General features: G+C 36.1%; 45 protein-coding genes and 2 riboswitches (1 of these 47 only partly in view). Of the genes, 19 read left to right on the top strand and 26 right to left on the bottom strand.

What is annotated here, in order from left to right:
- Nucleotides 1–22 precede the first annotated feature (22 nt).
- From Q4496_RS02080 to Q4496_RS02060, 5 genes are all read right to left on the bottom strand, one after another.
- The gene (locus tag Q4496_RS02080; RefSeq protein WP_215971820.1) at nt 23–625 is read right to left on the bottom strand and encodes a DNA-binding response regulator; all 603 of its coding nucleotides are present in this window, start codon (nt 623–625) and stop codon (nt 23–25) included.
- The gene (locus tag Q4496_RS02075; RefSeq protein ID WP_303609853.1) at nt 622–1,785 is read right to left on the bottom strand and encodes a sensor histidine kinase; all 1,164 of its coding nucleotides are present in this window, start codon (nt 1,783–1,785) and stop codon (nt 622–624) included. The genes Q4496_RS02080 and Q4496_RS02075 overlap by 4 nt, the downstream gene beginning before the upstream one ends.
- Before the next feature lie 130 nt (nt 1,786–1,915).
- Entirely contained in the window at nt 1,916–2,614 is a 699-nt protein-coding gene (locus tag Q4496_RS02070) for a M48 family metallopeptidase (RefSeq protein ID WP_215971822.1), read from the bottom strand.
- 248 nt (nt 2,615–2,862) lie between these two features.
- Nucleotides 2,863–3,849: an MDR family oxidoreductase gene (locus Q4496_RS02065; RefSeq protein ID WP_303609852.1), complete on the bottom strand. Its 987-nt coding sequence runs from the start codon at nt 3,847–3,849 to the stop codon at nt 2,863–2,865.
- 44 nt (nt 3,850–3,893) lie between these two features.
- Entirely contained in the window at nt 3,894–4,526 is a 633-nt protein-coding gene (locus tag Q4496_RS02060; protein ID WP_215971824.1) for a TetR/AcrR family transcriptional regulator, read from the bottom strand.
- A gap of 190 nt (nt 4,527–4,716) precedes the next feature.
- On the opposite strand from Q4496_RS02060, the gene Q4496_RS02055 reads away from it, so the two are divergent.
- Nucleotides 4,717–5,742: a zinc-binding alcohol dehydrogenase family protein gene (locus tag Q4496_RS02055; protein ID WP_215971825.1), complete on the top strand. Its 1,026-nt coding sequence runs from the start codon at nt 4,717–4,719 to the stop codon at nt 5,740–5,742.
- A 40-nt stretch (nt 5,743–5,782) separates the two neighbouring features.
- On the opposite strand, the gene Q4496_RS02050 is transcribed toward Q4496_RS02055, so the two are convergent.
- Nucleotides 5,783–7,867 (bottom strand): EAL domain-containing protein, encoded by a 2,085-nt coding sequence (locus Q4496_RS02050; RefSeq protein WP_303609851.1) that lies wholly within the window; start codon nt 7,865–7,867, stop codon nt 5,783–5,785.
- A gap of 443 nt (nt 7,868–8,310) precedes the next feature.
- On the opposite strand from Q4496_RS02050, the gene Q4496_RS02045 reads away from it, so the two are divergent.
- A complete protein-coding gene (locus Q4496_RS02045; protein ID WP_303609850.1) occupies nt 8,311–9,270 on the top strand; it encodes an AraC family transcriptional regulator in 960 nt (319 codons plus the stop codon).
- 245 nt (nt 9,271–9,515) lie between these two features.
- Here Q4496_RS02045 and Q4496_RS02040 read toward each other — a convergent pair whose 3' ends face one another.
- On the bottom strand, nt 9,516–10,304 hold the full coding sequence (locus Q4496_RS02040; RefSeq protein WP_215971828.1) for a hypothetical protein: 789 nt from the start codon (nt 10,302–10,304) through the stop codon (nt 9,516–9,518).
- A 272-nt stretch (nt 10,305–10,576) separates the two neighbouring features.
- Between Q4496_RS02040 and Q4496_RS02035 the strand changes: the two genes are divergently transcribed.
- A complete protein-coding gene (locus Q4496_RS02035) occupies nt 10,577–11,161 on the top strand; it encodes a TetR/AcrR family transcriptional regulator (protein WP_215971829.1) in 585 nt (194 codons plus the stop codon).
- A gap of 193 nt (nt 11,162–11,354) precedes the next feature.
- Entirely contained in the window at nt 11,355–11,966 is a 612-nt protein-coding gene (locus tag Q4496_RS02030; protein ID WP_215971830.1) for a phospholipid-binding protein MlaC, read from the top strand.
- A 149-nt stretch (nt 11,967–12,115) separates the two neighbouring features.
- Here the strand turns inward: Q4496_RS02030 and plsB are convergent, their stop codons facing one another.
- Nucleotides 12,116–14,551: a glycerol-3-phosphate 1-O-acyltransferase PlsB gene (gene plsB, locus Q4496_RS02025; RefSeq protein WP_303609849.1), complete on the bottom strand. Its 2,436-nt coding sequence runs from the start codon at nt 14,549–14,551 to the stop codon at nt 12,116–12,118.
- 93 nt (nt 14,552–14,644) lie between these two features.
- Nucleotides 14,645–15,646, bottom strand: coding sequence for a GGDEF domain-containing protein (locus Q4496_RS02020; RefSeq protein ID WP_303609848.1), 1,002 nt, complete (start codon nt 15,644–15,646; stop codon nt 14,645–14,647).
- 138 nt (nt 15,647–15,784) lie between these two features.
- Between Q4496_RS02020 and Q4496_RS02015 the strand changes: the two genes are divergently transcribed.
- Both Q4496_RS02015 and Q4496_RS02010 read left to right on the top strand, forming a co-directional pair.
- The gene (locus tag Q4496_RS02015) at nt 15,785–16,264 is read left to right on the top strand and encodes an NYN domain-containing protein (protein WP_303601190.1); all 480 of its coding nucleotides are present in this window, start codon (nt 15,785–15,787) and stop codon (nt 16,262–16,264) included.
- A gap of 82 nt (nt 16,265–16,346) precedes the next feature.
- Nucleotides 16,347–17,714, top strand: a complete 1,368-nt coding sequence (locus Q4496_RS02010) for a sodium:alanine symporter family protein (RefSeq protein WP_303601191.1) — start codon at nt 16,347–16,349, stop codon at nt 17,712–17,714.
- Between the two features lie 14 nt (nt 17,715–17,728).
- Here Q4496_RS02010 and Q4496_RS02005 read toward each other — a convergent pair whose 3' ends face one another.
- Complete coding sequence (locus Q4496_RS02005; RefSeq protein WP_215971835.1) at nt 17,729–18,808, bottom strand: AraC family transcriptional regulator; 1,080 nt, start codon at nt 18,806–18,808, stop codon at nt 17,729–17,731.
- On the bottom strand, nt 18,808–19,881 hold the full coding sequence (locus Q4496_RS02000) for a diguanylate cyclase (RefSeq protein WP_303609847.1): 1,074 nt from the start codon (nt 19,879–19,881) through the stop codon (nt 18,808–18,810). The genes Q4496_RS02005 and Q4496_RS02000 overlap by 1 nt, the downstream gene beginning before the upstream one ends.
- Nucleotides 19,882–20,345: 464 nt before the next feature.
- On the opposite strand from Q4496_RS02000, the gene Q4496_RS01995 reads away from it, so the two are divergent.
- Together Q4496_RS01995 and Q4496_RS01990 are read left to right on the top strand one after the other, a co-directional pair.
- On the top strand, nt 20,346–23,072 hold the full coding sequence (locus Q4496_RS01995; RefSeq protein WP_215971903.1) for a TonB-dependent receptor: 2,727 nt from the start codon (nt 20,346–20,348) through the stop codon (nt 23,070–23,072).
- Between the two features lie 87 nt (nt 23,073–23,159).
- Nucleotides 23,160–24,533 carry a metallophosphoesterase gene (locus Q4496_RS01990; RefSeq protein ID WP_303601193.1) on the top strand — a complete coding sequence of 458 codons (1,374 nt, stop codon included), beginning with the start codon at nt 23,160–23,162 and terminating at the stop codon, nt 24,531–24,533.
- A gap of 289 nt (nt 24,534–24,822) precedes the next feature.
- On the opposite strand, the gene Q4496_RS01985 is transcribed toward Q4496_RS01990, so the two are convergent.
- Nucleotides 24,823–25,638, bottom strand: coding sequence for a mechanosensitive ion channel family protein (locus tag Q4496_RS01985; RefSeq protein WP_252727350.1), 816 nt, complete (start codon nt 25,636–25,638; stop codon nt 24,823–24,825).
- Nucleotides 25,639–25,984: 346 nt separating this feature from the next.
- Between Q4496_RS01985 and Q4496_RS01980 the strand changes: the two genes are divergently transcribed.
- The 3 genes from Q4496_RS01980 to envZ all read left to right on the top strand — a co-directional run bounded on the left by Q4496_RS01980 (nt 25,985) and on the right by envZ (nt 28,720).
- Nucleotides 25,985–26,476, top strand: coding sequence for a hypothetical protein (locus tag Q4496_RS01980; protein WP_303609846.1), 492 nt, complete (start codon nt 25,985–25,987; stop codon nt 26,474–26,476).
- 161 nt (nt 26,477–26,637) lie between these two features.
- Nucleotides 26,638–27,360, top strand: a complete 723-nt coding sequence (gene ompR / locus Q4496_RS01975; protein WP_215971840.1) for a two-component system response regulator OmpR — start codon at nt 26,638–26,640, stop codon at nt 27,358–27,360.
- Between the two features lie 70 nt (nt 27,361–27,430).
- Nucleotides 27,431–28,720: a two-component system sensor histidine kinase EnvZ gene (envZ, locus tag Q4496_RS01970; protein WP_215971841.1), complete on the top strand. Its 1,290-nt coding sequence runs from the start codon at nt 27,431–27,433 to the stop codon at nt 28,718–28,720.
- A 220-nt stretch (nt 28,721–28,940) separates the two neighbouring features.
- Here envZ and ribB read toward each other — a convergent pair whose 3' ends face one another.
- On the bottom strand, nt 28,941–29,594 hold the full coding sequence (gene ribB / locus Q4496_RS01965; protein WP_303609845.1) for a 3,4-dihydroxy-2-butanone-4-phosphate synthase: 654 nt from the start codon (nt 29,592–29,594) through the stop codon (nt 28,941–28,943).
- 136 nt (nt 29,595–29,730) lie between these two features.
- Nucleotides 29,731–29,907, bottom strand: a riboswitch (FMN riboswitch).
- Between the two features lie 471 nt (nt 29,908–30,378).
- Between ribB and Q4496_RS01960 the strand changes: the two genes are divergently transcribed.
- Complete coding sequence (locus Q4496_RS01960) at nt 30,379–31,056, top strand: flagellar brake protein (RefSeq protein WP_215971843.1); 678 nt, start codon at nt 30,379–30,381, stop codon at nt 31,054–31,056.
- 14 nt (nt 31,057–31,070) lie between these two features.
- Here Q4496_RS01960 and yihA read toward each other — a convergent pair whose 3' ends face one another.
- Nucleotides 31,071–31,688, bottom strand: a complete 618-nt coding sequence (yihA, locus tag Q4496_RS01955; RefSeq protein ID WP_215971844.1) for a ribosome biogenesis GTP-binding protein YihA/YsxC — start codon at nt 31,686–31,688, stop codon at nt 31,071–31,073.
- Between the two features lie 267 nt (nt 31,689–31,955).
- On the opposite strand from yihA, the gene Q4496_RS17980 reads away from it, so the two are divergent.
- From Q4496_RS17980 to Q4496_RS01930, 4 genes are all read left to right on the top strand, one after another.
- Entirely contained in the window at nt 31,956–32,864 is a 909-nt protein-coding gene (locus tag Q4496_RS17980; RefSeq protein ID WP_252727352.1) for a cytochrome c, read from the top strand.
- 119 nt (nt 32,865–32,983) lie between these two features.
- Entirely contained in the window at nt 32,984–33,610 is a 627-nt protein-coding gene (locus tag Q4496_RS01940) for a paraquat-inducible protein A (RefSeq protein ID WP_215971846.1), read from the top strand.
- On the top strand, nt 33,600–34,238 hold the full coding sequence (locus tag Q4496_RS01935; protein ID WP_215971847.1) for a paraquat-inducible protein A: 639 nt from the start codon (nt 33,600–33,602) through the stop codon (nt 34,236–34,238). Before Q4496_RS01940 ends, Q4496_RS01935 begins: the two co-directional genes overlap by 11 nt.
- 13 nt (nt 34,239–34,251) lie before the next feature.
- The gene (locus tag Q4496_RS01930) at nt 34,252–37,317 is read left to right on the top strand and encodes a PqiB family protein (protein ID WP_215971848.1); all 3,066 of its coding nucleotides are present in this window, start codon (nt 34,252–34,254) and stop codon (nt 37,315–37,317) included.
- An 18-nt stretch (nt 37,318–37,335) separates the two neighbouring features.
- On the opposite strand, the gene thiE is transcribed toward Q4496_RS01930, so the two are convergent.
- The 6 genes from thiE to Q4496_RS01900 form a co-directional block, all read right to left on the bottom strand.
- Nucleotides 37,336–38,997, bottom strand: coding sequence for a thiamine phosphate synthase (gene thiE / locus Q4496_RS01925; protein ID WP_215971849.1), 1,662 nt, complete (start codon nt 38,995–38,997; stop codon nt 37,336–37,338).
- Nucleotides 38,994–39,788, bottom strand: coding sequence for a thiazole synthase (locus Q4496_RS01920; protein WP_215971850.1), 795 nt, complete (start codon nt 39,786–39,788; stop codon nt 38,994–38,996). Before Q4496_RS01920 ends, thiE begins: the two co-directional genes overlap by 4 nt.
- 5 nt (nt 39,789–39,793) lie before the next feature.
- Complete coding sequence (thiS, locus tag Q4496_RS01915; RefSeq protein ID WP_215971851.1) at nt 39,794–40,006, bottom strand: sulfur carrier protein ThiS; 213 nt, start codon at nt 40,004–40,006, stop codon at nt 39,794–39,796.
- Between the two features lie 11 nt (nt 40,007–40,017).
- On the bottom strand, nt 40,018–41,187 hold the full coding sequence (gene thiO / locus Q4496_RS01910) for a glycine oxidase ThiO (protein ID WP_215971852.1): 1,170 nt from the start codon (nt 41,185–41,187) through the stop codon (nt 40,018–40,020).
- Nucleotides 41,187–43,211 (bottom strand): phosphomethylpyrimidine synthase ThiC, encoded by a 2,025-nt coding sequence (gene thiC, locus Q4496_RS01905; protein ID WP_303609844.1) that lies wholly within the window; start codon nt 43,209–43,211, stop codon nt 41,187–41,189. The genes thiO and thiC overlap by 1 nt, the downstream gene beginning before the upstream one ends.
- 84 nt (nt 43,212–43,295) lie before the next feature.
- A riboswitch (TPP riboswitch) is annotated at nt 43,296–43,393 on the bottom strand.
- Between the two features lie 262 nt (nt 43,394–43,655).
- Nucleotides 43,656–46,067 (bottom strand): fatty acid cis/trans isomerase, encoded by a 2,412-nt coding sequence (locus Q4496_RS01900; protein WP_215971853.1) that lies wholly within the window; start codon nt 46,065–46,067, stop codon nt 43,656–43,658.
- A gap of 217 nt (nt 46,068–46,284) precedes the next feature.
- Here Q4496_RS01900 and Q4496_RS01895 point away from each other — a divergent pair, with 217 nt between their 5' ends.
- A complete protein-coding gene (locus Q4496_RS01895; RefSeq protein WP_303609843.1) occupies nt 46,285–47,844 on the top strand; it encodes a VCBS repeat-containing protein in 1,560 nt (519 codons plus the stop codon).
- A gap of 93 nt (nt 47,845–47,937) precedes the next feature.
- On the opposite strand, the gene Q4496_RS01890 is transcribed toward Q4496_RS01895, so the two are convergent.
- Nucleotides 47,938–49,230 carry a HAMP domain-containing sensor histidine kinase gene (locus Q4496_RS01890; protein ID WP_215971855.1) on the bottom strand — a complete coding sequence of 431 codons (1,293 nt, stop codon included), beginning with the start codon at nt 49,228–49,230 and terminating at the stop codon, nt 47,938–47,940.
- Nucleotides 49,231–49,587: 357 nt separating this feature from the next.
- On the opposite strand from Q4496_RS01890, the gene Q4496_RS01885 reads away from it, so the two are divergent.
- Nucleotides 49,588–50,214 (top strand): hypothetical protein, encoded by a 627-nt coding sequence (locus Q4496_RS01885; RefSeq protein ID WP_215971856.1) that lies wholly within the window; start codon nt 49,588–49,590, stop codon nt 50,212–50,214.
- 71 nt (nt 50,215–50,285) lie between these two features.
- Here Q4496_RS01885 and ilvA read toward each other — a convergent pair whose 3' ends face one another.
- The 5 genes from ilvA to ilvG form a co-directional block, all read right to left on the bottom strand.
- Nucleotides 50,286–51,839, bottom strand: coding sequence for a threonine ammonia-lyase, biosynthetic (gene ilvA / locus Q4496_RS01880; RefSeq protein ID WP_215971857.1), 1,554 nt, complete (start codon nt 51,837–51,839; stop codon nt 50,286–50,288).
- A gap of 88 nt (nt 51,840–51,927) precedes the next feature.
- A complete protein-coding gene (gene ilvD, locus Q4496_RS01875) occupies nt 51,928–53,790 on the bottom strand; it encodes a dihydroxy-acid dehydratase (protein ID WP_215971858.1) in 1,863 nt (620 codons plus the stop codon).
- A gap of 252 nt (nt 53,791–54,042) precedes the next feature.
- Nucleotides 54,043–54,969, bottom strand: coding sequence for a branched-chain amino acid transaminase (locus tag Q4496_RS01870; protein ID WP_215971859.1), 927 nt, complete (start codon nt 54,967–54,969; stop codon nt 54,043–54,045).
- 113 nt (nt 54,970–55,082) lie between these two features.
- Complete coding sequence (gene ilvM, locus Q4496_RS01865) at nt 55,083–55,340, bottom strand: acetolactate synthase 2 small subunit (protein ID WP_215971860.1); 258 nt, start codon at nt 55,338–55,340, stop codon at nt 55,083–55,085.
- Nucleotide 55,341: 1 nt separating this feature from the next.
- Complete coding sequence (gene ilvG / locus Q4496_RS01860) at nt 55,342–57,006, bottom strand: acetolactate synthase 2 catalytic subunit (RefSeq protein WP_303601203.1); 1,665 nt, start codon at nt 57,004–57,006, stop codon at nt 55,342–55,344.
- Between the two features lie 490 nt (nt 57,007–57,496).
- Here ilvG and Q4496_RS01855 point away from each other — a divergent pair, with 490 nt between their 5' ends.
- Nucleotides 57,497–57,671 carry the 5' end (the start) of a YifB family Mg chelatase-like AAA ATPase gene (locus Q4496_RS01855; RefSeq protein WP_303609842.1) on the top strand. The gene runs 1,349 nt beyond the window's last position, so the window shows 175 of its 1,524 coding nt (coding positions 1–175); it begins with the start codon at nt 57,497–57,499; the stop codon falls past the right edge of the window.

The following is a 57,671-nucleotide window of genomic DNA, read 5'->3' as shown; positions in this document are numbered from 1 at the left end:
ATTAAGCGTTATAAAATCGAACTTAAATCCAACCCTTTTGTTTGGCTATTCTTGCAGCATCAATACGATTCACTGCATTAAGTTTAGATATGGCTTCGGATAAATAGTTTCGAACTGTACCTTCAGATAAAAATAAAGCCTGGGCAATTTCTGCGGTTTTAAGGCCATCTCCGGCTAATTTAATGGCTTTACGCTCTTTATTTGATAGTGGATCGTTGTCGTCTAACGCCATTAATGCTAATTCTGGATCGATGACTCGTTGTCCATTTTGTACTTGTTTGATTGCGTTTACTAAATACTCAGTGGGCGATTCTTTTAGAATGAAGGCTTTTACACCGAGTGCCATAGCACGTTTGATATATCCTGACTTAGAAAACGTTGTCATGATCAAGATATCAATATGTGTATAGTCAGCTTGAACTCTTTCTGCTAATTCCAAACCTGACATTATTGGCATTTCAATATCGCTTAAAATAAAATCGACCTTAATATTTTTTAGCATATCCAGTGCTATTTGGCCGTTTTCAGCTTGGCCAACAATTTCAATATTGTCTTCTAATGCCAATAAGCTGCAAATAGCGCCACGTACTAAGGCTTGATCTTCAACGACGAGTATTTTAATCATATAGAAATTGTGTCCTTGGTTTCTGTGTTTATTTTCATTGTTGCAAGTAATGGAATCACTACAGCAAGTTTAACTCCATCATCATAATTAATGTCCAGAGAGCCTCCTAATTCTGCGACCCGTGAACGCATTCCATCTATTCCATTACCCGGTTTTATTTTTGTTGTTTTACCATTATCGCCAATATTCAATTTTACGTTATTAGCGTCAGCGCTAATAGCAATAGAAACACTATTACCATTACTGTGTCTAAGAATGTTTGTTATCCATTCTTTACTTAGTATTATCAAGGTCGATTCTACCATTGGTGGTAAATTCGAGGCATCAATATAACATTGAGTGTCGAATTTCATGTTTTTTAATTCATTTGTTAATTTTTGAAGCGAAGCACTTAAGCCTTGCAGTTTTAAGCCCGTTACCGCCAAACGAACCTCAGACAATGTTTGTCTAGCAAGGTTTGCAACTTCAGAAATTTCTTTTGTCGCGGCTTCAAAGTGTTGCTTATTTGCTAGTTTTTCAGCAAGTTCAGATTTTAAAGCTAATGATGATAACGAATGGCCTAGTAAGTCGTGCATATCTCGCGCAATCCTTTCTCGTTCAGCAATCGCGGCTAGTTGTTCAATTTGTTGATTTTTCTTTTGCTGTAAACAACTATGTATATATTCTTTTTGGCTAAAAATACCATAGACAAACAGACTAAATGAGCAAGCAAGCGAAGGTCCAAGATAATAAGGGCTCAGTAAATCAAGTATTAACGCGGAAGAAATTTGTGCTGCTAAGTTCAATATTAATAATAGAACCGCATACTTTCTTAAAAAATAGTAACCACTAAAAAAGGCAGCGTATCCAAATAATGCATTAGTTCCTGGGTTTATGGCTGCACCGACAGCTGATAATATAACAATTGCAATAATCGGTTTTAGTACAGCTTTCCCTGTTGACCGTATTGCTTGAAAAAATAAGGCAATAAAGCAAATATAGATAACAAATACGCTTATTAATTGGGTATTTGTATATTGTTCATACTTAGCAATGATATGAAAGAAATAGAATAATGAGAATGTGAGTGAAAAGTAACTCCATTTAGCTGCACCAGTATCGGCAATAGGGTCGATAACAAACGGTTGCTCATCTTTTGCTTTTAAAGGGTTTCCGGTCATTTTTTATTCCTTTTTTCTCTTGGAAAATAACATTATGTGCTATGGCAAAGTCGCGCTTTTTGAGTGATAGCTCAAAAAGCGTTCAGTGAGTTAGCATAATGCCATTATTACTTATTGATTCTTAGTTATGTTATTGGTTTTGTGCTAATAACATTTTAGCCCAGCCATAATCAGGGGTAATGTTTAATGCTAACTGCCAGTCTTGTTTTGCTAGTTCAACTTCACCTTTTTTCATATGAATAAGTCCACGCCAAGTATAGGTTTCAGCATGACCCCAATTATAGTTAGCATTTTTATCAGCGTTATTATACGCAGTGATAGCTTTGTCAAACGCCTGATAGGCTGCTTCGCGACTACCGCCAAACATTTCTGGCGTATTTAATTTACTAATACCGATAACGAGCTGTACTCTAGGGTTATTAGGCGCCAACGCTTCTGCTTCAGAGATTATGGCATTTGATTTTGGTCCATAATTTACGCCTTTCATCGGCTCTAGTGCAATTTTATAGCCGTAAACCTGTGCTAATAATGCTTTTACTTCTACATTATTAATGAATGATTCATTAAGTTGTTCAAGCAATTTAATTGCTTGATCTATTGCTGTTATCGCTAGTGCATTCTGCCCTTTTAGGTGTGCACTTAAACCAAGACGGTAATAGGCGAGTGCTTGGTCGTAGCCTGACACATTGGTTGCAATAGATTGTAATGTTGGGATATCTAATACGCTAGCAGCCTTTTCAATTTGATCAATGTCAGCCTGTGCTGCAACTGCGCTAAAAGACATTTGTAATGTTACTGCTAAAGTGATTAATGTTTTGTTGATGTTCATGTCATTCTCCTGTTTAGTTGACGTAGATAGTATTGGCTAAACGGTAGAATGATTGTAGAGAGTTTTGTCATCACATTGATGTGACAAATGTCATCAATTTTCAGTTGTGATGTTTCATCGTGATTAAGGTGATTGATTTTAGCTGTTTGTGTAATCTGTTTTATAAAGTATTGTGTAGCTGATAATGTTGTTATTGATCAGCTACACGTTTCTGATAAACCGCTATTAGTATTTTATAAGAATAGATTCTAATATTTGTTAAGATCTACTACGACACGACCACGTACTTTACCTGCTATTAAATCTTCAGCGACAGTAAGCGCTTCTGTTAAGGTGATATCAGTAGAAATATCATCAAAAACTGTCGGGTCTAAAATGTCAGCAAGGCGTTGCCATGCTTCTAGTCTATCTTCAATTGGGCGCATGACGCTATCAATACCGGCTAAAGTGACACCGCGTAAAATGAAAGGAGCCACTGTGGCAGGTAAATCCATACCCTGTGCTAAACCACATGCAGCAACAACACCGCCATATTTTGTGCTAGCGCAAACATTGGCTAAGGTATGACTGCCTGCAGAATCAATAGCTCCAGCCCATCGTTCTTTGGCTAATGGACGACCAGGCTCAGATAAAGTATTTCGATCAATAACTTCGGATGCTCCTAGTTTCTCTAAATACTGTGCTTGGTCAACTCGTCCTGTAGAAGCAACCACTTTATAGCCAAGTTTAGCTAATATCGCCACTGAGAAACTACCAACTCCGCCGTTAGCGCCAGTGACCAAAATTTCACCTTTATCAGGTGTTATACCGTGTTTTTCAAGTGCTATAACGCAAAGCATCGCAGTGTAGCCAGCAGTACCAATCGCCATTGCTTGATGCGGTGAAAACGCTTTAGGTAAAGGTATTAACCATTCACTTTTTAAGCGTGCTTTTTGTGCTAAACCGCCACAGTGAGTCTCTCCCACACCAAAACCATTGAGTATAACGGCATCGCCTATCTTGAATTTTTCACTGTTACTGTGCGTGACTGTACCAACTAGATCAACCCCTGGGATCATAGGGAACTTTCTTACTACCGGTGATTTTCCTGTAATGGCTAAAGCATCTTTATAATTAAGGGTGCTGTGTGAAACATTAACAGTAACATCACCTTCAGGTAATATACTCTCATTAATGCTTTTCACTGCTGCTTGATAATTGCCGTCATTCTTTTCAATTAAAATACCGCTGAACATGGTTTTCTCCTTATTTAGACTGATCGTCTATAAAATGGTAAATTTTATCTCGGTAAACTCGAGATAAAACAATTAAAATAGTTATCTAAAGGTTGGGTGCTTTGTACTAGTTTTGATCGGCTGACCGCTCCTTCCCAACCAACCCAAAAAAATTCGGCGAGTAATTCACAATCAGCTGCTGCTGATAGTTGATCTTCTGTTTTCGCTATTGTTAAACATTGTGCTACGCGGTGTTGCCAAGAATGAAGTATGTCAACTAACTGTTCTCTATAGCTTTCGGGTAATAAATCGACTTCTTGACCTAAATTACCAACCAAGCAACCGCGTTTAAAATTATGGCGGATCATGCCTATTTTCGCATCTTCTACAAAATTACTTATGCGCTTTAAAGCCGGGTATGATTCATCTAATAAACAAGTATCGAGCTTGTTGGCAAAATACTTTGCATAGTTATCTATAACAGCCTGACCAAACGCTTCTTTACTGGCAAAATAATGATAAAAAGAGCCTTTAGGTACTTTCACCTTTTTTAAAATTTTATCAATACCAGATGAAGCAAAGCCATTTTCAGTTAATTGCTCAAGTCCACTACGGATTAACTCCGCTTTAGTATCTCTATTTTTATGAGACGCTTTTGGCGGTCTACCACGACGTGGTTTGGTTGTTGGTATATTCATTTATATTGTATTTATCTCGATGTTACTTATTTTTATATAATAGACCGGTCGTCTATTTAATTGCAAGTGATTTACTGTTACTATTTTATTTCAGCTATTTTTTAGTAGTTTTTAATATTTTATAGGATCTTTAATCTGTTTAGTATAAGTTCAGTATCAATGCTAATTACAAACGTATCGGAGAATAACCATGAAAGCCATTGGCTATGAAAAATCTTTACCTATCAGCGAACTTGCTTCTTTAGTCGATATTGAGATGCAACAACCAACGGCTTCAGGGCATGATTTATTGGTACGTGTTAAATCAATTGCAGTTAATCCTGTTGATTGTAAAATTCGTCAAAATGTGTCTCCTGAGGGTAGTGAATATAAAGTTATTGGTTGGGATGCTGTGGGTGAAGTCGTTGGTGTAGGCGAGTTAGTAACTCACTTTAAGCTCGGTGATAGTGTGTTTTATGCAGGCGATTTAAATCGTCAAGGTTGTAATGCAGAATATCAACTAGTTGATGAGCGTATTGTGGGTAATAAACCTAAAAGTTTATCTGATAGTGAAGCTGCCGCCTTACCATTAACATCTATTACTGCTTGGGAGTTATTATTTGAGCGTTTAGCAATTAAACAGCAACAACCTGATAATAAAGATAAATCTAAGGATGTTCTTTTGATTGTTGGTGCTGCAGGTGGTGTTGGCTCGATTTTAGTACAATTAGCGAGTGTTTTAACTGGCGCTACTGTAATTGCTACGGCTTCTCGTGATAGCTCTGCAGAATGGGTGAAAAAACTGGGAGCTGATCATGTTGTTGACCACTCAAAACCGTTAGTTGCACAAATTGAACAATTGAATATTGGGCAAGTAACCCATGTTGCTAGCTTAACTCATACGGATTCATACATGGATAGTTATGTAGAAATGTTAGCGCCAATGGGAAGAATAGCTTTAATTGATGATCCACAATCTGTCGATATTAAAAAACTTAAACCGAAAAGCTTGTCATTACACTGGGAATTTATGTTTACTCGTTCTATGTTTCAAACAGAGGATATCAATGAGCAACATAATTTACTGAATAGTATTGCTGAGTTAATTGATCAAGGCTATCTCCAAACTACAGTAGGTAAGCACCTAGGCGGGATTAATGCGACAAATTTACGTGCTGCGCATGCAGATATTGAATCAGGAAAATCAATAGGGAAGATAGTGCTAGAAGGTTTTTAGTTCTTGACGATGGCATTCTAGTTTGGCTAGCTTTCCATCTTTAACAATATTCATTAATGATGTTAAAGTCTTGAATAAACTCATTAAATGCTAGGTGATCTAAAGGTTTTGATAGTAAATACCCTTGAATGAAATCGCAATGTAGCTCTTTTAATATATTTAATTGGGCCATTGTTTCAACACCTTCGGCTACGACTTTATAGCCCAATTTGTGCGACATAGAGATAATAGATTCAACAATTATTCTGTTGGATTTGTCTTTTGTATCTATAAGATTAATAAAAGTTCTATCAATTTTAATCGTGTCTATTTCAAGTTGCGTTAAATAATTTAATGAAGCAAAGCCTGTTCCAAAGTCATCAATAGCTATCTGTATTCCCATACGTCTTAAACTAGATAAAACATTTTTAACTTTTTCAAAATCTTCAATCAAGCAAGTTTCCGTAATTTCTATTTCAATCTGGTTTAGCGATAGGCTAGATGAAGTAATGTAATTGATGAAATCACTTTGAAAGTTATCGTCTAGCAAAACCATTGGTGAGACATTAACTGAAATTATGAAGTTGCTAGGGAGTTGCATGCTGGCTATTGACTTGAATGTAGTCAAAAATAAATGAGATGAGAGTTGATTAATTCGATATTTTTTTTCTGCTATTTCAATGAAAATTTCAGGTGATACATATTCTCCACTAGATCGTTGCCAGCGAGCGAGAGACTCACAGCCAACAATATGACCTGAAGATAAATCTAACTTGGCTTGAAAATAAGGAATAATTTTTCTTTCGTTGATGGCACTAATAAATTCTTCTTCTAATTCATTGTTTTCTTGGAAGGTTTTTCCTAGGCGATCATTATATAGTGCGTAATCTGTACCGCCGTTTTGTTTCACATGATACATGGCGATATCTGCATTTGCGATTAATGTACTAACATCCATACCATCGCTTGGAAAAGAACTAATTCCGGCACTCAACGTAACAAAAAAATCATTTGAATCAATTTCAATAGCGAAATCAGAAAGCGTGATAATTCGTTGAATTTTATTTTTAATCATCGTAAGTGTTTGGTTAGTATCAAAAACAATTAAAAATTCATCGCCACTCATCCTACCTAAAATATCTTTATCATCAATACAGTTTCTAACACATTGAATTATTTTAATAATTATTTGATCGCCAAAAGCGTGTCCTTTGGTGTCATTTATTATTTTGAAATTATCAATATCAATAAAGGCAAGTGAAAAAGTACTATTTTCACTTGTAGCAGTCAGAATTTTATCTTCCAGTAAATTTAGTAAAAAACTACGATTAGGAAAGCCTGTTAATGAGTCAAAATTGGCTTGTTTTTGAATGGTATCTTCATACTCTAATAGTGCAGTTGAGTCCGAAAATAATCCTATAAAGTTTACTATTTCATTATTTTCATTCTTAATAACACTTATACTTAGTGTTTTTGAATAATAGTCACCAGACTTTTTCTTATCCCAAATATTGCCACGCCAAAAGCCTTTATCGTTTATAGATCGCCACATTTGTTGATAAAAGCTTTTACCTTGAATGCCTGATTTCATAAAACCTGAATTTTGCCCAATAGCTTCTTTTTTTGTATACCCGGTAATTTTGCAAAAAGCAGGATTCACATCAATAATAATATTCTTATGGTCTGTAATCATAATTGCGTCAGTTGTATTATGCTGAACCGACTCTGCTACTTTTAGCTTTTTATATTGATTATAGTGTGTTGGAATACTTCTCCAGAGTACATGTAAAAACCGCTCGTTATTGTGGTAAATAGCGGTTAATTTAACTTCTACAGGAAATACTTCTTTATTTGCGTTTATATGCCACCAATCGAATTTATGCTCTTCATTATCATAAGCTTTTTCTATAATGCTTTTAGACTTTTCGGTTGATCTCATTCCACAAGGCTGTGTTTTAGGTGAAATGTCGGCAGGAGATATTGGAAAAATATTATCAGTATTTACCCAGCCAAGCATTTGTTGAGAGGCTTTATTACAGGCGATAAAATGATTATCTTTGATTAACAGCATCGCATCTGATGATTGTTCAAATAATTGTTTATATAGACTGGTATCGTTCAATAATTTTTTACCATTGAATAACATTTCATTGCCCCATTTTAAATGTACTTCATATGCGACCGACTATTCATATTTATTCCATTAACTATTTGTCATTTGAAATATTTTTTGATGTGCAAGGAGCTAAACATGAGTTGAACAGAAAATCACAACATCTAAATCTTCTTGATTTCTATCATCAAGTTATCAAGCATAAATCTATAAATCATTGTTTTTTTTGTGGTTTAATTTTTGTTTTCGTATTGTGGATATACAAAATTGGTTATGTTTTCAATGAAGGTGATGTGGGTTGTATAATTTTATTGGGATAACAGTAGTTTTGTGCTGAGGAGCACCTTATTTATTCTTATTAAACCTTATAATTTGTCAAGGTATTGTGCGTAAAATGTATACTGGCTGCTGTTGACTTAGTTAGGCTATATGGATAGTTTCTTAGTACAAAATTTAAGTAACTATAATTAACCAATGTGACAGATTTAGAGTTTTATTCCATCGATGAGTACCGTAAAGTACTTATAAATATGGACGTATATGCCACCCAACTATCCCCAGGAATTTTTTCGTGTCAGCAGCGACAATTTGAATTACCTAAAGTAATAATAAGTGATAAGTTTATTAACACTTCTGTACAATTTCATGCTCGAATAACAGAAGATTGTTTTTATATTGTTATCCCCTATAAAGGAGCTACTGGCCTACTTGTAAATGGTAAAGGTTTTTTAGCTAATCAACCTTTAGTTTTTAAACAGGGTCAAGAAATCTTGACTAGGATTCCTAAGCATTATCCTAAATATTATGTGGTTATTATCTCTTCAGAAGAATTGGCTAGTTATTACGGTAGTGAAAATTTAAGTATTTTAAAAGAGGTACTTGACTATCAGTATTTTGATAGGCAAGGTTTTTCTAGTAATATCAATACATTAAATAATTTAAGTCATACAATTGATAGTTTACTTAATAATAGACATATACTCAATTATCAATCGGTTATAGATGCACAAGAAACTATTATTCACTTATTATGTGATTTATTATCACTAAGCTCAACCAATCTGACTATCTCTAGTATCAGGAAACCCCGACAATTTGAAATTGTTAGTCGAGCATTAAATTATATGCACAAAACTAATGATTTTAAGATGACAATTCCTGAGTTGGCAAAAGCCAGTTTTTGTTGCGTTCGCACCTTGGAGTATAGTTTTAAGCAAATTATTGGTATGACACCGAAACAATATATAATTACACGTAGGCTACAGCAAATTCATATAACGTTAAAAGAAGATAAAACAAAAACGATTGCTGAGTTGACCAAAAGTTATGGGATTGTCAATCAAGGTCGATTTGCACAAGACTATTTTAAATTTTTTAATGAATATCCCAGTGATACTAAAAAGCAATCACAGGTCGTTGATTATTCTGGACAGTAAAACTGAAAAATATGGCTTTTACATAATGAGTACAAAAGGTATCTTCAAAGAATAAAGTAGGCACAGTTAAGTGCTATTAGCATTGTTAATATTAAATTTGGCGTATTTACAACTAGTTTTTAATTGCTGTATTTACGATAAAAGTAATTTTATTTAGTAAAATAAGAATTAGTATTACTCATTTTTCTTCTGTAAGAGCAAGCACAACCCGTTAAAATAAAGTTTAACGGATTGTTAAAAACTCTTTATAAGTTTAATAAATAAGATTGAATAAATTGACGTTGATTAGGGGCTTTAGGTGCTGTTTTGAATGTTAGAGTCTTACCGTTTTGACGCAGTTTTAACTGATCAGTAAATTGACATTCAATAGCATCAATATGAGCGATATCATTTTTAAAGCCTTGATTGTTTTCACACATATCTGCCATTTCAGTAGCTACCTGTGCGCAAAATGAACCTACAGCGTAATCTTTTAATGTATCATCATTAATGGCTTTCCAATCAACAGCTGTTTCTATTTTTAAGCCGCACTGTTTAACAATTTCGTTATTAGCCGCAGCGATTTTTTTCTGTTGATAACCTAAGTGTTTTTCGCGATTAAAATTAGCTAACGTAGCTTGAATATTTTGGCTTAATTGTTGTTCATATTGGGCTTTTAAACCTGCAACTATGCCAGGATCTGACTTTTCTTTTTGTGATAAGTAGGTGCCATCTCGTGTTTCTGGTATATAAAGAGTATAAGAGCAACAACGATAGCCTTCACTCACAGTGACTAAGCTACGCTCAGAACCGTCATAAGTATATTTGTATGCCTTGTTGCTACCATGAGGTTTAAAATCGGTTAAAAATGTAATGTCATCAATTTCATGATTAATACCAGTTACTTTTATTAGCGCTTGTTTGTTGTCTTTTGTCGGTGCAATAATAACATTAACACCATCACCCGAGCTAAGTTCTATTGGATATTTAGCAAGCTCTAATGCAAAGCTGTTAGATGACAAAAGTAGGCAGGTTATCAATAGTATTTTTTTCACAATTAATCCTTTAAGTATATATTTTGTCAGTTTATAACATTGATAATAAGAGATTAAAAGCGCTATATGCTCTGCAACTTGATATATTTTTAATACTTGTGTTTTATTGGTAAAACTCTGATTTTGTCGTAGTACTGTGAACTTCTCCAACTAATATCATAGTTTTCTATCATTCTAAAAAATAACTACCGTATTACATCTTTCTTGCAACAGACCAATCGGTTTGTTAATATCCAGTGGTTAACAAATTATCAATATTAAGAGCCGTAATCATGAGCGATGCTGAACAAACACGTGAAAAAATACTTACTGTAGCTGCTGATGAAATTCACCTACATGGCTTTCAAGCAACTGGCTTGTCTACCATCATTAATCGTTGTGGGATATCGAAAGGTGCTTTGTATTATCATTTCACTAATAAGCTTGAATTGGGTTATGCCGTTTTTGAAGAGAAATATATACCTATTTTTTTAGATACTTGGCAACCGGCATTGAGTCATGAAGACCCAATTGAAGGTTTGTGTGATTTTTTTATGTCAATGTGTGATGCTATGGTGTGTAGTGAAGCTGTTTGCGGTTGCCCATTGAATAACCTTTGTGAAGAAATGGCAAATGTTGATGAAGGTTTTCGTTTACGCATATTAACAATGCAAGAAAAGCTCAATCAACTAATGGTTGAGTCTTTAGGGCGAGTAAAAAGTGATTTGCGCGATAATATAACATTAACCCAAGTTGCTTATTTTATTGTCGCCACTTTTTATGGTGCGACAACCTTATGTAAAGGTTCACGCAATAAATCTTTATTTCAACAAGTGATGTTAGAACTTTGTGTTTATATTCGTGCGTTGAGAAAGTAGTTCAACGCTCAACATGTTTAGACATTAATAATATTTTTCATCTTTTCTCGCATAAATTTCAAAAATAGTACAAATAAATAGTTACAAACCGATCGGTCGGTGATATTCTTCGCTCATTGAATATACCGAACGGTCGGTTTGTGGTTGAGTGTAGCTACAAAATTAAATTAATAGAGTTTTTCAGGAGCAGAAAATGCAACGTATAGTAAATTCCATAGTGATATTTTTAGTAATATTTTCTATGTCAACCTTATCTTATGGAATGGATCAATCTTCACCTTATGTTATTTTGGAGAAGGTGGGCGATAAACTATTTAATCGCATTGCGGCTAGCCAGCAGGAAATTATAAAGTCGCCTGAAGTAATGCAAAATATTGTTGAAGAAGAGTTGATGCCATCAATAGATTATAGATATGCGTCATATCGTATTTTGGGCAAGCATTTGAAGAACACCACTAAAGAGCAGAGAGAGCAATTCGTTGATTCTATGCGTAGCTATTTATCAAGAACTTATGCAACAGCTTTGATGCAATATAAAAATCAAGAAATTGTATTTGAACCTGAAAAGTCAGTTGTAGGGAAAAAAATTGTAGGGATTAAAGTGCAAATAGTTGAGTTAAATAGTCCGACAATTGATGTTATTTTTAAAATGCGAAAAAATAAAAAAACAGGTGAATGGAAAGCATTTGATATGGTAGTTGAGGGTATTTCTCTGTTAAGCAGTAAACAAGCAGAATTAAGTAATAAGATTGCTAAAGAAGGTATAGAACAAGTATCAACAGAGCTAGGGACAATTGCCGAGTAAAGTTAAAGGGTGCTAACCGAACTCTATTTTGCATAGGCTGTTAACTAAACTTTATATAGTTAGATTAACTTTCACTCCTAACCAGCACTAGGTCTGTACTGCTAAGCTAAATAACTCAATTAAGTTATTTAGCTTAAGATCATTTATGATTATCTCGCAATACTCTGTAAAACTTCAATCGAGACTAAATTAGTAATTGACGTTTTAAGTTCTGTCATATTAGGACATACAACGAGTAATCCATCATCATTTAATGCTAAATAACCTTGCTCACGCAAAGTATTTATTAAGGTTGATTGAGACTTTTTATCAATAAATTCAGGTGCTGTAATATTATTTAAAACGGCTAAACGTTTGGCAATAGCGACAACTTTTTCTTCTAATTCTCGTCTTGTTAATGGCGCTAATCGTGTTGCTAAAGAAGTAATGATCGCGAGGCGTTGTATGCTTTCATCAATACATTCAGCCATTAAGTGAATTTGATTTAGTAACTCTGTATCTTCTGTTAATGCCCAAAAATTTGATTCTGTGTGCTTAATTACACCATTACTTTCTAGAGTGGTTAGCAGCTCTTTAACTTGTACGGTAATTTGTTCAGGTGTTTGCCATAAGAACAAATCTTCTTTCAATGTTGTTAATAAGTTGATGCTTTGGCTAACTATTTGCTCGTTAGATATTCTACTATTATGCGTTAGTAATCGGCATATTAACGAACTTAGTGCGTAGGTGTGTAAAATATTATTGCGGTAATAGCGCATTTCTAGGCTGGCAGAGCTGTCTAAAGAAATAATCGTACCAAAGCTATCTTCAGAAATAGTTACTTTATTGAGCGATATTACATGGGCAAGTAAGTCGGCTCCATTTTCTTCTGGTATGGTCAGTTCTTTACTAAAAGGCGCTTCTCGTTGAATCTTGAGAAAGAAATCTAAGTGTTTTTCTAAATCATGTTTTGCAAGCGCTTTGTTCTCACTGGCATGCAAAATTAATGCGACTAGGGCAACACCATTAAGTGCAGCACACTGGTTAATGTTAGTCATTAACTGGTTTGAAATATCGTTTACCGTTGGCGTTAACCAATTGGGTTTCTGTGGATCGATAGGATCTATCGCATCTTTCCAGTGCGGTACTTGTTCCGTTAAATAATTATTAATATTAATGGGTTCGCCAAAATTAACATAGCCATTACCGTAATTTCGTAAATTTTTAATGGCTTTAAGTACACCTAAGATCGATTCATTTTTCTTTTCACTACCACTTAATTCCTTATGGTAAGTACCAACTTCCATGACATGTTCATAACCTAAATAGACCGGCACTAACGTTAATGGGCGATCAATACCGCGTAATAAGCTTTGAATGGTCATGGCTAACATGCCTGTTTTAGGTGGTAATAGTCGTCCTGTACGACTACGGCCGCCTTCGGTGTAATATTTAACAGCATAACCTCGTTCAAAAAGTAAGCCTAAATATTCACGGAAAATAGTGGAATACAAACGGTTGCCAGCAAAACTTCTGCGAATAAAGAATGCACCACCTTTTCTGAAAATAGCGCCAGCTGGCCAGAAATTTAGATTAATACCTGCCGCAATACGTGGCATTACTAAGCCTTCTTGAATAATAACGTAAGAAAGTAGTAGGTAATCCATATGACTGCGATGACAGGGAACATAAATAATCTCATGACCGTCTTGTGCTAATTTTCTTAAGACTTGGGAATTATTTACTTTTATATCTGTATATAATCGGCCCCATAACCAACGTAAGATTCTTTCGCCTAGGCGTACTAATGACACACTATAATCGCCAGCTATTTCTTCCATCATCGCCAAAGCTTGTTTTTTTACTTTTTCAGGGCTGATGTTTTTATTTTTTGCTTCGTCTTTAATTATTCGTTTTATTGAGGGATTAGCGAATAAAGCCGTAAACATTTGCTCGCGATGAATCAGTCTTGGGCCTTTAGCTGCTATGTTTTGACGATGGAAGTGGAAACGGGCAACACGTAGTAATTTATGGGCGGTATCTTTATCGTTTCCGTGGTTGTCAGACATATTTCGTAAAGACAGTACTTCACTAAAGCGTATTAAATTATCACGACCTAAAAATAGCACGATAAAAAACTTTCTCAGCCAAGTTGGAGAAGCTTGCTCTGCCAATAATGAAGACACATTCGCATTATTTTTTTCTTTGGTAGGAATACGTCCCCAAATAAGATTTACTGGAATAAGCTGACCATCAAGGGTTTTATCAATGTGGTGTTCATTTAATATGGCTAACCCTTGCTGTAATGCTTGCGTTTTTCTACGTTTGAATCCGAAAAGTGACGTAGGTTTTGCCAAACATATAGTACGTTCGAAGAACTTATTGTTTATTTTTATTTTGCTTAAAGGATCAGGTAAGTTTTGATCTTTACATGCTTTTTGTAGTGCTAATAAATCACTAGCAGATTGATGGCTAACAATATAAAAAATAGGCTGAGTAGGTGTTTCAACGGCTGTTTCGGCATCTAATACAATTTTGCTGCGTAAGAATAAACGAAGGGGAAACTTTAATAATAAATAAAAAAAAGAACGTAAAACAGATGTCATGACTGCTACTATTAATTGTGTAGGAAATTCAGAGGCGCCAGTTTAACATTTATACTTAAACCAGTTCAAGATAACGCTGATGAACTCGTAGTTTTATGCGCAAATACAGCGATTTCTTCCTGATTTTTTAGCTTGATAAAGAGCATTATCAGCTTCTTTAAATAGGCTTGACCAATCGGAGGCATTATTATTTTGTGCGATACCGATAGAAACAGAAATTGGGGGGAGGGGCTCGTTTGTTTCTCGGTGAATTAATTTTACTTTCTCAATGGAAATACGAATTTTTTCTGCTACGTCTTCTGCTTCAATAATCGATTTGTTAGTCATCACTACTAAGAACTCTTCTCCGCCAAAACGTACAGCAAGATCTTCTTCAGTAAGGTTATTTTTAATAATTTTAGCGATGCGCTGTATAACTTTATCACCGATAAAATGACCAAAATTATCATTTATCTTTTTAAAGTGATCTATGTCGATAACAAGTGATGAATGTGTTTGAGTAAAATCCAAGGCTTGTAGTTTATCATCACAACCACGGCGATTTAATAAACCAGTTAAGGAATCTATTAATGCTTCCTGTCTTGATGATTCAAGCTTTTGTTTTAATTGGTTAATTTCTTGCTGAGTTGTTGATAGTTTCTTTGACAATTCGTGGTGTTGCTCTTTGGTATTATTAATTGTGTCAGATAGATAACTCACTATGTTTTTAAGTGATTTATGATGTTTATTTTCCGACAAAATAATTTTTAGTTTATGTAGGCTGGTGGTTACTTTATCTTCATTGCCTACCTGTAAACTTATCTGTTCTAAGGTACTGCTTAATACTTCTTCAAAAGGCGATATTACCGTACTATCAATTTGCTCGCTAAAAGAAACAAAACGTTTAAATAAATCTGCTAGAAAGTCAGCCATGATAGGTGTATTTTGCTTGATTTTTTGATCTATTGCTGCCGTTAATAGTTCATTTTCATTACTAATATAAAGGTAGATTACGGCATAATTTGCTGGTGTAGGTGGAATTAAATGGTTTGAAAGAAAGTCATGAGTAAGTTCACTAAAATTAGATGAAACTTGATAGTTATTGTCGAAAGGCATACCTTATTCCTAAACCATGTGCTAATTTGTTGTAACCTTGTTTGTACTTTAACGTTATATTGTAACAGTAACAAGTGTTTATGTTATTTTACTGGTTGATTTGTAAACTAATTTAATTAACGTCTTAAAGGAAATGTTTTGCAAAAAATTGCTATTTTTGTTGATGTACAAAATATTTATTATACCACTAGAGATAGCTATCATCGGCAATTTAACTACCGATTACTATGGCAAGAATTAATGGCGCAAGGCGATATAGTGCAAGCAAGTGCTTATGCTATTCAACGTAGCGACGATCAACAGCATAAATTTCAAAAAGCGCTAAAACATATTGGCTTTGATGTAAAACTAAAGCCCTTTATTCAACGTAGTGATGGCTCAGCTAAAGGGGATTGGGATGTTGGTATTACGATTGACGTCTTGACGGCAGCGGCAAGCGGAGGTATTGATACGGTGGTGTTATTATCTGGCGATGGTGATTTTGATTTGCTATTAAAACATATTAGAACAGAATTTTCTGTTAAAACAATTGTCTATGGTGTGCCTAATTTAACCGCTAATTCACTAATTAATGCTGCAGATGCATACCATGAAATAGATCAAAGTTTGTTACTATAGCGTGTAAGTAAAGTGGAATCTCCCTGATATAAAAACTATTAATTAACTTAATCAAATTAAACTAAAATAAAATCAATTATATATGACTGAATTAACTAACTTCCTTGGCAATGTTGCAGCTTTTATGTGGGGGTTGCCCCTTGTTATTTTACTCGTGGGAGGAGGCATTTTTTTTGTATTTCATAGTCGCTTTTTACCTTATCGGTATTTAAAGCACGCTGTTGAAATAACATCAGGTAAATTCTCAGCCGAAGAAAAAGCACCTGGCGATTTAACACACTTTCAAGCGTTAACAGTTGCCTTATCAGGTACTTTGGGATTAGGAAATATTGCTGGTGTGGCTGTTGCTATTACTATTGGTGGTGCAGGCGCGATTTTTTGGATGTGGATAACCGCGCTTGTTGGCATAGCAACAAAATTTTATACCGCAACTTTAGCGGTAAAGTATAGAGGATTAGATCGCAGTGGTCGCATTCAGGGTGGCCCTATGTATGTCATTCGGGAAGGGTTAGGCAAAAAATGGTTACCTTTAGCTTGGTTGTTTTGCTTAGGAGGAATGTTTGGTGCTTTACCTATTTTTCAAATAAACCAGTTGGTACAAGTGCTACGCGATGTTGTCGCTATTCCTCATGGCTTTGCTAGCGCGAATGAACATTTTACTTTTGATTTAGTAACAGGATTATTTCTTTGTATTTTAATTACTTATATTGTTATGGGGAAGTTACAACGGTTAGCTAAAATTACCAGTAGTGTCATCCCAACTATGGTTATTTGTTATTTTATTTTAACATTAGGGGTATTAGTTATGAACTTCTCTGCTATTCCTAGTGCGTTTGCTTCGATCTTTGTCGGTGCTTTTAGTGGCTCATCAGTGGCCGGTGGCTTTATTGGCTCAGTGGTTTTAATTGGAGTGCAGCGAGGTGCTTTTTCTAATGAAGCGGGTATCGGTACTGAATCAATGGCGCATGGTGCTGCCAAAACAAATGAACCAACACGTGAAGGGCTAGTTGCTACACTTGGACCAATAGTTGATACCTTAATTGTCTGTACTTGTACTGCTTTAGCTATTTTAGTTACAGATATTGGAGATTTACAACTAACAGGTGTGAGTTTAACAGCACACGTATTTGAACAAGCATTTCCAAATATTGGCGGTTATCTATTAACGTTAGTGGTATTTTTTCTGAGTACAAGTACGGTGTTAACCTTTTGGTATTACGGCAGTAAATGTGCAGAGTTTTTATTGGGTAAACGCTTTGAGCAAGCTTATGTGTGGTTTTATCTTTGTTTAATTATTGTTGGTGCAGTGTCTTCACTCGCATTAGTTATTAATTTAATTGATATCATGTATGCGTTAATGGCTATTCCAACAATGATATCTACGGTGTTATTAGCACCTAAAGTTACTGAGCAAGCCAAAATTTATTTCGCAAAAAATATCAAAGAATAATTATTAGCTAACGTTTATGTTAACAGCGAATATTGTTCATTTTCTCTAAAAGCACTAGGCGTTAACCCGGTCCAGCGTTTAAAAGCTCTTCTAAAGTTTGGTATGTCATTAAACTTTAAGCTTGAGGCAATGCACTCATTACTTTGCTGGTTTTCTATTATTGCAAATACAGCATGTTGGCGGCGCATCTTATCTAGTAATTGTTGGAAATTGGTGTGATGTTGAGCAAGTTTACGCTTTAATGTAGCAGGACTCACTGAAAAGTATTGTGCGCAGCTTTGTAAACTAATATCTGTAGTAGCACTACACGACTTGCATGTATTATAAGTTAAATTACTATGGATAAACTGACATACAGCTTGTGTAAAACCTATATATACCTTATTTTTTTGATTGTTTTTTACTTCGGTTATAGCAAGTTTTTTTAATGATAAACTACAGTCATCAATAGAATGATAAAGCCATTTATCATCGATACTTAACATGGCAAGTGGTTGGTTGAAATAAGGTTTACTGCCAATATTTACATGATATTGCTCTATATGCTCAACTGTTTCATAAGGTAATCGGATGGTGACTGGAATTGATTCTCCGAAACGATACTTTAGTGCGCCCGTACAGGCACTCAATACAAATTCATAAAGAAAACGTTCTTGGTTATCGGTTAAAGAACCGATAGCGCTATTGAGTAGTAAATGTGTTTTTATTTCGTTGTTTCTACGACTTTTAATCAGTGTAAAAAATAAAAAGGGGAATAGTTGAAATTGGAATAACTGACACAGCTTTATCATGTGAGCAATGTTTTTACAGTTGAGTAAAGCTTGAGACAAAGCGCCCAATTGGCTGGAAAAATATTTACGCCCTAAAATAAAACTTAAATCGTCACGTTTGGTCAATTTTACAGCATTGTCGATAATAGTAAGAAATTCTTTCGTTGAAATTAGTGTGTTACTCATCGTTAAATCTGAATAGAAGCACTGAGTACCTTTTAAGACTCTATCAGGGTGTACGCCGCTTTGTTTGGCTAAATCAACTAAAGCTACCACAAATTGACGACAGAGAATAACATCATCATCTCGGTCGAAAGTTTTCATTAATTAACCATACACTTATTGGTCTGTTGTTTTAATTGAACCGGGTCTAAACCAATTATAGTATTTTGGGTTGCAGCGTTATCTCGTTGAGTTACTACATCTTCCTTAATTAGCTGTTGCTGGTGTAATCTTTGTTTAGTTATTCTCATACGCTCGTTCAACTGCTCTAAAGTCGTTAGGTGATCTTCCTTACCATTAAAGCTCATCACACAACTAGCGACATGCTGATAATTAGCTGTAGTAGAGGAGCCGACTTTAAAGGCTAAGTGCTCAATAGATTTTTCAATATGATGAGCAACTTGCTCAGCAGTTTTCGTGTCAGTATTTGGCATTAATACAATAAAACAATCACTTGCATATCTACAGGCTAAGTCATTATCTCGTAAGTTCATGAGAATAATTTGTGCAATTTCACGTAACAATATATTGCCTTGGTTATCACCATGTTTACGATTAAATTGATCAAATTGACGGATATCAATAAGCATTAAAGTGAATGTGAGCATTTGCTTTTGCGCATTTTTATCTAGGTTGTAGTCATTGAAATTTACATTTTTTGCGTTCACTATTTCGCGCTGCAATTGCGTTTTCATATATTTAGCGCTGTATAAACCGGTAACAAAATCAGTCAGGCTGTGGTCGCGATAATACCGCTCAGTTTTTCGCAGTTGTGTGTTAATGCTTACTTGTTCTAGGTGCCATTGGTATAGTGCGATAGACATAATTAGCATACCAATAGGCGCTGGCAGTGATTCAATAGTTGTTAGCCAAGTATTATCTTCAGGATAAAGTAAAAATTCATCAAGAAAGTCGAGTAACATCGAGATATGGGTGAGTGTTAATCCGGTGAAAAGTAAGTTAGTAACCTTTCCTGATGGACGACTAATTAATATAAAAAACACCCAAACAAGTGTTATTAAGGTTATACCTCCCTCGCCAAGTACATCAAAAAAATCAATGTTGGCATATGCTTTTAGTTCACCTAGTTGAAAAGTAAATGTGGCAACGCTAGCAATAGCCAAAAGCAAGACAATGAACAAGTAACGATGAAAGCTAAACAAATCTAAGTTCATAATCTTAGTGCTTTATGAGTTGTGATGAAGTGATTGTGTACACAAATATATCTACTTTTAACCAGAGTAGGGTCATTTTAGCTCAAACAAGTGACACTTTTATGACCGTTATTATGTTTATGGCATGAAAATAAGGGTATTTAAGTCGTTCTTGTGATGATGTACTTTTCGTTTAGTAAGTAGAACTCGATTTTCTTAAATACTGATGGGGGTCATTTCAGCTCATTTTGTTATTTTTTCATTAAGAAATAGGAGAAAATTCGCGATATTTTGTGGGTTCGCTTGTTTTAAAAGTTGAGTGAAATATTTATGTCATTTTTTTTGTTTACCGTAGCGTCATTAAAAAGTAGCACATCAAAAAATAACACTATAACCATGAGACAAAAAACATGAAATATACCAATAAAAAATTCCAATTATCCACCCTTAATAAAGCAATATTAAGTACTGTATTAGCGAGTACTATGGCGATTTCTTCAGGCTCAGTCTTCGCTGAAACTGATTTTTCAGGCCGTATTACTGATGCTAAGAACAGTGTTTATTTTGAAGGTGCCTCAATAAAAATTGAAGAATTAAACTTATCCACGGTAAGTAAGCGTGATGGTTCATTCAAATTTTCTAACTTACCTGAAGGTCAGTATACTTTAGTGATTAATTATCTTGGTACAGCAGAGATACGAAAAACACTAACGATAACGGCAGAACAAGCAGCAAGTCAAAATTATATTATTGGTGCAACGGACAGTAATATAGATAATATGATTGTTTATGGTCAACGTGCTGGTCAAGCTGGTGCATTAAACCGAAAGAAAAATGCAAATCGCCAACTATCAGTTGTGAGCTCTGATGGTATTGGCCAATTACCTGATCAAAATGCTGCTGAAGCATTACAACGTTTACCGGGTTTATCAATTCAGCGTGACCAAGGAGAAGGTCGTTTTGTTGCTATTCGAGGAATTGATCCTAATTTAAATAATGTCACCATTAATGGTTTAAATGTACCGTCACCTGAAGCAGGTGTACGTAGTGTTGCTATGGATGTCATTCCTAGTGAATTAATTGCTAGCTTAGAAGTTAGTAAAACAGTAACACCAGACATGGATGCTAATGCTGTTGGTGGCTCAATTGAAGTAAAAAGTTTAAGCGCATTTGATCGTGAAGGTCAATATTATAGCTTAACAGCTCAAGGCTCATACAATGAGCAAGTCAGTGAGGCGAGCCCTAAACTTTCTGGAAGTTATTCTGATGTTTATCAACTTAATGATGGTATGCAGCTAGGTGTTGCTGGTGCATTATCATGGTTCAAACGTTCTTTTGGCTCTGAAAACAGTGAAACTGATGGTGGCTGGAATATCATTGAAGTTGAAGATATTAATGGTGACGATATAGAAATATTTGGTGCAGAAGAAATAGAGCAGCGTTCTTATACTATTGAGCGTGAACGTTTTGGTGCAGCATTAAATCTTGATTTATACGCCTCAGCCACAGACAAATATTACCTACGCAGCTTTTATAGTGAGTTCTCGGATAATGAATATCGACTACGTAAAGAATTTAAGCTCGATAAAGGGGTTTTGAATTCATACACAAGTAATTCTGCGCAATACAGTAATGCTGAATTAGAGCGAGACACTAAAGATCGATATGAAACGCAAGAAATCCTTTCAATGGTTGCTGGCGGTGAAAATCAACTAAATGACTGGTTAGTTGAGTATCAATTAGGTTATTCAAAATCGAGTGAAAATGAACCCGATAGAATGGATGTCACGTTTGTTGGTGAAGATATTGATTTGGGTTATACCACTTCAAATGATAGCCCAGTATTAACACAATCCGCTAATGCTCATGATTTAAATATTTTTGAAATGGATGAAGTTGTTTATGAAAATAACAACTCAGAAGATGAAGAAGTTAGTATAGGTCTAGATCTAACGAAAGACTTTGTTTGGCAAAATAATAATGGTGCTTTCAAGTTGGGTGGTAAATATCGCAGTCGTGAAAAAGAGAAAAGTGCTAACTCAATACTTTACGATGGTGATTTTGGTGATATAACGGCTGAAAACTTTAACAGTGGTACAGTTGATTACAGCCTAGGTGATTTTGGTCCAGGCCTATCTCAACAAAGTATACAAGATTATGTTAAAGCCAATAGAAGTAGTTTCGCACTGAATCAAACTGAATCTGACATCGAAACACGTGCTAACTCATATACGAGTAGCGAAGATGTTTTTGCGTTATATGCCATGATGACTTTGGATATTGAAAAATGGCAAATAGTGACAGGGTTACGTTATGAAAGTACTGATTTTGAAACGACAGGTAACCGGGTTGAATTAGTGGTTGATGACGTTAACGATACTGAAATTCCAAATATTGAAACATGGAATGTATCAAAAGATTATGATTATTTACTACCGAGTTTGAACGTTAAGTACAGCATACGTGATAACTTAATTGCACGTTTTGCTTATACTCAGACTATTGCGCGCCCAACGTTTGGTGATTCAGCTGCGTATCAATTAATTGAAACTGAAATTACGGAAGAGGATGGCGTAACTGAAATAGAACGCAAAGCAGAAGTAGGTAACCCTGATTTAGCGCCTTATGAGTCACAAAATATTGACGCATCGATTGAATATTATCCAGAAAATATAGGGGTAATTTCTGCAGGTGTTTTTTATAAAGATATTGGTAACTTTATTGTATTAAGTGAAGTTGAAGACAATGGTAGTTGGGATGGATTTGAAGAAGTCATTCAGCCAATTAATGGTGGAGAAGCTTCATTAATTGGGTTGGAGCTAGCATGGAATAAGAGCTTTGATTCAGGTCTTTTATTGGGTGCTAATGGTACTCTGGTTGACGCTGATGATGCTTTACCAAATCAGTCAGATGTTATCGGGAATATTACGCTGGGTTATGAAAATAACAAAATTAGTACACGTTTAAGTACGAGTTATAAAAGTAAAACATTTCAATTCAATGAAAATGATGTTGCCGTATATGAAGCCGCGCATACACAAGTGGATTTTAGCAGCAAATATTATTTCTCTGATACCGTTCAATTTTACTTTAATGCCTCAAATTTAACAGATGAACCAATGTATATTTACCATGGTGCGAAACAATATAATTATCAATATGAGCAATATGGCCGTACCTTTGAATTGGGTATCACTATTTCATCGCTTTAATTTAAAAACACTTTTAAAACAACCGTTATCCATAATAGCCGAGTATTAGCGCTCGGCTATTATATTTTATAATCGAAAGGCATACATATGTTAAATAGAATCACTTATTTCGTTAGAAAAACGTGTATAAGAAATGTAAAGCTTACTAAAGCATTGGCGATAACAGTAATGACGGGTTCATTAATCGTCGGTTGCGCTGAAAGCCGTACTAATTTATCAGAAGTTAATATACAAAATAATAGCGTTGAAGATAAGGCTAACCAAAATCAAAATATTTCATTCTTAGCCTTTGGTGATGGTGGTTATCATCATGACTATCCGAAAATTAAGCATATTAAAAATCCAAGAAATAAAGCAGAGTTTATTGCCAAAGAAAGAGACGATTGGTTGGAAGACTACCGTCCGCTAGCAGAATTTGACCACGCCCCTTTATATGTTTATCCGAATACTGAAATAACAACGGAGCTTGGTGGTGCATTAGCCGTGGGTAAAGCAATGACTGAAACTTGTAGAACTCGAAAGTGTGATTTTGCCATTCAGCTTGGTGATAATATCTACCCTGATGGCGCTGATGCTGATGATGGTAAAGACGATCAAAAACGTATGAATGATCTTATTTTAAAACCTTTACAGCCATTAATTGATGAAAATCCAGAAATGATAATTTATTCAGCTCTAGGTAATCATGATTGGAAAACATCACGTAAAGGTGTTGCGCTTCAAACTGAGTGGATGGAGGAACAGGCTAATTTCCATTTAGATGAAAAGGGTTATTATCAATACAAAATGGGCACGCCAGGTAATGATGTTGAGTTTTTTGTTTTAGATACCAATATGCTATTAGCTGCGAATCCTATTTTTGAAATTCCATTAAAGCCTGATGGCAGTGAAATGAGTATGGCAGAAGCTAAAGCTAAAGGATTAGGTGAATTCGATATCGCAGAGCCACATGAGAGCCCTGTTAATGGCGAAGACAAAGTACAACTTCAGTGGTTAAAAGAAGGATTAGAGAAATCAAGCGCTAAGTGGAAGGTGGTATATGGGCACCATATTCTTTGGTCGATTGGTGGCACAAAGTATAGTGAAGGTCATGTTTTGCGCGAACTACTTTTACCAACATTATGTAAAAATGCTGATGCATATATTGCAGGTCATGAGCATGACTTAGAACTTTTAACTGATGACTGTTCAAAATATACTGATAAAACTATGGAGCCACTACCCTTAATCATTAGTGGTGCAGCTTCTAAAATGCGTGGTAAACATACCCCGTTTGCCGAGCAACAAGAAAAGCGTTATCCCGAGTATGAATTATTATGGTCGAAAAGCTTTGTTTGGGGATACGCGCACATCACGCTTGATAATGATAAGGACAAACTTAATGTTGAGTTCTTTACGACACCAGTTGATGAGTCAGGTAAAGTGATTAAAGAGGCGAGTTTTAGCTTTAATCGCAGATAGTTAATTTGGCTAGCTTTTATTGTTTTTTATTTGTCAGTTTTACTAAACGACCTTTTAATTCAACATTCGTCATAATGCCACCAGTATCATATGCAAATCAGCATTTGTGGATATTTTTATGTAGAGCAGTATTTATGATCGTCAATATTGCTCTTCAATTATCTTTGCTGCTTAGCTGGCAGTTTTCACAATAAAAAAAAGAGCTAGCCAAATTAATGGTATAGCTCTTTTAAGCAGGTTGTAGATAATTATTTTATATAGTGTTGTTCGTCGCTATATTAGTTATCTATTAATCATTTTTATGAATGTGAACATCCATTTGTGGGTAAGGAATATTTAGCCCTTCGCTTTCAAAAGTTTTATATACTTTTTCATTTAATTCAAAGTGTACGCCCCAATAGTCAGGCGCATTAACCCATGCTCTAACAGCAAAGTTAACAGAGCTGTCTGCTAATGCTGAAACAGCAATAAATACAGCAGGATCTTTTAATATACGTGAATCTTCATCACATAATCTCTTGATTACTTCTTTGGCTTTATCTACGTCATCACCATAAGCAATACCAATAGTCCAATCAACACGTCTTTTTTCTTCTGTTGAATAGTTAATCATTGATGAAGTTGATAAACCACCATTAGGGATAATAATTGTTTTATTATCAGGGGTTTTCATAATAGTATTAAAAATTTGTATTTCAGATACAGAGCCAGAATAACCTTGAGCTTCGATAAAGTCACCCACTTTAAATGGCTTGAAGATAAGAATCATCACACCACCAGCAAAGTTCTGTAATGTACCAGATAATGCCATACCCACAGCTAAACCAGCAGCACCAAGAATAGCAATAAACGAAGTCATTTCTATGCCTAACATGCCCAGGACAGTGATAACTAACATTACTTTTAGCAGGCCATTAACAATACCTGTTAAGAAAGGTATTAATGATGGATCAGTTTTACTTTTGCTTAATGTGCTTTTAAATGCGCCACCAATACCTTTTACTATCCATCCACCGATGATCCATACCGCGATAGCGCCCAATAATTTTGGACCGTAAAGTAAAGTCATTTGCGTCATTTGTTCAATTATTTCTTCTGCATTCATAATTTTCATCCTAGTTTATTCATAGTGTTTTAAAAGTGCAGCCAAGGCTCATTTATTTCACTTTTTTAGCTTTCCTAATAAAATTTGTAGGGCTTAACGTGAGCGATGACATACGTTAATCTCTACAATGTTGAATATACGACAAAAATTAAAATTATGCTTTAAAAATTGCATTATTATGTAAATAAAACGTTAATTTTTTGCTTTAAAGAGAAAAGTGAATCATTTTTTATGTATTGAAAGCGTTAAATATAGCAATAAGTAATAATCCATTATTCGAAACTAGCATCTTCAAATAGAAGCGGTATACTAATATTCACATTGGCAAGGTAAACTAAATTTACGAATGAAAATATCACCATTTATTTTATATATATTACTGTTTTCAATTATTTTTTCGGCTAAGGCAGAGCAAGATGATGTAGCAGAAAAAAACGCTGTAGCCGAGCATAATACTTGGTTAAAGGACACCTTTAGCGAGCAGCATCAACAATTAATGCCAATTGTGGCGGTAGCTGATATGTTATATGCCTGTAATCAAGCACGTAAAGTTGAGCCGGTTAATTATAAACTTAATGATCTTATTTTAAATATGGATAAAAATCGCTTAGCAGAGAAGTTAGTGCTGTGTCTTAATGAAGATAATATGCAGTCTGAAGTCGCTTTGAATTTTGGGCTTTTGGGTTGTTTTCATGAACAATTGGCACATTTACCTGATGTTGAACGGCAACAGAAAATGGCGTTAGTGGAAAAAACTATCAAATCTTTATCTCGAAGTGAACGCCAAAAAAGTTTTACTCAATGTGTTTCTGCGCAGGCAATCAATTACTTACAATAATGACTAAAAGAATAAAAAACCAGAGACTGGTTTGAAGTGGTTTCAACATAGTCATAAATTGTAACAAATGCCCTGAAACATTTACTAATCCTTCTTTTTAATTTGTTGCTATATCGCTTATAGTCATTTTAATAGAAAGCAAATATTTTTGTGAGAATAAAATGTCCCAAGAAACCCAAAAAATTTTAGTGGTCGATGATGATATGCGCTTGCGCTCATTATTGGAACGTTATTTAGTTGAACAGGGCTATGTTGTTCGTAGTGCTGCTAATTCTGAACAGATGGATAGATTGCTTGAGCGAGAGAATTTTCATTTGTTAGTGTTAGATTTAATGCTACCAGGTGAAGATGGTTTATCAATTTGTCGTCGTTTACGTCAACAGAATAATAATATTCCAATTGTCATGCTTACGGCAAAAGGTGATGAGGTTGATCGCATTATTGGTTTAGAAATTGGTGCTGATGATTACATGCCCAAGCCCTTTAATCCGAGAGAGCTCTTAGCCAGAATCAAAGCGGTATTACGTCGTAGAATACAAGAAGCGCCAGGTGCTCCTTCTATGGCTGAAAATAATATTGTTTTTGGAGAATATGAGCTCAACCTAGCCACTCGTGAAATGGTAAAAGGTGATGTTAGTATGCCATTAACAAGTGGTGAATTTGCGGTATTGAAGGCTTTGGTTACCCACCCAAGAGAACCATTATCTCGTGATAAATTAATGAATTTAGCGCGTGGACGTGATTACTCAGCACTTGAACGTAGTATTGATGTGCAAGTGTCACGATTACGTCGTATGTTAGAGCAAGATCCAGCTAAACCGAGATATTTACAAACAGTTTGGGGTTTAGGTTATGTTTTCGTGCCTGATGGTACGTCAGCTTAGTATTTTTATAGCCACATACTAAAGGCTAGTTGTTGTAAGTGAGATTTTAGTTGCGCATTGAAGGTTTTTCATGAAGGTATTGCCCCGTAGCGCTTTTGGCCAAACTGTTTTATTAATTGGCTTTTTATTATTTATAAACCAAGTTGTTTCTTATATCTCTTTTGCCTTGTATGTAATAGAGCCTAATCAACAGCAAATAAATCAGTTATTAGCGAAACAAATTCGGGTTGTGTTTATCGATTTGAATGATGCAAGTCTAAGCCCTAAAATGGCTGAAGCTTTTCATCATGAAACGGGCATAGGGGTTTACCGGGAAGAAGATGCGTTAAGATTAGGCTTAGCATCTGCTGGTTATTACCCTTATCGCAGTGAGCAAATGTCAGCATTACTCGGTGGTCCTGCTGAAGTAAGAATATCTCAAGGGGACGAATATCTATTTTGGATTCGTCCACCTCAAGCTCCTAACCTATGGGTTAAAATTCCATTAATGGGGTTAGAAGAAGCTAACTTTTCTCCACTGGTCTTTTTTCTCGGTATTATTGGCGTACTCAGTGTCGCAGGTGGCTGGGTATTTGTAAGGCAACTTAATAGACCTCTAAAGTCACTACAAAGAGCGGCTGTAGAAGTTGGTCGAGGTAATTTTCCTGAGCCGTTAACCGAGCATGGTACTACAGAGATTATGGCTGTAACGCAAGCCTTTAATCATATGTCTAAAGGAATCAAACAATTAGAGAACGATCGTAACTTATTGATGGCTGGTATTTCTCACGATCTACGTACACCGTTAACCCGAATTAGGTTGGCAACAGAAATGATGTCGGAGCTTGATGATTTTCTCAAAGAAGGTATTGAAAATGATATTGATGATATGAATAATATTATCGATCAATTTATTGATTATCTTCGCCATGGCTCTAAAGATAAGGCGGAGCTAGGTGATTTAAATCTTTTAGTCGCTGAAGTATTAAATGTTGAAACACCAGCCGATCGACACATTGTTTTTACTGCTAATGATTGTCCTGAAATACCATTACGTCATGTCGCCATTAAACGCGCGTTAGCAAATTTAGTTCAAAATGCACTTCGCTATACTCAAGGTGATATTGAAGTTATTACCGGACATGATAAAAGTTATGCGTATTTTATAGTAAGTGATGAAGGTGAAGGAATTCCAGATAGTGATATTGATCGTTTATTCCAGCCATTTACGCAAGGGGATAAAGCTCGTGGTACAGAAGGAAGTGGTTTGGGGTTAGCGATTATTAAACGTATTGTTGATACACATGGCGGAAGAGTTGAATTATCTAATAAAGAGACGGGCGGCTTACAAGCGAAAGTTTATTTACCGTTGAAGTCATAAACCTTTTTATTCATTTAAAGACAGCTATTATAAGAATATTGGCGGTAGTGTTCAGCTCTATATATAAATCTTTGCTGTAGTTGATAATTTGATGGGTATTGCTTGAGTTAGATTGTATAAATTAATGTATTAAGTATAAATTTATTTTAGCTCAATTAGTTATGTTATTTTCATTGTGATACAAAGGATAAAGCCACTGTTTAAAGTGGCTTTAAAAGATCTAGCTAGCCATATTCAAAAGCACATTACGATAGTTAACTATGTCTTCAATACTCAAAACTATCATTTCATGTTTTAAAGCAAACTGACATATTTCAGGTAACCTTGCCATTGTTCCATCTTCATTAGTTAATTCACATAAAACTCCTTTCGAATGTAATCCTGACAGTTTAATTAGATCAATAGTCCCTTCTGTATGGCCTCTTCTAGCAAGAACACCCGCTGAATCAGCAAGTAGAGGGAATACATGACCAGGAGTATTCAGATCATCCGCAGTACTATCTGGATCGGCGGCTGTTTGAATAGTTCGAACTCTATCAGCTGCCGACACGCCTGTTGTAACACCTTGTTTTGCTTCAATTGAAACTGTATATGCGGTTTTATTACGGCTGGTATTATTTAATACCATTTGCGGTAGCTTCAGTTGCTTGACATCATCCTGCTCTAAAACTAAGCAAACTATACCGCTACATTCACGGATCATCATCGCCATTTGTTGTTGAGTGAGATGTTGAGTTGAAAAAATAAGATCGCCTTCGTTTTCTCGATCTTCATCGTCTACTAACAACAAACCTTTACCGGATTGAAGTGCGGAGATTGCAGACTCAACCCTTTCATGGGATGTGCCAAATTGACTAAGTAGTGACTGACTCATGGTAAATTTCCTCTTTTAGTTACCAGAATCAGGGCGCAAAGAGATACAGAAATAATTTTCTGTAAACAAACGATTCGTCTAACCCTCAGTAATCATGCGAGCAAGCGCACCAACTGATGGTTAAAAAAGTGGATTGTCTTAAACTCTCTCATCCGGACTATAACCGTCGGCTCTGGAATTACACCAGATCTGCTGACCTCTTATCACTAAATAAAACGAATAAGAGCGCTCGCGGGCTATCTTAAAATAAATCAGGAGTGATTTTTTGTAAGTTACCGCCGGTGGGGAATTTCGCCCCGCCCTGAGATTAAAACATTATGTATGCGGCTAATATAACCGCGTGGCAGATTCTACGGAAGAACTATTCAGCGTGCAATCATTCTCCTTAGCTAATGCCTAAGAGCCTAATGTTTGTGCGTAGGGCGCAATAAAATTCAGTTATGGCAGCGCAGATAGCATAACTATTTTGTATTAAATTTATACAAATAAAAATAGAGTATTTATACTATTAATACTTTACATTTATAGAGTGGATACTCTATAATAATTTATGTTCCTAGCGGACACTTATTGTAATAATTTTATTCTAGCTTCCCCATAGCTTACATATACCAGTAGCCTTGCTACTGGTTTTTTTTGTCTAAAATATGACAACAGTATTTAATTGAATATCAAATACCTGCCTGTATCCCTAACTAATTAGCACTCACTTACTTATTGTATATTATGATTTTATTGATTATATTATTTTTTAGATACTTTAAGAATATGTGTACAAGATACTATGTCAGGTCTCAATATAAATAGTAAGCCTCAAATATTTGAATTGCAGCCAGGTAAAACTATGGATTTGCAAATAAACCACCCTGTATCTGTTCGTTTGAAATTGACTTTAGTCGGTTATGAATTTGGTAAATATATTTTATTGAAATACCCGAAAGTCATTAGTACTTCGCAATATAAAGATGTGTTGGTTGAGGGCAATGTTGTTATTGTGCGTTACCTATTAGAAGGTGACAAAGGAGAGTGCTGTGCTTTTAAGTCAGTGATTAAAAACATTTCAACGTTTCCTGAAAAACTCTTATTTATCGCTTACCCTAACAAGATAGAAAATCGTCAGTTAAGAGTGCAGCAAAGAACAAGTATTCATATTCCTGCAGCTATTATGATCGAAGAAGATAATATTAATAAAGAAATGAAAATACTTGGCGCTATCGCGGATATATCTCTTAAAGGCTGTTGTTTTTTATTTAAGAGTACTAGCTTGGCGACTAATGTGAATCAACGGAAAATATTTGTTTGTTTACAAGATCAAACAGGAGCTGAAATAAAAATATCAGCTCGGGTATGTAATAGTCGAAACGATCAAGGTGTTGTGAGTGTTGGTATTCAGTTTTTAGAAGATAATGATTTACTCCCCAAATTATTAGAACAATTATTTATCAATATCGATAATAGCTAATTTTTTAGGTTAGTTTATTCTTCTGGCTCTTCAAGAAACCAATCGCAAATAATACTATTTGCTTGTTCTTCACCGGTACGTTTTAATGATGAAAATGCTTGAACCTTAATATCAGCATTTAGTGGTGCTAAGGCTTTTTTTACTTTTAGCACTTCAGCACTACGCTTACCTTGAGACAATTTATCACTTTTAGTTAACAAAGCTAAAACAGGTAAGTCGCTATCAGCAGCCCACTGAATTAAGTCCATATCTAAGTCTTTTAATGGATGGCGTATATCCATTAGTACAACTAGGCCTTTAAGGCTTTCGCGTTTTTCTAAATATTCGCCCAATGCTTTTTGCCATTTCTTCTTCATTTCTAAAGGGACTTTAGCAAAACCGTAACCGGGTAAATCAATTAAACGTTTATTGTCGCCAATTTCAAAAACGTTAATCAGTTGAGTACGACCAGGGGTTTTACTGATTCGTGCTAAACCTTTTTGATTAGTTAGCGTATTTAATGCGCTTGATTTGCCTGCATTTGAGCGGCCTGCAAAAGCAACTTCAATACCACTATCTTCAGGTAATCTTCGAATATCTGGCGCACTGATGGTAAAGGTAGCTTTGCTTAAATGTATAGTGGTAGAAGACAAGGACTTAACTCTTAATAAAAAATCTGACACTATTATAACGTTATTCTTATAAAAATGATGAACAAATATGCTAAATAGTACGTTTTTTCAAGGAATTTTTATCAGATGGTGTTACACACAGGATAGATTAGTGTAAAATGCCGTCACTTTTTAAGATTTATTGTAAAAATAAACTCAATCATAATTTAACATTAAAAGTTTAGTTAACGACAAGCAGAGAGCAATTCAATGAAAAAAATATTATTTTCACTTTTGTTAGGAGCGAGTATGCTCAATACAGCAATGGCTGTAGAAGGCGATGCTGAAGCAGGTAAAGGTAAATCAGCTATCTGTGCCACATGTCATGGTGCTACCGGTATCAGTATAGCGCCTATTTATCCAAACCTTGCTGGACAAAAAGCTCCTTACATAGTTAAACAATTAACTGACTTTAAGGCTGGCACCAGAACGGATATGATGATGGCACCAATGGCTGTTAATCTATCTGAGCAAGATATGGCTGACTTAGCTGCATACTTTTCAAGTCAACCACGTAGTGGTAAAGCAGCTGCTGCAGCAACAACGGATACATCTGCTGTAGCACCAACTGCAGCAGGTAACGTAGAAGTTGTAACTTCAACCTCTGCTAAAGCTATTTATGCTGGTGATGTGAAAGCAGGACAAGAAAAGTCAGGAATGTGTGTTGCTTGTCATGGTACTGATGGTAATAGTGCGATAGCAATTTATCCTAAACTTGCAGGTCAAAGTGCTAATTATTTAGCTAAACAGTTAGCTGATTTTAAATCAGGTGCACGTGTTGATCCTGTAATGGCGGGTATGGTTGCGGGCTTAAGTTCAACAGATATGGATGATTTAGCTGCATACTTTGCCGTTCAAACAATGAGTGATGGTACTGGTGAGACAAGTGCTAAAGGTAAAAAACTCTATTTTGGTGGTGATGTTGAAAAGGGTGTTACAGCCTGTATCGCTTGTCATGGTATTGAAGGTAAAGGTATGGCACAAGCTGGTTTTCCTGCTATTGCGGGTCAAAATGCAGATTACTTGAAAAAGCAATTACTAACCTTTAGAGAAGGTAGTCGTAGTAACGATAGAAATAACATGATGCGTAATATTGCAATAAAACTATCAGAAAGCGATATTGAAGAGCTAGTGAAGTACATGTCTTCTCTTAAATAAGCTAAAATATTTTATTAGTAATGTACTAATACTCTGAAAAAAAGCAGCATTTATTGCTGCTTTTTTGTTTTATCACATAAAATAATTGCTATGATTGGTGATATAACTAGGTGAGACACTTGAGCAATAATATCGATACTAAGCAACTAATAGCTTGCCAATTGTGTGATGCGCTATATGAAAAGCCGCAATTAAAACAAGGCCAAATAGTTAAGTGCACGCGTTGTGGTAGCACAATGGCTGAACGAAAAGTAAATTCAATTGAACGGAGCTTTTATTGGTCAATGGCCGGTCTTTTGTTGTTAATACCTGCTGTACTACTTCCTCTTATGGGAGTCACATTAGCGGGTCAGTATCATCATGCATCACTACTTGATTGTATTATTGCCCTGATAGACCGAGGCTTCTTTATGATTGCAACGTTAGTCTTTTTGTTTGCTATTGCTGTGCCTACTATTCGTTTATTAGGATCTTTTTATATTACCTATAGCTTCAAATATAATAAGTTAAAACCTTCATTATTGTATTTTTTTCGTGCGTTTCATCACTTAGATAATTGGGCAATGCTCAATGTATTTATGCTTGGTATCGTTGTGTCTATGTATAAATTACTCGACGATACTGAGTTATCTATTAACATGGGATTACTGGCTTTTATTTTGTGGCTGATTAGTTCAACAATGGCTGCGTCGACATTAGATCAAGATTATATTTGGCAAAAATTAGAGGATGAATTTGTTGATTAATACTGCAAAAAACAACAATCTTGCTCTTTGTCCTCAATGCCATAAAGTTAACGTACTTGGTGATGCCGCTAGTGATGAAAAAATACAATGTGTACGTTGTAAAGGGATGTTTTATCAACGGAACTCTCGCAGTTTACAATATACTTTAGCGTGGAGTATTGCAGCATTAATAGCTTTTATTCCTGCAAACCTTTACCCTATTATGATTATATATTCTTTAGGTATTGGTGAGCCATCAACGATACTTTCAGGTATTGGACAGTTTATTGATCATGGCTTGTACCCTATCGCTATCATTATTTTTACAGCAAGTATCATTGTACCATTACTTAAAATAGCGGGTTTGTTTGTACTAGTTTACCGTGCACATACTGGGATAAGATTACGACCAGATAAACACAGTAAATTTTATCATCTGTTAGAGTTTTTGGGCCCTTGGTCAATGCTGGATGTCTTTGTCGTTGCCTTACTAGTGGCTGTGGTCGAATTAGGGTTTATAACGACAATTGCAGCAGGACCAGCAATAAATTACTTTACCTTAACGGTAATTTTTACCATGATCGCAGCCAATAGCTTTGATTCTAGACTGCTGTGGGATAAACAACAAAATAGTGACGAAAATTTTTAGGTAAAGAAACAAAATGACTATTGATAAATCGTTGAATAATAATGATTTGAAAACTAATGTAGCTTCTGCTGATGTTGTGCCTAGACAAGGTATTTCAGCTATATGGTTTATCCCTTTTATTGCGCTAATTTTTGGCGGTTGGTTAGCTATTAAGGCGATATCTGAACAAGGTGTTTTCATTACGATTGAATTTGAAAATGGTTCAGGTATTGTCCCGAAAAAAACAGAAGTACGTTATAAAGGTCTTGTCACTGGTTTAGTCAGTAAAGTAGAGCCCTCAGATGACTTACAATCAGTGATTGCAGAAGTAGAAATGACACAATCTTTTACTGATTACCTTACTAACAAAACAAAGTTTTGGTTGGTAAGCGCGGATATTTCTTTACAAGGTGTTTCTGGGTTAGAAACGTTAGTATCGGGTAGTTATATTAATATTATTCCAGACACTGATAAACAGTCTCGCAGCCAAGACCACTTTATTGCATTAAATGAAGCGCCAGAGTTAGATATGGCAACGCCTGGTCTGCACTTAACCTTGAAGGCCAGTGTGTTAGGTTCAATTAGTGAAGACTCACCTATTACCTTTAAACAAATACCTATTGGTTATGTTACGGGTTACCACTATGTTGAAGAAAGCCAAGACATTAATATCAATATCTTTATTGAACAAGAATATGCGCATTTAATTAAAGAAAATTCACTCTTTTGGAATATGAGTGGCATACAAATCAACGCTTCTATTGCTGCAGGTGTAAAAATAAATACTGGTTCATTAGGCTCTATTCTTGGTGGTGGCATTGCGGTTGATACTTTGAGTTATCACGAAAAGTTACCTTCAGCTAAAAACGGACAAGTTTTTCCATTACATGCAGATTTTCAAGCCGCAGAGATGGGCCATAGCATTGAGCTTACATTAGATTGGAATTCAGATGTGAATCATAATGCAGCGATTTTATATCAAGGTGTAACCATAGGGAGTATTGAATCTTTTAGTAAAATAGACCCTAAGACTAGAAAAATTACTGCTCAAGCGAAAGTGAACCCACGTATTGTTCCTTACTTAACCGATCAATCACAATTTTATCTGGTCTCGCCTAAAATTGAACTTTCGGGGGTGTCAAACGCAAAAGCTTTATTAACCGGTACCTATATTAATATACGTCCTTCATTACAAGGTAAGCCAATAAATAAATTTCATGTTTTCAACGTTAAACCGCCTTATTTGTATGCTGAACCAGGATTACATTTAATTATTGAGTCTAATAATAGGCACTCCTTACAAGCAGGCAATAATATTTATTTTAAACAGCAAGTTATTGGTAGCATTCAGGCGGTTGATACAGTGGGAGCCGATCAGCATTTAATCCACATTCATATTCAAGATAAATACCAACACTATGTTAATTCTACTAGCCGTTTTTATAATAATTCTGGGCTTAAAATTAAGGCCAACCTTTTGGGGGTAGATGTTGAAGCACAGTCACTGCAGAGTATTTTAACCGGTGGGATTTCAATGATAAATATTGACAGTTCTGATGATGCTTTGGCAGAAAATTCAGTAGTTAATGGCGACAAATTTACATTATTTGCTAACCAAAAAATAGCAGAGCAACGGGTCAGTTTTACGTTAACTGCGCCTGCTAATGAACAGATTAAGGTTAGCACACGTGTGTTACATCGTGGCATAGAAATAGGTGCCATTCATACTATTGAAGCTGATGGCGATAGCAGTAAATTATTCCTTGGCTTATTACCTGAATATGAGCATATTTTGCGTGAAGGTACTCAATTTTGGTTGGCTAAACCAAGCTTTACTTTGTCTGGTGCAACAGATCCTGAAGCATTACTCGGTGGTGCTTATATCACGTTTGATTTTAATAACGAAAGTGAAGTAGCTAAAACTAACTTTACCTTATTGACGTCACCGCCAGCTAAATCAGCTAGTGCACCAGGCTTACAATTAAGTTTATTAACAAATAGTGCAACGGTAGCTACCGCGGGAAGTAGTATTAGCTATCGCGGTATTGTGGTTGGGCAAGTTGATAATGTGGCCTTAGACAAGAAAGCAGATAAGGTACATATTAATGTAACGATTGATGAAGAGTATCAAGCGTTAATTCAGGCTGATACCAGGTTTTATAATGCGAGCGGTGTCACACTTAGCGGTGGTTTGGGTGATTTTGTACTAAAAACTGAATCTATAGATGCGATGCTACGTGGTGGAATTAGCTTTTATAATCCTGTCGTTATTGAGAAAACACAAGTTCAAGTACAAGAGTTAGATACTTTTGAGTTATTTGATAATATTGAACAAGCAGAAAATGCAGGTCTGGCTATTAGTATTTATTTCAAGGACTACTCGGGCTTAAAAGTAAATACACATGTTGTTTATCAAGGACAACAAGTGGGCTCAGTAACACGTTTAATTTTTAATCCTGATGAAATTGGTGTGACAGCTTTAGTACTGTTAAATGATCTAGGTGCTAAATTTGCACAAAAAGGTACTAATTTTTGGGTCGTTGAGCCAGAGATTGGTTTAGTAGGATCGAAAAATGTTTCATCTTTACTTGATGGTGCGTTTATTTCACTTTTACCAAGTAATCAATCAAGCGAACAACAAACAGTATTTGAAGCGCTTGAATTACCTCCTACGGTGAAACAATTACCTTATGGCTTAAATATTAAATTAGTGACTCAGCGCTTAGGGTCGGTACGTATTGGTAATCCAGTGTTATACCGCCAGGTGAAAGTTGGTAAGGTTATTGGTATTGATTTATCACCAACGGCTGATACCGTTGACGTTTATATCAATATTGCCAAGCGCTATGCACCTTTAGTTAATCGTGGTAGCAAGTTCTGGAATACAAGTGGTATTAATATTGATGCTGGTATTTTTTCAGGCATTAATATTGATTCAGAGTCTATTGAAACCTTAATTTCTGGTGGTATTGCCTTTGCTAGTCCAGCATTATCAGCAGATGAGCCAGAAAGTGCTCCGCGAGTAAATAGCTTTTTGTTACATCAAACCCTTGATAAAGATTGGTTAGAGTGGCAGCCTAAAATAGCAATAGACCAATAACATTATTGAAACCGTTCTTTACAGTGAATCTGAATTCAGTTTAGGATGTTTAGTTAAAGCAACAAATTCAGTAACTGCTTGTTCTGGATTGCTTGCTTCAGTGATTGCAGTAACGACAGCGATACTGTCAACAGTCGTTGCTAGTACTTGAGGTGCTCGTGCTAAATTAATACCGCCTATGGCCACGACGGGAATAGATGGTTTTTTAGATCTTAATGCTAATAACTGGCGTAAATTATCTACCCCTTGAATTTGTCCTGTCATATCTTTAGTTTTTGTGGGAAAAATGGCGCCAATAGCTAAATACGAAGGTTGTAACTGTTGTGCGAGTAAAAACTCATAACAGCCATGTGTGCTGATACCAAGCTTAAGCCCTGCCTGTTGAATTTTTTTTAAGTCGGCTTTATTTAAATCTTCTTGCCCAATATGAACGCCATAAGCATTATATTTTATAGCTAATTCCCAATAATCATTAATAAATAGTCGAGTTTTATATTTTTGGGCTAAATTAATCGCTTCAATAATAATATTTTTAAGCTCAGTTTCGGCTAAATTTTTAACTCTTAGTTGGATAATGTTTAATCCTAAAGGTAATAAACGCTTTAACCACGCTATTGAGTCTACTACTGGGTATAACCCGAGCTTCTCACCTTGTAAATTTAGCGATGCAAACGCAGGTAAGTTTTGATGTTGTTGATTGAGTGTATCTATTACCGTTGGAAATAATTCATTTAAACAAACCTGTGACTCCACCTCTGATGGTAATATTGCCGGCCAGGCGAGTTGTTCAAAAGCGCCATAATATTGATGCTGTTGTTTAGCACTAATGCTTTGTGTTGCAGCTAGCCCATGGTTGATAAATGCTTTAGCTAAGGTGAAAGCATCTCGTACTAAATACCCTTTCGCTAAACACGATGCTAAGGCACTTGCGAAACTACAGCCGCCGCCATGACTATAATGAGTTTTAAGTCGAGGTGAGCTGAGTTGATATTCGATTGCTTGAAAGCACTTATCTTGATTATCCTGTTTTATTTGATTAAGTTGGTGGTAACAGTAATCAATGCACTGGTGATTATTTTTGCTGTGACCACCTTTAATAATGATACTTTTTATGGCAAATCTTTGATGAATTATTTTCGCAAGTTGTTTGACGCTAAGCTGACTTATATTAGGTTGAGCTATACTAAGTGAGTCAATTTCTTTTTTTATCATTGAACTTACAAAAAAATGGGCTTCATTTATATTAGGGGTAAGCACATCAATTTGTTGTAATAAAGGAGCTAGGTCAAGCACTGATAATTGATTGAAATTACCACCAACACTGGCTTGTCCTACCGGATCATAAACAGTAATTAATTGTGGTAGTTTTCTTTTCAGTTGCTTTAGTGTCGACGCTAACCATAAAACTTGTATATTACCGGCTAGTAAACCAATTTTTATTACTGCTGGCGGTTTGTCCTCAATCAGGGTCGTTACTTGTTGTTGTAAAATATCGACAGCAACAGGGTTCACCGAGATTAGCTGATCTGAATTTTGTACCGTATTGGCGGTAATTAATGTACACACTTCCACACCCAAGCTATGGCCTGTTTTTATATCGGCAGCAATACCTGCACCACCAGAGCAATCACTGCCTGAAATACTCCAGATTATTGGCTTTTTTTGACGATTATTTATCATTGTTGATGCCAAAATGGCGTATCTAAGGTGGGAGTTGATGGATGAGCTGTTTGTCGTTGTTCCATTATTCCGGCAATGTACCCTTGTTCGCCAGCTTGTAAAGCTTGGCTAAATGCTTTTGCCATAAGAATAGGGTTATCAGCTAAGGCAATTGCACTGTTTAATAATACGCCGTCATAGCCCATTTCCATTGCTAAGCAAGCGTCCGAGGGCTTACCTATACCGGCATCTAAAATAAGCGTTGCTTGAGGTAAGCGTAGGCGAATAGTTTCTAAATTATAAGGATTCATTAAACCTTTGCCTGTACCAATAGGTGATGCCCAAGGCATAATCACTTGGCAGCCTAAGTCGTATAAACGCTGACATAAAACTAAGTCATCAGTGCAATAGGGCAGCACTTTAAAACCGTCGTTTAGTAATTGCTCTGTAGCGTTAAGTAACTCGATAGGGTCAGGCTGTAAATTATAATCATCGCCGATAACTTCTAATTTTATCCAATCTGTTTGGAAAATTTCTTTACTCATTTTAGCAAGTGTTACTGCTTCTTTGGCTGTTTTACAACCGGCAGTGTTTGGTAGTAAGTAACCATCTACCTGTTTTACTATAGACTGTAAATATTGCCATATTTTTTGTCCTGATTTTTCCGCTGGGTTTTGTCTCTTTAATGACAAGGTAATGACTTGCGAACCACTGGCAATGATGGCCTGTTTCATAATTTCAGGGGAAGGGTAGAGCGCACTACCAATTAATAAGCGACTATCGAGTTTTTGCCCATAAAGCGTTAATGACATTGCTATTAACCTCCTTGAATGGGTAAAAGTACATCGATACTATCGCCATTAATAACATGAGTATTTTCATAGTCTTCTCGACTAACAAAGTCACCATTAACAGCTACGGCAAAGGTACTTTGTTGTGGCTCTATAAAATACAAGGCTAATGCGGCACTGACTGTTATTTTTGATTCGTGATTAAGTGAATATGATTGGCCATTAATATGTATATTCATGATATTGCCTTTTATGTGTTGTACGGTTGTAGCGTATTTTGCGGCGTAAGTGTTTGCACCGCTAATAAATGCTCATAAGGTAACGTTTGTACTTTACCCGACACTTTGTTGCTTACTACTGCGAGTACTTGTTGCAAAACTACAGGCGAAATTAAAAAGCCGTGGCGGAACAACCCATTTATTTGTATTAACGTGTCTTGCACAATAATTTGGGGCTGGTTATCGCTAAAAGCAGGGCGAGATTGGCTAATATGTTGACGAATGTTAGCTTCAGCAAACCCTGGGTGAACACTATAAGCTGCGCTTAATAATTCCATTGCTGAGCGTACGGTCATATTTCCGCTATCATCACTTTCAATTTCAGTGGCACCAACGACATAAAAACCTTTTTCTTTGGGCGCAATATAAAGTTGATAGCGTGGATGCATTAAGCGAATAGGACGTGATAAATGGACATCGGGTGCGAATAACTGAAATAACTCACCACGCACAGAGCGTAAATCAGTTAAGGGAGCACAGTGATAATTCGCGTTTTTAATATTAGCGCCAGTTCCCCGACAATCAAGGACTAGATCAAAGGTTTGGCTTTGTTGGTCAGCACCTTTGGCTGTATAAGAAATAGAGCTTTCGTGGGTAGACGTTTTTATTTCGGTCACTAATGTTTCACTGAGCCAATCTATACCTTCTTGCTCAAGTTGCTTACGTAAAGCAACGAGTAATCGACGATTACCAATTTGCCCTTCTTGGGGTAGATACAAGCCTTGGGTAAAGCTACGGCCAAGCTCGGGCTCTAACTCAGTTAGTTGGGTACGATTTAATGAGTGCTGCTTTTGATCTGGATAATGGTGCTGTAAATGGCGAGTAAATCGTAGGTAATCTCCTTTGTCTTGTTCGTGACTCACCATAATGGTGCCAGTTTGCTGAAAGAAGGTATGCTCATCTAAGCTTGCAAGTAGGCTGGGCCACAAAGATAAGGATTCAAACCCCATGGCGACAATATTCTCTTCGCAATGGAGTGATTCACCTAAAGGCGTTAATAAACCTGCTGCCGCATAAGCGGCGCTGTTATGTGCGAGCTTAGTGTCTTTATCAAATAAAGACACCTTAAATTCAGCTTGGCGATGTAAAGATAAGGCTAGCAAGCGGCCTATCAACCCTGCACCTACAATCGCAATCTTCATTACTTAGCACTATGGTAGATTTCACTACCCGTTGCTTTAAATTTAGCGGATTTTTCCGCCATCCCTTTTTCTACCTCAGCTTGTTCAAGGTTGATTTTTTCGTTATTCGTTTGGGATGAATCTAATACAATAGTTTCATCTAGTAATTGAATTTCAATTTTACGACCTGATTCAAGATCGGCAGCATAATCACGAACTTCTTGAGAAATTTTCATTGAACAAAACTTGGGACCACACATCGAACAAAAGTGAGCAACTTTCCCCGACTCTTGCGGTAATGTTTCATCGTGGTAAGCTTTGGCTGTTTCAGGATCTAACCCTATATTAAATTGATCGTACCAACGAAACTCAAAACGCGCCTTGCTCATTGCATTATCGCGAATTTGAGCACCTGGGTGACCTTTGGCTAAATCCCCTGCATGAGCAGCAATTTTATAGGTGATTAAACCTTCTTTTACATCTTCTTTATTGGGTAAACCCAAATGTTCTTTTGGCGTTACATAACAAAGCATTGCGCAACCGTACCAACCAATATTGGCAGCACCAATACCTGATGTAATGTGGTCATAACCCGGTGCAATATCTGTCGTTAATGGTCCTAACGTATAGAAAGGGGCTTCACCACAATGCTTAAGTTGCTCATCCATATTGGCTTTAATCATATGCAGTGGCACATGCCCTGGGCCTTCAATAATAGTTTGTACATCATGCTGCCATGCTATTTTTGTTAACTCGCCTAAGGTGTGTAATTCAGCAAATTGTGCTTCATCGTTAGCGTCTGCAACTGAACCTGGGCGTAAACCATCACCTAATGAAAATGAAACATCATACTGTTTTAAAATTTCACAAATGTCTTCAAAGTGTGTGTATAAAAAGTTTTCTTTGTGATGTGCTAAACACCATTTCGCCATGATTGAACCACCGCGAGAAACTATACCTGTTACTCGCTTCGCTGTCATAGGTACATAACGCAATAAAACACCAGCATGAATCGTAAAATAATCGACGCCTTGTTCAGCTTGTTCAATTAAGGTATCGCGGAAAATTTCCCAGGTTAAATCTTCAGCCACACCATTAACTTTTTCTAAGGCTTGATAAATAGGTACAGTGCCAATTGGTACTGGTGAATTACGTAAAATCCATTCACGAGTTTCATGAATGTTGCGACCTGTCGATAAATCCATTACTGTATCAGCCCCCCATTTAGTGGACCAAACCAGTTTTTCCACTTCTTCTTCAATGGAAGAGGTGACTGCTGAATTACCAATATTGGCATTAACCTTGATTAAAAAGTTACGACCAATAATCATAGGTTCACATTCAGGGTGATTGATATTGACTGGAATAATCGCGCGACCGCGAGCAACTTCGTCGCGAACAAATTCAGGGGTTATTTTCTCAGGGATACTGGCACCAAAAGATTGCCCTTTGTGTTGTTGTAATAAAATGCTGTCTTTTACGTCTTCGCGCTTTAAGTTTTCACGAATGGCGATATATTCCATTTCTGGCGTGATAATACCTTGGCGGGCGTAATGCATTTGCGTTACATTTTTGCCTTTTTTAGCGATGCGCATGGTAGGTAATTTTTCAAAACGAATTTCGTCTACAGCTTCATCATCTAGACGTTGCTGGGCAAACTCTGAATGGGTTTTGGAGAATAACTCAGTGTCATTACGAGCATCAATCCATGATTCACGTAAACGAGGAATACCCTTGTGTACGTCAATATTAACATTTTCATCGGTATAAAACCCAGAGGTATCGTAAACACACAGAGGTTCATTTTTTTCGTAAACAGGCTTGTCCTTGTCACCGCTTACTAAAGTATCGGTTAAGGTGATTTCACGCATAGCAACTTTAATGTCGTGTATTTTACCTTGAACATAAACTTTTTTAGAATTAGGGAAAGACTGGTCTGAAACATTTTTCAAAAATGCAGCTGCCGCCTCACGCTTTTCACGTCTGCTTGGTTTATTTTTAGGGGGTATATTTTTTTTACGTATGTTTTCTGATTGATCGTTCATGGTCGCTACCTATTTTAATACATTAAAAAAGAAGCGGAATGACAACAATAAAGGTGTGTAATGAAGGAAGCTAGGCGCTAATAGCGCTAACTTTCTCTTGTTCCCTACGCAGATACTAATCTGTTCAGGTATTACGGATCCCGCTTACGCGATCTCAGCCTTTGGCACTCCGACAAGTTGCGTTATTAGCTATGCTAGTAACGCGGAAAGATTCTAACGCGATGCGAATGTAGTAAGCAAGTAAAAGTTGAAAAGCAATGTAAAGGTACAGGTGTTAGTTCTTGCTTTGAAAAAATTTATCTCTAAATGATTTTTCTTGTCGGTTGTTACGACACTATTTTTATAAATTAAATTTTTAACAAGTACTTAGGTAGTTACTTGGTTATTTGGTTCGGTATGTATCCTTGCCTGCATAAAAAAGTTAAGATTTAGCGGTTTTTACTTTTAACGATTTTCTAAGCGATTAAAGTCTAATAAACCCGCTGAATTAGCTTGATTTTTTTTATACCAAATATGTAATTTATCAGCGTATTGCCAAAAGTTAGGGTCAGTACGTCGTATAGCAAATTTATCTTTAAGTTGGCTATAATCTTGCTCAGTTTTTATATTTTTTAGTTCATCAATAAATGTATTTAACTGCTGCTCACTGACCTGAAAGAATGCGTTTGGATACGTACCAACGACACCTGAAAGTACCGTTAAAGTATCTTCTGCAGGTATGCGTCGTTCATCTTCAGAAAATAAGTGAGCAACGTTGGTATGAGCACTATTATTGATTAATGTGTAAACACTGTTACCATGCGCTCCATTAACCATTAAATAACTAACTTGTGGTAAAATTGATACCGCTGAACCAGTCATTTTATTAAGGCGATTTAACTTGTATTCATTAGTATTACTGTTGTCGGTCTGAGGTAAGTTATAGTTATTAACCTGACTATTGTTGGTGTATTTCGCGACTTTATCCAATAACTCTTTTTTTGAATCTTTGGTTATATAGTTAATGTTCGTTTCTGGTAATTGATAAAAGTCATCTGAAAATATGTAATCTTGAATGTCTTTCGAGGTGTTTCTATACCAATGTTCATGCACTTTTCTGCGATCCTTTTTAGGTAAGAAAGCAATAAAATTACTTTCGGCTTCCATACGTAAGAAGTCCATATATAAACGTGTTTTCAACTGATGACTTACATTGCCATAAACATCAAAGCCAGCGACTAATAAATAGTGAATACGCTCTAATATTGGGTAGGTAATAAACCAGGCTGTTTTTGGTGTTTGCCCAATAAAGCCTTGTAAAACCGAGGCACTATCAAAATGTCTAAAGATTGTTAAGGTAGCATTTGGGTTACCATCTCCTGACCAAATTAAATTAAGATCAACATCATTTTGTTTAAAGTTAATTGCTTTCATATGATCAAGTTTACTTTTTACATAAGCTTTTTCACGGTTAGCATAAGAACGCCAATATAATAATGAGAAAGCTTTATCGCTAGTTGAAGCGGGTAATTGCAATAAGTCACTTTTGTTATCAAGGAAGCTATCGGAGTGGAAATCGTTAATATAGTTTGGATCTGCGAATAACACCCAAAAGTGATCTTCTATTACATTTAAGGCAACCTGCCCTCGGCAAACAGGACCTTTAATAAAGTTCATAATTGAGAACTGCGCCTGCTCTAGCAAGAAGGTATAACGTGATTTTGTTGGTATATCTCGAAACGTGATAAAAGGATTAGATGCGTTTGCTAACTGGTAATCAGGTAGTTTAGTTACTTGATATTGAGGCGAAATAAATAGTGTGTTTAACGAATTTAATTTTGCTAAATCGAAGCGGTAAGGCATATGACGTTTAGCGATAATAGTGTCGTGTTGTTTAAGTATTCGATAATAAACTTGTTGTTGCACTGAGTTTTCGGTTAATTCTGTTTCCCCGATTATATTCTTATTACCAGTAAAGGGCGGATCAAAAGGTCGGCGAGTATCAATAATGACTGCAGGCTCACCAGGTGGAGTATTTGAACGGACTATTTTGAAATAACGTTGACTATTTTCTTTAAAATATAAATTGGCAAGATACAAATGCTCAAATAAATAACGTGAAACAAGTTGTTGTTTATTATTAGTGCGATTTAACCACCTTTCCCATTTATTGATAATATCTTGTTCGTATTTTGTTACTGGTTCAGGTGTTGGCGCTTGTGCGCCATTTGTTATCCAGCTGGTTAGTTGTTGATGCTGTGTTTTATTTAATCCAGGCAGTCCGTAAGGCATGCCTCCTAAAGGGTAATTCTTTTTATAGTGTTCAAACTCTTCTATTGTAGGGCATTGCTGTTCTCTATTGAGAGAAACATCAAAGCTGTTATCTAATAATCTTTTGTTAGGCAAAGGGTGTTGTTGTTTGAGTTGTAACATTTGATACATTAAACCGGCATTAGCATTAGCGATAGGTGTTTGATTACGTTCATTTAAGACTGGGAAGAAGCCTTCTTGACGCAAAAAACTTAATTGTTTTTTATCCTGTGTGGTTAAAGTGCTTATGCTGTGTGATTTTTTAACTGTCAGTAGGCGTTCACCGTTATAGACTAGTTCCTTGTTAGCGCCACGTTCTATACCTACAATATTTTCCATTTTTAATTGGCATGGCGCATCGAAGCAGCCATGACAAACAACACATCGATTTTCGATGATAGGTTTAATTACTTGGTTAAAATGTATGTTTTCTTTGGCTGGTATTTTCTGAATAGGCAAACGATTTTCTATCCTGGCAGAGCCATAGAGGTTATCGTATTCAATAATACTTATGGTAGCGCAGCCGCACAGAACAGAGAGTACAAACAACCAATGATATAGGCGCATAAAAATCCTTGGCAAGTTGCCGTTTAAGAAAAGCTAATGATTTAGCTATTAAATTTTAAGCGGGGTAAGGTCATCTGTAAAGGTAGATGTTGTTATGACACAAAGAAAGGTATAGTTTAGTGACGGTTAGTACAGCATAAATCTTTGCTACAAAGTTAACAAAGATTTATGATGAAGAAGCAATTAACACGAAGGCAATATTTCTAAAAGGACAGTTATGCACAATCGATTTTTAGTAGGTTTTATATTTTGTTTTTTCCTTATTACTGCCACCACTACATTTGCGAACTCAACAAAGTCAGTCAGTACTAAGTTAGACTTTAAACATTATAGTATTACAGCGCCATTTAAAGTTAACTTACCTATTATCCCTTTAGATCTAATGGACGAAAAAAACTCTTCGGATGAATTAGTACTTATTGGCGTCGATGAACAGGGTCAAACTTGGTTAGCCGTTTATACTTATAGTGAAAAGTTAGATGAATTTGTTTTATTAGAACAAATAGGAATTACAGATGAGTATTTTGCTTTTGATGTAAGTGACGATAGAAAAGGGTTCTATTTGTTAGCGAAAAACAAGGTAGTGGTTCTTAGGTATGATAGCGAACGTAAAGAAGAGCCTACTTTAAAATCTGGTTTGTATTTTGCTTTGAAACAAGAGGTTAGCTCTATTTTCTTATTACCTAAATCACCGTTTATTTCCAAGAAGGATTTCATTCAAGATGTTAATGAAGATGGTTATGATGATATTGTTTTGCCAGATTTCGAAAAAACAAACTTATGGCTGTTTGCTAAAAATGATATAGAGTCTGAGTATCAATATTTAGCAATTAATACACAAATAGAACTAGAAAGAGGCGGAGTAAAGTTTACAGCAACAGCGTTATTTTTTGCTGATTTCAACCTTGATGATCGTCAAGATATTGCCTGGGTCTCTAAAGGACATATCAATTATTTTAGTCAAAATGAAAATGGAACTTTTGCCTCAACTGCAGCGAAAATTGCTTTAGCCGATACTATTTACGGTGTAAATTGGTGGCACATTAAAGAGGCGGATGGCGAAAACCTCGACCAAAGTAATTTAATACATCGGGCTGTTGAAGAGATTAAGGATATTAATGGCGATGGTTTAACCGATGTTGTTGTTCGTTTTACTCAAAGTTCAGGAGTGTTAGATAGAACCAATGATTATGAGTTTTATTTAGGCTATATAAATCAAGAGCATCAGTTAGCTTATTCTACAATTCCCACTACGGTTATTAAGGCAGAAGGGACCTTAACTGACTTGAAAATAATAGATATGAATCAGGACGAAAAATATGAAGTGTTAGTTTCTTCATTCCAGTTAAGTGTTGGCAATATTATTGGTGCTTTACTGTCTGGTGGCATAGATCAAAATGTTTTAGTGTTTGCTTTGGATGATGAAAATAGTTATGAAGAAGATGCCCTTATAAGCAAGGAAGTTGAATTAAACTTTAGTTTAACATCAGGGCAGAGTGGTGAACCTATTGTACGCTTAAGTGATGTTAACGGTGATGGTTTACAAGATTTAGTGTTATCTTCTGGGCAAGACCGTTTAGTTATATTTTTAGGTAACCAGAGTGCAAAATTGTTCGCTCGTAAAAGTAAAAAGTTTACAGCAGTATTGCCTGAAAATGGTAAATTGTTTGAGCATTATGATATTAATCATGACGGTAAAGAAGACTTTATTATGCGTTATGGGCGCTTAGATGATGAAAGCTTAGCTAACAAAGTGACTATATTAATGGTTAAATAGTATGCGTATAGGAAGTAATATAGCCCATTGAAACTAAGTTACTGAGTAGGCCTAGCTGTCATTTTCTATTACAGCAGAGGCCAATAACTGGATTTATGTACTGGTTGTAAAGTGATAAGTAAAGCCTGCTCCTGTATCAATATTATCAATTAAAATATCCCCTTTTAATGTTTGAGTAATCAGGTTATAAATTATCGACATTCCTAAGCCAACCCCCCCATCTTGTCGCGCTGTGGTAAAAAATGGATCGAAGATATGCTTTTTTACTTCCTCAGATAAACCAATACCATTGTCATGATAATTTATTTCAACCGTGTCATGTTTTTTACTAATATCAATTACAATACGATTGTTTTCTTTATTATTAAATCCATGACGAACGCTGTTGGTAATTAAGTTAGTTAATATTTGAGCATGTATACCCGGGTAAGTAGCTATATTAATGTCATCATCTCCCGTGATAGTTAATGTGACATTTTTGGTTCTTAATATTGAATTTAATGTGGTGATTAACTTTTTGTAATAATTTTTAATATTAATCGTATCGATTTCTAAGTGGTGTTGGTCAACTGCCGTTTGTTTAAAGTTCTCAATGAGTCTTTTTGCACGAAACAAATTATCTTCTTGCATGTTTAACGCGCGACTAACGGACTCACAGTAATCATTCATGTTTTTTATACTGAGAGACTTTTTAGCCACTTTTTCTAATAACTTTTTATGTTTTTCAGCAATAATACTATGTGTGGTGATCGCAATACCTAATGGAGTATTCACTTCGTGGGATATGCCGGCAACTAAGCCACCTAAAGCCGCCATCTTATCGGATTCAACTAACTGCTTTTGCGCGTTTTTCAGCTTATCAACCGTTTGGGATAGCTCTAATGTACGAGATAAAATGGTATTTTCTAATTCATCTTCATAGTTTTTCCGTTCTAATTCGGCAGCAATTCGTCCTGAAAATACTTTGAATAGGGTGAGGACATCTTGCTCATTTTCGAGTGATTTTTCATATAAAGAAACAATAATACCAATTGTTCTCTGCTTTGAATCGTATAAAGGAGAGCCTATATAAGCATCTATATTCATCTCTTTTAAGAGTTTGTCCTGTGGAAACAGCTCACAAACACCACCACGATAATAGCAAACGGAATTATCTGCTACATCAGCACAAGGAGTATCTTTTAAAGTATATTCAAAGTTATTTGCTATTTCACCTTTTGAGACTAAAGCGATTGTTCTTGACGTTGATTTTTTAGGGTCAAGTACGGCAATAAAGGTGTGATCAGCATTTATTACCTCATGTAAGGCTAGCGTAATTGAGTTAAAAAAATCATCACCATAAGTATTGGATACCGCTTCAATAACAGTACGAATTCTACTTTCCATCATCTACCTTAGTGATTTTTATTCTTTTTATTATTATGGCACAAGATTTTTTTTTGTGCGAATAGAGAAATATTGACAATCACCTTTATGAAGATAAATGGTTATACAAATGAAAGGGGTGTTGAAAAACGAGTGAAACTGATGCGCTTTTTACTGTTAGTAAAGTGTCAATGCTTATTATTTTTATCGGGAAAATAAGCTGATAGCATGATATAAATGACATTAATTTTTTAGGCTAGTTATAGCGATAACTCTTTTGTAAATTATATGATGCAAATTATAAATAATTCAATATATTCAGCGATTATACTTTTATTTTTATGCTTAAGTTTTCCGCTTAATGCCAAAGATAATACCATGACTAAAATGGTACGAATTAGTATTCCGTTGTCTGACAACATCAGTAATCGTTATGAAAAATATCATTTATTTGCTTATAACTATTTAGGTTATCAGGTTATTTTTGATCGTATACTGATTGGTAGAGCTAGAGAGTTAGTTAACAAAGGCGAGCTAGACGGTATGATGATTGCCGAAAGAGAAATCGAACAAACTTTTGCGAATTTACTACGTGTTCCTGTGGTCTTAGCAAAAGGCGCGCTAGTGCTTTATTGTAATAAGAGTGTTGTCTGTGACAAATCAGTATTTAACGATGCTGATAATGTTATAGGGGTAACGTCAGGCAAGTCTATATCGTCTAATTTTATAGATACGGTTGCGGCGTCGAGCTATGCCATTAAAAGTGATGAAGATCTAGGTTCTATGTTAACAAAAGGTCGATTGTATTATGTATTACTTATTGATGAAGTGGAGTTGGGTAATCTTGGTAGCTTAGATGAAAGCCTATTTAATACAGCGGTTGTTTACCACTCAGAAGGTTTTCATTATATTAATAAAAAGCATAAAAATTTATTACCAGGTTTGACTCAAGGGTTTAAGTTAGCAATTGAACACTATGGGCCGTTAGTTAGCCCTAAAAAATAACTACTTGATACTTTACACAATCATTTATTTTTGTAAATAGGGCAATATAACTAACTTAAGCAGCGGGTTAACTAGTTGAGAAATACTTGATAAGCGAGATTTTCAGTCGCTTCTTCAAATTGATAACCCAAAGCATTCAAATGCTCAAAGAAGTCATTTTCTTTACTAGGATCAAGCTCAAAGCCTGCAAGCACTTGTCCAAAAGCAGCACCGTGATTGCGGTAATGAAATAATGTGATATTCCAATGTTCACCCATCGCATCTAGAAATTTTTCTAATGCGCCAGGGTGTTCTGGAAATTCAAAGCTAAAGATACGCTCGTTATCATTATCAGCACTACTTTTACCGCCTATCATATAGCGAACATGTAATTTTGCTAGCTCATTATCGGTAAAGTCGTTTACTTGATAATTTGCCTGTGCTAACTCGCCAAGAAGTTGTTGGCGCTCTGTGTCATTACCACCTAAGCGTACACCAACGAAAACATTAGCATCTTGTTGGCCGTTATAGCGATAATTAAATTCAGTAATTGCTCTATTACCTAATGTTTGGCAAAAACGTTTAAAGCTACCCTTTTCTTCTGGGATAGTAACAGCAAGCACTGCTTCTTTATTCTCACCTAACTCACAGCGCTCTGAAACATAACGTAACGTATGAAAATTCATATTAGCACCAGATAAAATGGCAGCTAGAGATTCTTCACCTTTACTTGTTGCACAGTACTTCTGTAAACCAGCTAAAGAAAGTGCACCAGCGGGCTCTGCAATTACTCGTGTTTGTTCGAAAATGTCTTTTATTGAAGCACAAATCTCATCAGTATTGACCGTAATTACATCATCACAGTAGCGTTTAATTAAATTAAAAGTATGCTCACCAATACGCTTAACTGCAACGCCATCCGCAAATAAACCTACCTGCTCTAGATCAACAGGAGTACCTGCGCTAAGTGCAGCTTTCAAACAGGCTGAATCCTCGGCTTCAACACCAATAATTTTAGTATTTGGGCTCAGTTGTTTTAAATACACTGACATACCAGCAAGTAGGCCACCACCACCAACAGGTATAAAAACTACGTCGGCATGAGGTAATTGTTGCAACAGCTCTTTAGCAACAGTACCTTGGCCAGCAATCACATCAACATCATCAAAAGGATGAATAACGGTTTTCTTTTCAGCTTGAGCATATTCGACAGAAGCTAATTGCGCTTCATTGAAGCTGTTACCGACTAAACGAACTTCACCGCCAAAACGTCTAACATTATCAACTTTAATGTCAGGGGTGGTTTTAGGCATGACAATAGTCGCTTTTATGCCTAATTTATTTGCTGCTAAGGCTAAACCTTGCGCATGGTTTCCTGCTGATGCGGCAATAACGCCATGAATACATTGCTCTTCGCTTAGGCTGGACAGCTTATTATAAGCGCCACGTAATTTAAAAGAATGCACCGGCTGTTGGTCTTCACGTTTTAAATATATTTGATTATTTAAACGAGCAGACAACTTTGTTAACGGTGTTAACTCAGTTTCTACCGCAACATCATAAATTGGGGCAAGTAAGATACGTCTTAAATAATCTAGTTGTTCTGCGTGCTCTGATAATAGCGCTTGGCTTTGTTTTTCGGTCATTGGATCTATACTTCACTTGCTGAGTTAAGTAAAAAAACGCCATCATTAATATCAGGCGCTTTTTACTTTAGTACTTAAAAATTAATCGTTATTTATTATCTAAACCATCTAAAAGTGCACGATTTCGTACCGCACCTTTATCAGCGCTAGTTGCTAACATGGCATAATTTTTTAATGCGTAGCTGATAGGACGAATACGATCTACAGGTTTCCAAGCGTCTCTGCCTTTTGCTTCCATCGCTGCACGACGAGCATTAAGCTCTGCTTCAGGTACTTGTAAGGTGATTTCACGTGTAGGGATATCGATATGGATAATGTCCCCTTGCTCTACTAATGCAATTGCACCACCATCAGCAGCTTCCGGAGATACATGGCCAATTGATAAACCTGAAGTACCACCAGAAAAGCGACCATCAGTAAGTAAAGCACATTCCTTGCCTAAGCCCATCGACTTCAAATAAGTGGTTGGGTAAAGCATTTCTTGCATGCCTGGGCCACCTTTAGGACCCTCATAGCGAATAACAACAACTTCTCCGGCAACAACTTTGCCATCAAGAATACCGGCTACCGCATCATCTTGGCTTTCAAAAATATGAGCAGGTCCAGTAAATACTAAGTTGTCGTCACTTACGCCAGCTGTTTTAACTACACAACCATCTACAGCGATGTTACCTGAAAGTACCGCTAAGCCACCTTCAGTAGAAAAAGCATTATCAATACTACGAATACAACCACTTACTCTATTGTCGTCTAAAGTATCCCAGCGACAATCTTGACTAAAGGCTTTGGTTGTACGGATACCAGCAGGGCCTGCACGATAGAATTTTTTAACATCTTCATCGTCTGTTACTTTAATGTCGTACTTAGCAATAACATCCGCTAAGCTTGTACCTAAAATATTTGGTACATCTGTTTTTAATAAACCTGCACGTGCTAATTCACCTAAAATTGCAATTACACCACCAGCGCGATGCACATCTTCCATATGGTATTCAGGTGTTGATGGTGCAACTTTACATAGTTGTGGAACAAGACGTGATAACTTGTCCATATCTTCCATGGTGTAATCAATTTCAGCTTCTTGTGCTATTGCAAGTAGATGTAGAATAGTATTGGTTGAGCCACCCATAGCAATATCTAAGCACATAGCATTTGAAAAAGAATCTTTGTTAGCAATATTATGTGGTAGTGCAGACTCATCGTTATCGTGATAATAACGTTTAGTTAGTTCAACAATTTGCTTACCCGCATTTAAAAATAATTGCTCACGGTCAGCATGAGTCGCTAGCATTGAACCGTTACCTGGTAAGGCTAAACCTAGTGCTTCAGCTAAACAGTTCATGGAGTTCGCGGTAAACATGCCAGAACATGAACCACAAGTAGGGCATGCAGAACGTTCGATTTTATCGCTTTGTTCGTCACTTACTTTGGGGTCTGCACCTTGAATCATGGCATCAACTAAATCAAGTTTAATAATTTGATCGGAAAGTTTAGTTTTACCTGCTTCCATTGGACCACCAGAAACAAAAATTACTGGGATGTTTAAGCGCATTGCTGCCATCATCATTCCTGGAGTAATTTTGTCACAGTTTGAAATACATACCATGGCATCAACACAATGCGCATTAACCATATATTCAACTGAATCGGCAATAAGATCACGTGACGGTAAGCTATACAGCATACCTGAATGTCCCATGGCAATACCGTCATCAACAGCGATAGTATTAAACTCTTTCGCAACACCACCAGCCTCTTCAATAGCGCCAGCAACTAGCTGCCCCATGTCTTTTAAATGTACATGACCTGGTACAAATTGCGTAAATGAATTAACAACAGCAATAATCGGCTTGCCGAAATCACCGTCAGTCATTCCTGTTGCACGCCAAAGCGCACGAGCACCAGCCATATTACGGCCTTGAGTTGAAGTTGCAGATCTTAATTTAGGCATGATGTTATGTTCCGTTTGAAAATAGTGAAGTAAACCTTATTTTGAAAACATATTAAAAGAATAATGTCCAATAATAGGCTTTTAAAATTAAATTTTTGTGTATTTATAAGTTTTTATGTTTCATATGTGACAATTTAGCTTGCCATCATTGAAATACAGTAGCAGTAAAGGAAGCACAGCGTTTATTACTATAAGTGAGTCTTTCCAATGCCGCTACTATAGAAAATATCAATGAATAGCGTTGTTATTTTGCTATTTTACAGGGTCTAACCAACCGTCAGGTATTGTTGTAGTACCATTAAACATACCAAAGAAAGCATCTTGAATAGCTTTAGTAATAGGACCACGAGAACCTGTGCCAACAGCAATGCCATCAACTGATTTAACGGGTACTATTTCAGTTGCAGTACCAGTCATAAAGAATTCATCGGCAAGGTATAAGCCTTCACGAGCAATGGTTTCTTCACGCACTTCGTAACCTAATTGTTTAGCAAGTACAAATACAGTATCACGTGTTAAACCTTGCAAAATTGAAGCAGTGCCTGGTGGGGTAAAAATAATACCATTACGTACTAAAAATAAGTTTTGACCCGCGCCTTCACTAACTTGGTTATTTACATCCAGAGCAATCCCTTCAGTGTAACCATGACGACCAGCTTCCATTGATATTAATTGCGAAGAAAGGTAGTTACCACCAGCTTTAGCCGCAGTAGGCATAGTATTAGGGGCTAACCTGTTCCAAGTTGAAACACCTACATCAACACCATTTTCGATCGCTTCAGCACCTAAGTAGGCTTCCCAACTAAATGCCGCTATCATTAAATCAGCTATCGCATCAGCAGGCGGACGTAATCCCATGCCAACATCACCTAAAAAGGCTAAAGGACGTAAATAAGCTGCTGTTAGATTGTTATCTTTTACGGCATCCTTACAGGCTTGCATTACTTCTTCTTGAGTATAAGGTATGTTCATACGATAAATTTTAGCGGAATCAAATAAGCGCTCAATATGCTCTTTCAAACGGAAAATACACGTACCTTGGTGAGTATCATAAGCACGAATACCTTCAAATACTGATGAACCATAGTGTAAAGCGTGACTCATTACATGAACGGTAGCATTTTGCCACGGCATGAGTTCACCATTGAACCAAATTAGATCTGCATTTACTTTTGCCATTATATGTTCCTATGTTTTCTGTCACCTTATTTACATTGAATAAAGTGACCTAAATAATAATTAAACTTTTTGTAAGTTAGTGCTTAGCTAATAATAGGCTAAACACTATAACGTTAAGCGTTAGATAGCTGTGTCGCGTTATTGTCTACCTTGACACTCTTGATGTCGACCAGTTTATTAATTTGATCAATTAATAGTGTAATAGGGCGATCACTACTCACTAATAACTCAATGGTGGCAATATTATTCGTGTTATTAACGCTGGCGGTAATACCATCAATTAAAAAGCCACGATAACGAGTCACTTGTAAAATCCGCTCAAGTACAACCTGTTTATCGTCGGTCATGATGATTAGTGTATAATTGTTCATGTTAAGCGCTCTCCATCATTTCGTTGTTAGCACTGTTTGGCGGTACTAAAGGCCATACATTATCTTTGGCGTCAATTTTTACTTGTAAAAAATAAGGACCATCGTGATCTAGCATTTCATTGATTGCATCAGTCACTTCACTTTTTTGCGTAATTTGCTTGGCTTTTATATCGAAAGAGCGAGCTAGCATACAAAAATCAGGGTTGTCAGCTAAATCCGTTTCACTTAGTCGCCCTTCAAAGAATAAATCTTGCCATTGACGAACCATGCCTAGCTTTGCATTATCTATTAACAAAACTTTTACTGGAATTTGATAACGTTTAATTGTTGCTAGTTCTTGTATGTTCATCATGATAGAACCATCACCAGATACTGTGATAACTGTATCGTGCGGGCGACTTATCTGTGCACCAATCGCGGCTGGTAAACCAAAGCCCATGGTACCCATACTACCACTGGTTAAAAAGTTACTTGGCTCATCAAAAACCATATGCTGAGCTGCCCACATTTGATGTTGACCAACATCGGTAGTAACACAGGTGTTTTTAGGCATTAAATCACTAACTTCTTTTAATACTGCTGGGGCAAAAATACTGTCACCAGGGTGATCGTAGCGCCAAGCACAATCAGCTTTCATTTTTTGAATGTTTGCTTGCCATTCTGTAATGTTTAGCGACATAGTTAATAAAGGTAAATTTTCCTTTAAGTCACCTAAAATAGGGGCGTCAGCTTCTCTACGTTTATTAATTTCAGCAGTGTCTATATCAAAATGAATCACTTTCGCGTCAGGTGCAAATTGGTCAAGTTTACCAGTTACCCTATCATCAAAACGTGCACCAACAGCGATAAGTAAATCACAGTCATGAACAGCTAAATTAGCTGCTCGTGTACCGTGCATACCTAGCATACCTAAATAGTTTTCATCTGTTGCATCTAAGGCGCCTAGCCCTTTTAACGTTGAAACCGAAGGGATGCCAGTTTCACGCGCAAATGCTCTCACTTCTTCAATAGCATTTGCCATACCTACACCACCACCCACATATAGAATAGGTTGTTTAGCATTGGTAAGTAAATCAAGAGCTTTGCTGATATCAGCAAGTGGTAACTTCACTTTATTTTTAAGTGGTGCTGCTGATTTAAAGTTTTGCTCTACTGCCGCCATTTGTACATCTTTAGGAATATCTACAAGTACAGGCCCTTGTCTACCTTCTAAAGCAATTTCAAAGGCTTGGTGTAAAACTTTCTCTAATTCATCTACATGATTAACTTGGAAAGAGTGTTTAGTACAAGCGAGTGATAAACCGAAAATATCCGTTTCTTGGAAAGCATCACTACCCATTGCGGCGGTAGGCACTTGGCCTGTAATTGCAATTAGGGGAATTGAGTCAGCAAGCGCATCAGCAAGACCAGTAATTAGGTTTGTGGCACCTGGTCCAGAGGTTGCCATACAAACACCAATTTTACCTGAAGCTCGGGCATAACCGACAGCTGAAAATGCAGCGCCTTGCTCATGTCTACAAAGAAAATGCTGAACATTGCTATCATACAATGCATCATAAATAGGCATAATAGCGCCGCCCGGATACCCAAAAACATGATTAACGCCATGCTGTTCAAGTACATTAAATAGTAATCCGCCGCCAGTTAACGGTTTGCTGTCAGTCATGATAATTCCAAAGTTGTTTAGTGTTTTAAATTTTTCCCTAAAAACACAAAACCCTCGGTTCTTTCGAAGCGAGGGCTTATGTTTCTGTATTGCTTTTCTTTAGCTCAACGAAAACCCCCGAGATGATTCAATCACCACGACGAGCACGTTTATAATAATTAATAAGTTAAAGTGTTGCATTGTTGTCTAGTTTACTTTTTTTTAGGTTAAATATAAAGCTCATTTAGCTAAGAAGTGATAATTTATATTCTTATAGTGAATTTTTATTCACGTCTTTTTTATCTTCTATATAAATTAGTACCATAGCACTAATGTTTGGAGCAAGCTTTTTTTCTCAGTTTTTAGCTCTATCGAAAGAAGTAAAAGTTATATGAAAAAACTGAGGTAATAGTCGAGTAAAAAATATGAAGTAAAAATTTTGTGATTAAAATTAGAATAACAAAGAATATTTTCCTACACTGAACAAGAAGAATGAATAAATGGAATTAATATGTCTCTTGCCTGTGTTTATAGTCGAGCGCGTGTTGGTTTAGAATCACCGCTTGTTACTGTTGAAGTTCATCTTGCTAATGGTTTGCCTGCTTTTCATATTGTTGGCTTACCTGAAGCTTCAGTTAAAGAATCAAAAGACCGTGTTCGTAGCGCTATTATTAATTGTGGTTACG

Source organism: Colwellia sp. 5_MG-2023 (genome assembly GCF_030547795.1).
Taxonomy (GTDB): Bacteria; Pseudomonadota; Gammaproteobacteria; order Enterobacterales; family Alteromonadaceae; genus Colwellia.
This window is presented reverse-complemented; position numbering and strand designations above follow the sequence as displayed.

Coding starts and splice junctions, on each gene's coding strand:
- Q4496_RS02065 (WP_303609852.1), bottom strand. CDS start 3,849: ATGTTCAGCGGTATTTTAATTGAAAAGAATGACGGCAATTATCAAGCA.
- Q4496_RS02075 (WP_303609853.1), bottom strand. CDS start 1,785: ATGACCGGAAACCCTTTAAAAGCAAAAGATGAGCAACCGTTTGTTATC.
- Q4496_RS02070 (WP_215971822.1), bottom strand. CDS start 2,614: ATGAACATCAACAAAACATTAATCACTTTAGCAGTAACATTACAAATG.
- ilvD (WP_215971858.1), bottom strand. CDS start 53,790: ATGCCTAAATTAAGATCTGCAACTTCAACTCAAGGCCGTAATATGGCT.
- Q4496_RS02020 (WP_303609848.1), bottom strand. CDS start 15,646: ATGCCTTTCGACAATAACTATCAAGTTTCATCTAATTTTAGTGAACTT.
- Q4496_RS01985 (WP_252727350.1), bottom strand. CDS start 25,638: ATGAATGCAGAAGAAATAATTGAACAAATGACGCAAATGACTTTACTT.
- Q4496_RS01900 (WP_215971853.1), bottom strand. CDS start 46,067: ATGCGCCTATATCATTGGTTGTTTGTACTCTCTGTTCTGTGCGGCTGC.
- ribB (WP_303609845.1), bottom strand. CDS start 29,594: ATGAGTCAGTCACTACTTAGTCAATTTGGCACATCCCATGAAAGGGTT.
- ilvM (WP_215971860.1), bottom strand. CDS start 55,340: ATGAACAATTATACACTAATCATCATGACCGACGATAAACAGGTTGTA.
- Q4496_RS02000 (WP_303609847.1), bottom strand. CDS start 19,881: ATGAACTTAGATTTGTTTAGCTTTCATCGTTACTTGTTCATTGTCTTG.
- Q4496_RS01980 (WP_303609846.1), top strand. CDS start 25,985: ATGAAAATATCACCATTTATTTTATATATATTACTGTTTTCAATTATT.
- Q4496_RS01870 (WP_215971859.1), bottom strand. CDS start 54,969: ATGGCAAAAGTAAATGCAGATCTAATTTGGTTCAATGGTGAACTCATG.
- Q4496_RS01960 (WP_215971843.1), top strand. CDS start 30,379: ATGTCAGGTCTCAATATAAATAGTAAGCCTCAAATATTTGAATTGCAG.
- Q4496_RS01885 (WP_215971856.1), top strand. CDS start 49,588: ATGACTAAAATGGTACGAATTAGTATTCCGTTGTCTGACAACATCAGT.
- Q4496_RS02050 (WP_303609851.1), bottom strand. CDS start 7,867: ATGTTATTCAATGGTAAAAAATTATTGAACGATACCAGTCTATATAAA.
- Q4496_RS01920 (WP_215971850.1), bottom strand. CDS start 39,788: ATGTCATTAACGCTTTATGGGCAAAAACTCGATAGTCGCTTATTAATT.
- Q4496_RS02080 (WP_215971820.1), bottom strand. CDS start 625: ATGATTAAAATACTCGTCGTTGAAGATCAAGCCTTAGTACGTGGCGCT.
- thiE (WP_215971849.1), bottom strand. CDS start 38,997: ATGATAAATAATCGTCAAAAAAAGCCAATAATCTGGAGTATTTCAGGC.
- Q4496_RS02060 (WP_215971824.1), bottom strand. CDS start 4,526: ATGAATATACCAACAACCAAACCACGTCGTGGTAGACCGCCAAAAGCG.
- ompR (WP_215971840.1), top strand. CDS start 26,638: ATGTCCCAAGAAACCCAAAAAATTTTAGTGGTCGATGATGATATGCGC.
- Q4496_RS01990 (WP_303601193.1), top strand. CDS start 23,160: ATGTTAAATAGAATCACTTATTTCGTTAGAAAAACGTGTATAAGAAAT.
- ilvA (WP_215971857.1), bottom strand. CDS start 51,839: ATGACCGAAAAACAAAGCCAAGCGCTATTATCAGAGCACGCAGAACAA.
- Q4496_RS01890 (WP_215971855.1), bottom strand. CDS start 49,230: ATGGAAAGTAGAATTCGTACTGTTATTGAAGCGGTATCCAATACTTAT.
- thiS (WP_215971851.1), bottom strand. CDS start 40,006: ATGAATATACATATTAATGGCCAATCATATTCACTTAATCACGAATCA.
- ilvG (WP_303601203.1), bottom strand. CDS start 57,006: ATGACTGACAGCAAACCGTTAACTGGCGGCGGATTACTATTTAATGTA.
- Q4496_RS17980 (WP_252727352.1), top strand. CDS start 31,956: ATGCTCAATACAGCAATGGCTGTAGAAGGCGATGCTGAAGCAGGTAAA.
- Q4496_RS02030 (WP_215971830.1), top strand. CDS start 11,355: ATGCAACGTATAGTAAATTCCATAGTGATATTTTTAGTAATATTTTCT.
- Q4496_RS01930 (WP_215971848.1), top strand. CDS start 34,252: ATGACTATTGATAAATCGTTGAATAATAATGATTTGAAAACTAATGTA.
- Q4496_RS01995 (WP_215971903.1), top strand. CDS start 20,346: ATGGCGATTTCTTCAGGCTCAGTCTTCGCTGAAACTGATTTTTCAGGC.
- Q4496_RS02005 (WP_215971835.1), bottom strand. CDS start 18,808: ATGAAAACTTTCGACCGAGATGATGATGTTATTCTCTGTCGTCAATTT.
- Q4496_RS02010 (WP_303601191.1), top strand. CDS start 16,347: ATGACTGAATTAACTAACTTCCTTGGCAATGTTGCAGCTTTTATGTGG.
- thiO (WP_215971852.1), bottom strand. CDS start 41,187: ATGAAGATTGCGATTGTAGGTGCAGGGTTGATAGGCCGCTTGCTAGCC.
- Q4496_RS02055 (WP_215971825.1), top strand. CDS start 4,717: ATGAAAGCCATTGGCTATGAAAAATCTTTACCTATCAGCGAACTTGCT.
- Q4496_RS01895 (WP_303609843.1), top strand. CDS start 46,285: ATGCACAATCGATTTTTAGTAGGTTTTATATTTTGTTTTTTCCTTATT.
- thiC (WP_303609844.1), bottom strand. CDS start 43,211: ATGAACGATCAATCAGAAAACATACGTAAAAAAAATATACCCCCTAAA.
- plsB (WP_303609849.1), bottom strand. CDS start 14,551: ATGACATCTGTTTTACGTTCTTTTTTTTATTTATTATTAAAGTTTCCC.
- Q4496_RS02035 (WP_215971829.1), top strand. CDS start 10,577: ATGAGCGATGCTGAACAAACACGTGAAAAAATACTTACTGTAGCTGCT.
- envZ (WP_215971841.1), top strand. CDS start 27,431: ATGAAGGTATTGCCCCGTAGCGCTTTTGGCCAAACTGTTTTATTAATT.